The sequence below is a fragment of the Polaribacter sp. genome, from assembly GCF_049276715.1.
Lineage (GTDB): Bacteria > Bacteroidota > Bacteroidia > Flavobacteriales > Flavobacteriaceae > Polaribacter.
The window spans coordinates 1-43,324 of record NZ_JBASWY010000001.1; the positions used below are offsets into that span (position 1 = coordinate 1).

The following is a 43,324-nucleotide window of genomic DNA, read 5'->3' on the forward strand; positions in this document are numbered from 1 at the left end:
CTTTATATACACTCCTTTGTAAAACTTCATAATAAGGAGATTAGTTATAAAATCATTAAATCTTATTAATAGTTATTTCCTTATTTTTTCTCATATTTGTAGCCTAATTTTTTAATTACAGATTTATGTCGATGAATAAAAATACAGTTCTTGGTTGGGCTACTTTATTAATGATAGGAATGGCAGTAATACTTATACTAATGGGCGCATACAGATATAATGATGTTGCTGGTTGGGGATTTGCCACAGTTGGAATTGGTTTTCTTTGTATTGCCTGGGTTTTTAACGCCCTAAAAGGAAGAGTATAAAAAGTCTACAGTTTTCGGTAGCAGTTTACAATAAAATTTAAAAATTAAGAAAGATGAGTGATGATAAGAAAGTAATATTTTCTATGAATAAACTTTCAAAAACCTATCAATCTACTGGAAAGCAGGTTTTAAAAGATATTTATTTAAGTTTTTTTTACGGAGCAAAAATTGGAATTCTTGGTTTAAATGGTTCTGGAAAATCTACTTTATTAAAAATTATTGCAGGTGTAGAAAAGAATTTTCAAGGTGATGTAACTTTTGTACCTGGTTACAAAGTTGGTTATTTAGAACAAGAACCTCAATTAGATCCTGAAAAAACAGTTTTAGAAATTGTAAAAGAAGGAGTTGCAGAAACAGTTGCAATTCTAGATGAATACAACAAAATCAATGACATGTTTGGTTTAGAAGAGGTGTATTCTGATGCTGATAAGATGGATAAGTTAATGGCTAAACAAGCAGAATTACAAGATAAAATTGATGCTGCAAACGCTTGGGAATTAGATACCAAATTAGAAATTGCCATGGATGCTTTAAGAACTCCAGAATCTGATAAAAAAATCGGTGTACTTTCTGGAGGTGAAAAACGTAGAGTTGCACTTTGTAGATTATTATTACAAGAACCAGAAATTTTATTGTTAGATGAGCCAACAAACCATTTAGATGCAGAATCTGTGCATTGGTTAGAGCATCATTTAGCACAATATAAAGGAACTGTAATTGCAGTAACGCACGATAGATATTTCTTAGATAATGTAGCTGGTTGGATTTTGGAATTAGATAGAGGTGAAGGCATTCCTTGGAAAGGAAACTACTCTTCTTGGTTAGACCAAAAATCTCAGAGAATGGCGCAAGAAAGTAAAACAGCTTCTAAACGCCAAAAAACTTTAGAAAGAGAACTAGATTGGGTACGTCAAGGAGCAAAAGGTCGTCAAACAAAGCAAAAAGCTCGTTTGAAGAATTATGATAAATTAATGAGTCAAGACCAAAAACAGGTTGATGAAAAATTAGAAATCTATATTCCAAATGGACCAAGATTGGGTACAAATGTGATTGAAGCAACTGGAGTTTCTAAAGCTTTTGGAGATAAATTATTATACGAAAATTTAGCATTTAATTTGCCACAAGCTGGAATTGTTGGAATTATTGGACCAAATGGAGCAGGAAAAACAACCATTTTTAAAATGATAATGGGTGAAGAAAAACCTGATAAAGGAATTTTTAATGTTGGTGAAACAGCAAAAATTGCATATGTTGATCAAGCGCATTCTAATATCAATCCAGATAAAACAATTTGGGAAAATTTTTCTGATGGTCAAGATTTGGTAATGATGGGGGGAAAGCAAGTAAACTCTAGAGCTTATTTAAGTAGATTTAATTTTTCTGGAAGTGAGCAAAACAAAAAAGTAGATACACTTTCTGGTGGAGAACGTAATAGATTGCATTTAGCAATGACGCTTAAAGAAGAAGGAAACGTTTTACTTTTAGATGAGCCAACAAACGATTTAGATGTAAATACGCTAAGAGCTTTAGAAGAAGGCTTAGAAAATTTTGCTGGTTGTGCAGTAGTAATTAGCCATGATAGATGGTTTTTAGATAGAGTTTGTACACATATTTTAGCTTTCGAAGGTAATAGCGAAGTTTATTTCTTCGAAGGTTCTTTTTCTGATTATGAAGAGAATAAGAAAAAACGTTTGGGTGGAGATTTAATGCCAAAACGTTTAAAATATAAAAAGTTAATTAGATAAAAAAAACCTTCATTTTTTCTAAAAATGAAGGTTTTAAAGTTAAGGAATTCAAATAATCAAGTAACGAATTCTCAAATTTATTAAAGATTTTTAGAATTATAAATAGGAAAAACCCCTATTTATTCAAAGCAAAACACCCATTTAAAAATGGGTGTTTTTTTCAAATACTAACTTCTCCTTTTTTTATCAACTTTTTTCTCTTTCTCTTTCTTATTTCTTTCTTGTTTTAAATCTATTTTATTTCTAGAATTATTTTCATTTCTATTGCTTTCTAGTCTTCTTGTATTTGTACTATCATCATTTCTGATAGTGCTATTTCTGGTATTATTTAAGTTACTGTTATCTCTTCTAACGTTATTTCCAGTAGAGTTGTTTCTAGTGTTATTTGAACTACTATCATCTCTTTTAGTATTAATATCTCTGCTGTTTTCTATTCTGTTATTGTAACTGTTCCTGTACGTGTTTTCGGTTCTTTTACTAGAGTTATCTCTTCTGGTAATGCTACCATCAACAGTTTTTCTTCTTTTAATATATCTATTATTACCAAAATTTGAATTACCATTTGCTTTATAATAATAGAAATTTCTGTCTTCTCTAAATCTTGTGTAATTTCTATCAAAATTATTATTGTAGAAAAAACGATCATTATAATTATAAATAGTTCCAATATTTAAGTTGATTTGAACACCATTATCGTAATAAAAATTATCTTTTACATATCCATAAAAAACAGGATTTCCCCAATGATTGTAACGAACATTTAAGTTTCCAACTCTAGTTAAACGATCTCTGTAATAGCTTAGAAAAACATTGCCAATTCTGGTTACATTTCCTCGAATATCATAGTTTAAAAAAACGTTGCCAATTCTTCTAATTCTTCCACGATAATCTCTATCAATTCTAACTCCGCTATTCAAATAACTTGTATCGAAATCGAAATCGCCATTTGTAAAAATAAAGAATTCAATTCCTCTTTCTTCGAAGTTTACAGCATTGTCATAAGAGTAATAATTTACCTCAAATCTGTTTAATAAATTTTCGCCATTTTTGGCTTCAACAGTAGAAACCATCAAGAACATTCCGAATAAAATAAGTACACCTTTTTTCATGATATATGGTTTTAAGGTTTTGTCTACTCTAATTGCTTTTCGACTTCCGCATTTGTTTATTTATTTTCAAAGAGCGTGCCAAAAAATATTTATAGGTTTTGTGGTATTAAAATTAAAACTTCTTAAAAACTTAAAAATTCTGTTTATTTAAATTTCTAAAAGGTAAATTGTTTTATTTTTATACAATCTATTTACAAATTATTATTTTATGATAAATGCCATTGAGAAAAATTTACAAAGAGGAATTCATCTTTTAAAATCAATTTCAGATGATGATTATGCAAACACAACAATTCCTCCTTATTATTCTAGTATTGGCTGTCATATGCGTCATATTTTAGATGTTTTTTCTTGCGTTTTAAATGGATTTAAAGATGATTATATAAATTTAACAAAACGTGAAAGAAATGAATTAGTAGAAAATAAAACAGCTATAGGAATTGCTTATTTTGAGGATATTATTAATCAATTAAAACAAATTTCATCAAAAGATTTAGACTCTAATATTAAGGTTACTGATGATTTAGGTTTAGGCAAAGTTACTGCAAATTATACATTGGCAGCAATATTAATGCAAGCTCAAAGCCATGCAATTCATCATTTTGCTAGTGTTGGATATGTAATTCATCAATTAGGGATAGAATTGCCAGATGAAGATTTCGGGTTGAATTCTACATCACTTAAAAAAACATTAAGAGTTTCTTAAGAAATGTTCCTTTATATTTGTCAATTTTTTTTTGATAAAATAAGTATAGAATTTTTATCCTTTTTTAGTGCTTTAATAGCTTTTAACGGAGTTGTTTTGAATATTTGTTTTCTTTTTGTTGCAAAATCAATACATTTTCCAATCAATTTTTAGGTGCTTTTTTATAAATGATAAATATTAGAACTGTTAAATTTGTGTTTTTTTATTTCAATCCTTATTTCATCAAAACCATTTAGTGCACTTGTTTGTTTTATTCATTATTAGCTGGTTATTAAATATTACTTACACTTAAAAAATAATACACTCTAAAGATTATATTACAAGTTTAAAAGTTTTAATAATTAGTGTTTTTACTGAAATTGTATCAGTTTGGTTTTATTACAATTTTCGCACATAAACAAGTTATATAGCTGGTGCATTAACCACTTCATTTTTATTATATTTAGCCTTGTTTTTTTAAATAAAAATAGAAGTCTATTATTTTTAATTCTACTTTATTATATCCTGTTAAAAAAATTTAAAGGGTTTTAGAATTAACTAAAAAGTTAGACCAGAAATTTTATTAACTTTTAAAGATAACAATTTAGAGTTTTCATCTTTAAATAGTATTGTTAACAGCTATGAAAAAATTTTGTTTTTGTCGTATCTGAAGTAAATAATAACTCAGATGATGTTGGTAAATATTATAATAAAAAGTTTTATGTAGTATTGCATTTCTCAATTAAAGAAAAATCTACAACAAGATCAAATTTTAATACCCAACCCATTCTCTTTTTCCAATTGCTATAGATGCTTATAAAAGTAATCTTATAGGTTTTTTGGAGTACAGTTTTTAAGAGAAAATGATATTAGTAAAGGATTTAAATTGAATACAATGGTATTGTAAATTTAGAGATCATAAAAGTTTAAGATTTAGATAACGTTTTATTTTTTTTATATAAGACCTTAATTCAAACATTTCAGCAATAAACTCTAAACTACTTTTATAAGGAATATTATACTTTTTATGATTTGTTATTGAAATATCATACAAAGATTTCCAATGAACTCTAATCTCTTTTAAAGCTTTAAAATAGGAGGATTTTTGAGTGTCGTAAATATGTGTTGGTTCAGCAATAATTCCATTAATTTCTAAAATTTTAAAATCTGAACCATTTTCTATATCTGAAAAATCGTTGTATTTTAAATCGATTCTACCATAAAACCAACCAGGAATATTTTTACTTAAAGCATCAAAAGTATTTATCAATGTTTCAGAAATTAAATGATTTCCGTTGATAAACTGAGTTCCTTTGGAATGATTTCCAATAACAGAAAGTTTAATTTCTTCATCTTTTTTCGGAATTTCAAATAATTTTTCTTGATGAATTTCAGATAGTAAATCAATTTGTAACTTGGCTCTCTTATCTGCTAAAATCAATTTTTTCATGGTTGAAGTTCCATCACCAAAAACCGTTAAAAATTTTTTTAAAGTGATAGAAGAAATTACTCCATTTTCTTCATCAGGATTTCTAAAATAAAAAATGCCACATTCGTTGTTATAGTCAACAAACTCTTGAATAATAATATCTATTGTATACTTTTCTAGGTATGTTTTTAATTCTTTTTCAGTATTAATTTTCTTCACCAATAAACCTCTAAAACCCATATCTGGTTTCGCTATTAAAGGAAAATTTATATTTTGTTCTTTTAGTTTATGTATTGTTTGTTGAATATTCGTTTGTTTTTTGTGCAGAATACTTTCTGGTCTGTATTTTTTTGGCACTAATTGAATTGTATCGTATTTGCTCTCTGTTCCATTTCCAGAACTTTTAAAAGCAGGATTTGTAGCACTAAAAAAAGCGGAATGTTTTGCTTTTGCAGCCAAAAAAAATGCATAGGGTAAATTCGGAATATAAAACATGTATGCAGGCCAATATTCCCAGTGCAACAATTTATAAAGGTTGGTTGTTTTCAGTACTATTTATTTTTTAAAAAAGGCATCTCCTATCTCTTTAAAAGTTCTGAAAGCTAAAAATATCGAGAATATTAGTAAACAAAAACCGATAAAAAGAATTATATAAGCTATTAAAAAATTTGGGCTTTCTGTGTATAATTTTAAAGCCTTAAAACCCATAGTAATTACAATTGGACTCAAAATAAATAGAAATACTAAAATGCCTAGTTTTATAAAACTTTTACTAAGTAATTCTCTATCTGCCATGGTTATTAAAATTTAGAATTGAATTTCTTACACTTCCATATTTTTTAAGAAGCTCACTTGCAATTTGTTGCTTAATATTTAACTCTTTCATTAACATTTTTTCACCTCTGTCAACTAATTTATTGTTCGACAGTTGCATGTCTACCATTTTGTTTCCTTTCACTTTTCCTAGCTGAATCATAGTAGTTGTAGAAAGCATATTTAATACTATTTTTTGTGCAGTTCCAGCCTTCATTCTAGAGCTTCCTGTTACAAATTCTGGGCCAACAATGACTTCTATTGGATATTTTGATACTTTTGCTAAAGGACTATTTTGATTGCAAGTAATACAACCTGTAAGAATGTTGTTTTCATTACATTTTTTTAAAGCAGCAATTACATAAGGTGTTGTGCCAGATGCAGCAATACCAACTACTACATCTTTTTCTGAAATTTGATGTTCTTTTAAGTCTAACCAACCTTGATTTTCTGAATCTTCTGCAAATTCTACTGCTTTTCTAATGGCAATATCTCCACCAGCAATGATACCCACAACTAATTCATGTGGAACACCAAAAGTTGGTGGGCATTCAGAAGCATCTAAAATTCCTAATCTGCCAGAAGTTCCTGCACCAATATAAAAAAGTCTTCCTCCTTTTTTTAGTTGATTTACAATTTGATGAGTTAAACTTTCTATTTGTGGCAAAGCTTTTTCTACTGCAAATGGAACAGTTTTATCTTCTTTATTAATATTTTGAAGTAATTCTATTACAGACATCTTTTCTAGATGATTGTAATTAGAATCTTGCTCTGTAGTTTTTGTAAAATCCATCAATCAAAAATACAGATTTTATTTTATACTAAGCTTTTAAACTTTCTTGGTACTATTAATTTCTTTCTACCAAATCCAGTGTGAATGTATCGGTTTCAGAAATATGAAAATAGCCTAATGGAAAATTATCTTCTTTGGTAGTATTGATGATATTACCAAGTAAAGAAGAAGGAACTGTTTCAAATGGTCCACCCGAATTTTGTCCACTTTGGTTCACTAAAATTCTAAAATAAGTATAATATTCTTTAGTTAATCCTGACATTTTTATGGTTACAGTCGTTGGTAATTCAATTTCATCTTCTTGATAAAAAAAAGAAAAATTATAATCTGCACCATTAAAAAAACGATCTTCTACAGTTAAGAATTGGTTATTCGTAAAATTGAATAAATAATAGTTTTCCTGAGCTACATCGTCTGTAAAACTTACTTTTACTTCAGTCTCATTGCCAGAAAAAAGGGTTTCATCTCCTTGAAAAACATTATTAAATGTTGCAGTTTTTATTCTAGTTGCTTTGCCTTTATAAGTTTCGTTATCGTAGACAATAGTTAATTCGTATTCTACGTTTTCAGCAGGAATAAATGCATTTACAGGCTCGTAGTTTCCATCAGCATTTGCATCCGAAAAATTAATAACTGCGTTGTTAGACAAATTTGTTAAAAACACAGTTGCATTTGTGACAGTTGGAATCACTTCATCAAAGTAATCTGCAGATAATCTTAATTTTACAATCGTATTTGCAACTACTGGATTCTCATCAAATAATACTTCAAAAGAGGCATCAATGATTAATTTTGGTTCTGTTGATGGAACATCAATATCAACAACTTTTTCGCAATTAGAAAAAGAAAAGATGAATAAGACAAAAATAATTTTTATATTTTTCATAAGAGTAATTTTATTTAACACCCTTTTAAAGGGTTTAAAATTTAAAATTATAAGTTACAGAAGGCACAATTCCAAAAATTGATGTTTGCAGAGCTTCATTTCTAAAGGTTTCTCTATTCTGTCTAAAGTTTATAGATGCTGCGTTTTGACGACCATATAAGTTATAGATGCCAAAAACCCATTCTGCCTGCCATTTTCTATTTTTATTTTTTTCTGGAGTTAAGGTTGCAGAAATATCCATTCTGTGATAAGCAGGAAGTCTGTCTGCATTTCTTCTATTATCATCAAAAATAGGCACGTTTAAACCTTGAATTTCATATTGGCCCACAGGATAATTGGTGGGTTGTCCTGTTTGAAAAAGAAAGTTTGCATTAAAAGTCCATTTTTTCGATAATTCGTAACTCGCATTTATAGAAATATCATGTGTTTTATCAAAAGGTGAGCTATACCATTCTCCTTGATTTATACCAGGTTCGTTCGCATTTCTACCTAAAGTTTGTTGCTCTGATCTGGATAAAGTATAGGCAAACCATCCTTTAAAATCTCCTTCATTTTTTTTGAATAAAACTTCCAAACCATAAGCCCTTGCTTGTCCGTTTAAAATAATGGTTTCAATTTCGTTGTTGGCAATTAAATTTGCACCATTAATATAATCGATTCTATTTTGAATGTCTTTGTAAAAAACTTCGGTTTCTACAGAATAATCGCCATTTTTTATTGATTTAAAATACCCAACAGCATATTGATCTAGTAGTTGAGGCTTTATAAAACGTCCACTTGGTGCCCAAACATCTAATGGAGTAGGAGAAGCTGTATTAGAAAGCAAATGCAGGTATTGAGCCATTCTGTTATAACTTGCTTTTATAGAAGTGTTATCATCTAAAATATAGGATAAAGAAAGTCTTGGCTCAAAATTATTAAAACTACTAATTACATCACTTCTATTAAAAGATTCAGTTGCAATTGCTTCTGCAGATTCGTATTTTTTAAATTGTTGATTATAAATTACTGGAGTATCGTTTGCATAAACGTTTAATTCATCTTGCCCTAAACGTAAAAAGTTGCTAATACGTGCGCCATATTGCAAAGTTAATTTATCGCTTACTTTATGCTCTGCTTCTAAATAAGCTGCAAATTCGTTGGCATATTTATCGATTAATTTTTCTGCTTGTATGCCAGAATCTGGTCTGTTTGGTATAATTTCTCCAGGATTAAATTTGATATAAATATTGTTTATACCATAACTTAATTTAAAGTTTTCGCTTAGATAGTGTTTAAAATCGTATTTTAAATTAAAATTAGTAATACCTGAATCCCACTCAAAACCAACGAAGTCTAGAATTAATCCGTAGAAATAATCTGAATATATTAAAGAAAGATTCGAAAATATTTTATCAGAAAAAAGATGATTCCAGCGTAAATTAACCACTGTGTTTCCATACTTATTTACAAAATTATCGCTAATTCCAAAAACATCTTTTCCAAAATAGGTTGACAAAAAGAGGTTATTTTTATCATTAAACCTGTAATTTACTTTACTGTTTAAATCGTAAAAATAAGCAGTATTGTCATTATTAAAAAGTGGTAAAAAAAGGTGTGCATAAGAAGCTCTACCTGCAACTACAAACGAACTTTTTTCTTTTTCTATTGGTCCTTCTGCTAATAGTCTACTCGAAACTAAACCAATTCCACCAGTTAAATTAAAGTCTTTGCTGTTTCCTTCTTTTTGATAAATGTCTAAAACTGATGACAATCTTCCTCCAAAACGTGCAGGAATTCCACCTTTATATAATTTTACATCTTTAATAACATCAGGATTAAAAACAGAGAAAAAACCAAATAAATGCGAAGAATTAAATACAATAGCTTCGTCTAATAAAATTAAATTTTGATCTGCGGCACCACCTCTAACATTAAAACCAGAAGCTCCTTCACCAGCACTTGTAACACCAGGTAAAAGTAGTAAAGACTTTATAACATCTGCCTCACCAAGAACAACAGGAATTTGTTTTATGGTGGCAGAAGTTAGTTTATTAACGCTCATTTGAGGAGTTCTAACATTTAACTTTTCCAGGTCACTTTCAATAATAATCTCGTTTAAACTTTCGGTTTCTTCTGCAAGCTTAAAGTCTTTTGTGATTTTTTCTGAGAGATTTACAGTCTCATAAATTGTTGTAAAACCTAAATAACTAATTTGAATTTTATAGGTTCCTTTTGGAACGGTAATCGAATAAAACCCATACTCGTTTGTTGTTGTGCCAGCATTTAATTCTGGGAAGAATACAGAAACACCAATAAGAGTTTCGTTACTTGAATTATCGTAAACAGTACCACTAACTGTAATTTTTTCTTGACTAAAGCTATATAAAGAAAAAAGAAAAAGAATTAGAAAGATTTTTTTCAAAGCAAATATTTTTGTTTAATAACTAAGTTTAAATATTGAACAAAATTACAATTATATTATGATAAGAAAATGTTAAAAAAGACTATTAATCGTAGATAATATTTTTTATTTTGTTTTTTTTTTTTGAGCCATAGAAATACATTGTATAAATTAATTTCAATAAAAAAGAGTGCTTTAAAGCACTCTTAATCGTCTATACTTTGAAAAATATATGTTTCTATGCTAAAATAGAATTTAATGTGGTGTTCGGTCTCATTGCATTTGTAGCCATTTCTTCATTTGGTAAATAATAACCTCCAATATTTACAGACTTTCCTTGAATATCATTTAACTCCTTAATAATTTGTACTTCATTTTTACTCATTGCAGCAGCAATAGAAGTAAACTCGGTTTTTAAATCTAAATCTTTATTTTGATTTGCCAAACCTTCTGCCCAATACAAAGCTAAATAAAAATGACTTCCTCGATTGTCTAATTCGCCTACATTTCTTGATGGCGATTTATCATTATCTAAAAACTTATCTGTAGCTTCATCTAAAGTTTCTGCTAAAATAAGTGCTTTTGGATTGTTGTTCACAGTACCTAAATGTTCTAAAGAAACAGCCAATGCTAAAAATTCTCCTAAAGAATCCCAACGTAAATGGTTTTCTTCTAAAAACTGCTCAACATGCTTTGGAGCAGAACCTCCAGCACCAGTTTCAAACAAACCACCACCATTCATTAAAGGAACTATAGACAACATTTTTGCTGAGGTACCAACTTCTAAAATTGGGAATAAATCTGTTAAATAATCTCTTAAAACATTACCAGAAACAGAGATTGTATCCAAACCTTTTACAATCCTTTCTAATGTAAATTCTGTTGCTTTTATTGGTGATAAAATACTTATTTCTAAACCAGTAGTATCGTAATCTTTTAAATAGGTATTTACTTTTTTAATAATTTCTGCATCATGAGCTCTATTTTTGTCCAACCAAAAAACAGCGGGTGTTTCTGAGGTTCTTGCTCTTGTAACTGCTAATTTTACCCAATCTTGAATAGGTAAATCCTTAGTTTGGCACATTCTCCAGATATCACCTTCTTCAACTGAATGTTCAATTAAAATACTTCCATTTACATCTGTAACTTGTACTTTTCCATTAGCCTCAATTTCAAAAGTTTTATCATGAGAACCATATTCTTCTGCTTTTTGAGCCATTAAACCAACATTTGGTACTGTACCCATGGTTGTTGGATCGAATGCACCATTCTTTTTACAGAAATCGATAGTTGCTGCATAAATTCCTGCATAAGAGCTATCTGGAATGATTGCTTTGGTATCTTGTAATTTTCCTTTTGAGTTCCACATTTTACCAGAAGTTCTAATCATTGCTGGCATAGAAGCATCTATAATAATATCTGATGGAACGTGTAAATTGGTAATCCCTTTATCCGAATTAACCATTGCCAAAGCAGGTCCATTTTCATAAGCCTTATTAATATCAGCTAATATCTCTGCTTTTTTCTCTGCTGAAACTTCATTTAAATTACTTAAAACATTTGCAAAACCAACGTTTGCGTTTACGCCAATTTCTTCAAAAGTTTTTGCATGTTTCTCAAACAAATCTTTGAAAAATATTTTTACAGCATGTCCAAAAATAATAGGATCAGAAACTTTCATCATAGTTCCTTTCATGTGCAAAGAAAGCAAAACTCCTTGCTTTTTTGCGTCAGCAATTTGTTCTTCTAAAAAAGCAATTAAAACTTTTTTACTCATTACAGTCGCATCGATAATTTCTCCATCTAACAATGAAATTGCATCTTTTAAAATGGTTTCAGAACCATTAGCTGAGATGTGTTTGATAGAAACTTTTGTAGCTTTGCTAACAGTTACAGATTTTTCATTGTTTGCAAAATCACCAGAACTCATTGTTGCAACATGCGTTTTAGAATCTGCACTCCAAGCACCCATAGAGTGTGGATTTTTACGTGCGTAATTTTTGATTGCTTTCGGAGCTCTTCTGTCTGAATTTCCTTCACGCAAAACAGGATTTACAGCAGAGCCTTTTATTTTGTTATACGTAGCTAAAATTGCCTTTTCTTCTGGATTTTTTGCAACTTCCGGAAAATTTGGAATTGCATATCCTAAAGATTGTAATTCTTTAATAGCTTCTGTTAATTGAGAAACAGAGGCACTAATATTAGGTAATTTAATAATATTTGCATCTGGTTGATTGGCTAAATTTCCTAAAATGGTTAAAGCATCTTCAACTCTTTGTTCTTCTTTTAAATATTCAGGAAAATTGGCAAGAATTCTTGCAGCTAAAGAAATATCTTTCGTTTCTATTTCTATTCCAGAAGATTTTGTGAAAGCCTCTACAATTGGAAGAAAAGAACGTGTTGCTAAAGCTGGTGCTTCATCTGTTTTAGTATATATAATTTTAGCCATTTAAGAAGTAATTTTAGATGTCTTTTAGTTTAACGATTAACCAATGATTTTTTTTGGTTTTTTACAGGGAGCAAATTTAAGGATAAGTGTTGAATTTACAATTGTTATAAATCTAATAATTTTAAGGTTTTATTGATAATAACTTAAAAAAGAAGATATTTTTACTTTAAGGTGTAAAAATAAAAGCCATATCATACAATTACTTGTTTGATATGGCTTCTTTGAAATAGTCTTTTACACTGCTCTGTATTGCTACAAAACAAATAAGAACAAAGTTCTTATATTACTCTTTTTATGGAGCTAATTATAGTTTACTATTTCCATTTTCGAAACATTTTTTAATTTTCGGTAAGTATTTCACTCATCAAAAAACTATAGATGTTTCTTTGCTACTCTTAAAATATTTTAAGAAGAAATCATAATCACGATAACATATTTCTACTTTAAATTTAAATTTTGTTTAAAAAATTAATTTTAAGATTCACAATATATAAAGAACGTTACTCTATAGATTTACAGTTAATTTATGCGATAAGCTTTTTAAAACCTTTCAAATCAACTTATATTTCTGTTGTAAATATAAAGATGTTTTCTAGTTTTGCAAATTTTTTAAAGAATTAAAAATCAACATATTATTAACCAATCTTATGAACATTTGTTAATTAAAAAAAGCGTTGTGAAATTCACAACGCTTTTTTTAATTTTATGTAGAAAGAGATTATCTTCTTTTTTCAGTAATTCTAGCTTTTTTACCAGTAAGACCTCTAAAGTAGAAAATACGCGCTCTACGCACTTTACCTCTTTTATTAACTTCAATTTTTTGAATAGAAGGCAAGTTTACAGGGAAAATTCTTTCTACACCAACAGTACCAGACATTTTTCTGATTGTAAATGTTTCTGAAGTTCCAGAACCTCTTCTTTGAATAACTACACCTCTAAAAAACTGAGTACGTACTTTTTCACCCTCTTTAATTTCGTAATACACAGTAATTGTATCACCTGCATCAAAGGTGTCAAATTCTTTTTTTGTTACGAACTCGTCTTGAACAAACTTTAATAAAGCTTCCATATTTTAATATTTTATAATTTTACAAAAACAACTTTCACGCATTTCGTCAGAGGTTATTTTAGCGAGTGCAAATTTAGTAATTATTTTTAATTGATAAAACTAAAATTTATTATTTTTTAGCTTGATAATTAGTGGAATAGCAAACTCAAAACTTTTTAAGTTATTTATCATTTTATTTTAATGATTATTGATTCTAGTTTTACTTTAGAATTCTAAGAATTCAGGATATTAAGTATGGAAGAAATTGAAAACCTGTAATTTAAAAAATACATTTATTACTATTTTTTATTGATAAGGTTTTACTCATCTAATAAATCGGGTCTTATTTGTGCTGTTCTTTTGTATGCTTGTTCGCTTCTCCAATCATCTATTTTAGGAAAATTTCCAGAGAGTAAGATATCTGGTACTTTCATACCTTCAAATTCTGCAGGTCTTGTATAAACTGGTGGAGATAATAAATTGTCTTGAAAAGAATCTGTAAGTGCAGATTGCTCATCACCAATAACACCAGGAATTAAGCGTACAATTGCATCTACTAAAACTGCAGCAGCCAACTCACCACCTGTTAAAACATAATCGCCAATAGATATTTCTTTGGTAATGTATTTGTCTCTAATTCGTTGATCTACACCTTTATAATGCCCAGTTAAAATCAAAATATTTTCTTTTAAAGAAAGTGTATTTGCTGTGGATTGATTAAGTGTTTTTGCATCTGGAGTCATGTAAATGATTTCATCATAGGTTCTTTCAGTTTGTAATTGTTTTATGCAATTTGAAATTGGTTCAATCATTAAAACCATTCCTGCTCCACCACCAAATTGCGTATCATCTATTTGTTTGTAATTACCTAAACCGAATTTGCGTAAATCGTGAATTACAATTTCCGCCAAACCTTTTTCTTTTGCTCTTTTTACAATAGAATGGTTAAAAGGACTTTCTAATAAGTCTGGAGCTACTGAAATGATATCTATTCGCATGCTGCAAATGTAGATTTTTGTTTTATATTTATATACACATTTACTTTAGATAATTATTCAACAATCATTGTAAAAGGAATGGAATATCTAAACGTTACGTTATTTCCTGAGTCATTACCAGGCTCAACCAAAGGTAATTTACTCATAACCCTTACAACTTCTTTTTTTATTGCAGGATGAGGAGCTTTAACTATTATATTAACAATTTTACCAGTTTTATCTATTTTAAAACCGATAAAAACTCTTATTCTTCCTTGTGATAAGCCCAAATTATTAGGTAAACGAGAATTAAATTTTTTAGAAAAATGTTTTTGAACATTTTTACTAAAACAATTTTTTAAGTCTTCAATATCTGCAGAGTTTTTACAACCTGGAAATATCGGCGTTTTTACATTTGTGATAACAGTATTTGTATTGATGGCAATTTCATTGTTTTCAAAAAATAGAATTTGAATGTTTTGTTTGTTGAATTTACTTTTATCTAAGAAAGTAAATTTTTCTAAAGGATATTCTTTAAAAGCATTAATAATTTCATTTTGTATAACAGAGGATCTTGCGTTAGTATTGATGTTAATTGGTTTGTTGTCAACCAACTCAAAATTTAAATAAAGTCTGTTGTTAATTCTATTTAAATTTGCTTTCTGAATAGTTTCGATTGGAATTTTACTCTTTAAATAGGTTGCAAAATCATTATCTTTTGTAGGTTTAGCTATCTTTTTTAGTTTCGAGTTTATATCCTCTAACTTAGGTTTTTCATCTTTATCAAACCAAATAGTAAAACTATGCATAGGCTCCAAAGGCTTGTCATTTAAAGTACTTATCTTTTCTATAAGCGGAAAAGTTTTTAAAACTCTCTCAACTTCATCCACAAAAAAATCAGGTACATTTGATTTATTATTGATTAAAGACCCATTTTCAGAAATAGTAAATGCAATAAATAAGTTTGTTTCTTTATCTTCTAATTCCTTCAATAAATCAAAATTAAGTTGATTGTAAAAATGCTTTTCAACTTCAACATTTAAACACGTTTTTATATCTTCGTAAAAATTTAAATCATTGCAGTTATAACAAATGGGTGGTGTTTCTGCAATAATTTTACTGCTGCAATTAAAAATATTTTCCCCATCTTCTTCAGATATAATTTGCAGAGAGTATCTATTTTTTTTTTCTAATTTTTCAATGGATAATTTTTCTAATGGATAATTTTCGAATGCTTTTAGAATGCTTTCCCTTAAATCTGGTGAACCGAAATTATTAATAGAAATTCTGAACGGCTTATTTTCGTTATTAATATTAAAAGATAAAACGATATTTTTTTCTTCGGGTTGAAATCTTGCCTCGTTTAAAAGTTCTTTGGAAACGTTTCTATTGAAATATAATGATAATTCATTCTCTGCATCTGGATTTGAAAAGAGCTGATAGTCAAAATTTTCTTTACTTTGAGAAAAATTATAAAAAGAAGAGATTAGTAATAGGATTAAAATATTGTTTTTCATGTATTATGGTATAAAGTAGATTTTTTTTTAGAACTTTTTTAGCGAATCTGGTTGAATTATATCAAAAAGTAAAAACCTTCTTATTTAAACTTCTTTTTTCGAGTATGAATAATGTAAGTAGCATTAAAGCCAAAATGTAAATTTGGGTCTTTAAAATTAAAGTTGTTGGTAGTTTGTGTTATAAAAGTATCTTCAGCAAAACTTCTTGCATTTGTTAAATGGAACTGTAACATTAAATCGCTCACTTCCCAATTGATACCAAACATAAAAGCATTATGAGTGGTGAAAGATTTTATACGATTTGCAACATAATAATATTCTGAAACCACAGAAGCATGTTTACCAATTTTGTGTCTACCACCAAAACCAATGGCAAACTGATTGTTTGGATCGTTGGTTAAAGCACTCTGTTCTCTATGGATAAAAGTAGGCGAAATTTGTAAAGATAAATTAGAGTTAAACTTTCTAGCCACTAAAACCTGACTTGCAAAAGCATAGGTATTTGATGACGATGAAGGTTGATATAAATTAGCATTCGCATTTAGTGTACTTTTTTGTGTGAGTGTTTGCACAAGCGTAATACTTGCAAAATGTTTTTTAGAATCTCTTTTTTGTTTTAAAAGTTTGTATTTAAAAAATCCGTCTGTAATTTTATCAAAGTCTGAGTAACCGAAACCAAACGTAAAATTATCTGTAAAGGCATATTCTAAACCATATCTTGTGTTTGTTTCATCTGCTAAAAAACTTTGACTTTGTGCGCTTGGAGTGTCCCAAAATCTAAAATAAACACTCAATTGCAAAGCTCCTTTTTTTCTCGTTTCTGTGGAGTGTCCTAAACCTAATCTTGTGGTTTTAAATGTGGCAATTTCAAATGGATTATTGTCTGGAAATTCGGTATTTAATTTGTCTAACAAATCTTGCCCATTTGCAGAAGAGCCAACAACTAAAAATAAAAAAACGAGAAATTTAGTGATGTTTTTAATCTTCATAAGGTTGGTATTGAAATTGGAATTTAATAGAAATCATTTTTGCAATATTACTTGCTAAAATTGGCGGAATTTTAATTTGATAGTCGTTTACAAAAACATCAAACTCTCCCGAAATTAAGTAATTTTCATCAATTTTTTTAATGGTAGATTTAATATCTACCTCTTTCGTAATTCCGTGAATGGTTAATTTTCCTCGAATTATTTTTGTTTGAGGATCACTTGTTTTTGCATCAAAATTTATAATTTTTCCTTCAAAATTTGCTTTTGGATGCAAATCAGACTCAACGTAACTTTCGTTAAAATGTTCGTACATTAAATCTTTTTTAAAGACAAAAGCACGCATTAACATACTAATGGCAATTTCTTGTTTATCAATATCTAAGAGGCTTAAAACTTGGTTATTTTGAGCTTCGATATTTTCTACAGAGGTGTAAGAAAAAAAGGTAATCTGACCCTGTCTTGCAATAAATTGATTTTGTGTAGTATCAATATCTGCAAAAGAAATGAAGAGGAAAAAAAGTGGTAAAAGTTTATTCATTTGGTAAAATATCTACAGTGCAATTTAGCAAAATAACATCTTTTAAGAAGCCTTTACAAATGCCTTTTACACGTATTTTTTGATTAGGTTTTAGTTGTTTTATTTTTTCAATTTCATCTGAATGTAAGTCGCAAATTACTCCAAAAGTTTCTAGATTACTATTTAAAATGATGGTATTTCTATTATTTAAAAAAGTAATTTCTTTAATGGTTCCTGTAACTTCGATAATTTTTCCAGCATATAAATTGTTAGATTTTTTTTCATTATTAGAATAGGCATTTACTAAATCATTAGAACTTAAAACAAGTTCTGCTTTTTCGTTTTCTAAATTTTTTTCTGATGATGATAACAAAGGATTGAAGCTATAATAAGCTCCAATTGCGATAGCAATTAAAAAAAGAATTAAAAAGATTTTATTTTTAGGTCTCATACTGCTCAAAGAAAAATAAATGTACTGCTTTTGCAAAAGAAAAACCAATGAAAAGGAAAAAATAGACTTAAAGAGGAAATTATGACTTCGTAAAAAAAAGAAATATTGGTATCTTTCGCCTTTCTATAATCTTATGAAAAAAGACAAACTTTACTTTTTTACTTTTTTATCTATTACTGCTATTTTTATGTTGGTTGCTTTAATTGCATCACAATATTTTATAAAAGTGAGCGCAGATCAATTAATAGAGGTGCAAGTAGAATCTAGCAAAAGAGAAGCAGATGAAATTGCAAAACTGATCGATTTTCAATTATCATCCTCTATAGAAAAAGGAGATATCATAAGTAATTTACAGCAAATTATCGAAAATTCGAATACAGATAGTTGGTTTGTAAGCGTTTTTAATTGGGGTGGAAGAGAGGTTTGCCACCCAGATAAAACAAAAGTTGGGCAGCAGGTAAATTCGAATCAAACACTATTAACCTCTTTAAAAGAGAAAAATAATTCAGAAGATTTATACTATTTGTTAACAAGTAATACAAACGAATCCATATCCGAAATTGTATACATATCTCCTGTTAAAAATTCCGATTTAATAGTAGCTGCAAACGTGAATATTAGCAGTATTAAAAATCAAATGAAAACATTAAAAACTAATTTTTACCTCATATTTTTTGTGATGGGAATTTTGGTAATTCTATTATCGTTTTTAGCAGTAAGAATTTTGGGTAGCACTTACGAAAAACAACTCGAATTAAAATATGCTTCTTTAACATCAGAAGTTGTGAGTCTTTCTAAATTGAATTCAGATTTGGTTAATTACAAGCAAAAGGTGGCTGAAAAACCTGTAGAAAATATTGTTGAAGAACCTTTAGAAATCGAGAAAAAAAGAATTCTTACCTACATAAGAAACGAATTAGTGCCTATTGCCATAGAAGAAATTGCTTATGTTTATACAGAAAATACCATTACTTATGTGGTTTGTTTTGATGGTAGAAAACCAACTACAAATTTGAGTTTAGACGATATGTATACACAACTAAATTCTGCTTTATTTTTTAGAGCAAACAGACAATTTATTATCAGTATTACTGCTATTGATAAAATAATTAAATATGGCAATAGCCAGTTAAAAATTGTTTTACACTCTAAAACATCCGAAGAAATTTTGATTAGCAAAAATAAAGCAGCCGAATTTAAACAATGGCTAAATATGTAGTTTTATATCCTTAAAATGATGGAAAACTAATATTCTTTTAACTCGTTTTTTTCCCTTTTATACTTTTTATTTCCTCTTTACAAAGGTTCGTTCTTTGCCAATTGTTTTATTTTAGTTATTTTGCTATGTAATATAAACCTAGCTAAAAATGAAAATCAACCTAAAATTTAAGAAAGAGTTTTTAATACTTTTATTAAGTGTGTTTTTAACTTCTTGTTTAACCAACGTAGAGGAAGCTTTAATTGAAGAAAACCCAAATGTAGATCCTTGTGAAACTATAACCTACACTTTAAATGTAAAACCAATTATAGATAATAACTGTATTGTTTGCCATGGAAATGGAGGTAATTTTCCCAATTTAACTACTTACAATGGTACGAGTGCCAATGCAAATAGTGTAAAAGCAGAAGTGGTTAGTAGAAGAATGCCACAAGGAAATTCTTTAACGAATGATGAAATTCAGGCAATTTCTTGTTGGGTAGATGCAGGAGCCTTAAACAACTAAAATACAGATGATGAAACTTAAAAAAATAATCATTGCAATTTTTATTTTAGGAATTGCTGGTGCATTTATTGCTTATAAAATGTACAACAAACCTCATGTAAATATTACAGAAACATCTTCAGATATTACAATTACTGCCAACAAAATATTGGAAGATTTTTCTTCGGATGAAACTACAGCCAACTTAAAATATTTAGAAAAAATTATAGAAGTAGAAGGAATTGTTTCTGAAGTAAAAATTGAGAAAGAAAAAGGAATCATCACCCTAAAAACAAATGATGATTTTGGCAGTGTTATTTGCCATTTATCTGATGAATCAACACAAAAAATAAGTTCGATAGCAGCAGGAAATTCTTTGAAACTAAAAGGAATTTGCACTGGCTATTTAATGGACGTAATTATTGTGAAAGCAGAAATTATCAACTAACTAAAATCAATCCAAATCATGAAACCAATTATAACAATTTTATGTTGTTTTTTATTTGTAACAATTAGCAACAGTCAAGAAAGATATTTAACAAGAAATGGTGCTATTAACTTTTTCTCAAAAGCACCAATGGAAGATATTACAGCAGATAATAACCAAGTTTTAAGTATTATAGATGCTACAAAAAGTCAAATGGCGATTTCAATTTTAATGAAATCCTTCTTATTTGAAAAAGCATTAATGCAAGAGCATTTTAATGAGAATTATGTAGAATCTGACAAGTTTCCAAAAGCCACTTTTAAAGGAACAATTTTAAATTTTGATGATGTAAACGAAACAACGAGTAAAAAACAAGTGAAAGGTATTTTAACAATTCATGGAGTTTCTAAAGAAATAACCATAGAAGCCAATATGAAAAGAACTGTAGATACCATTTTAGTGGATGGAGATTTCTTGGTAAATTTAGAAGATTTTGAAATCGAAATTCCATCTGTCGTTGCAAAAAATATTGCAAAGAATATAAAAGTGACTTTCAATTTTAATCATACACCATTTAAAAAATAACACAATGAAAAAATTACGACTAGCCATTTTATTACTATTTGTGAGTACTTCTGTATTTTGTCAAGACGATTTGTTAGATATTTTAGATGATGAAACACCAGAAAACAAAACCAAAGAAATTGTAACAGCTACCTTTAAAGGAACACGAATTTTAAACGGACATTCTATAGAAAATAGAAAAGACAGGGAATTAGAGTTTATTATATCTCATAGATTTGGGCGAATCAACTCAGGCTTTGATGAACTTTTTGGTTTAGACCAATCGAATATTCGTTTCTCTTTAGAATATGGTTTAACAGACAATTTAACCATTGGAGCAGGAAGAAGTAGTTTCGAAAAAACGTATGATGGTTTCTTAAAATATAGTTGGATAAAACAGCGAACAGGAGAAAAATCTTTTCCATTTGCAGTGTCACTTTTTGGAAGTGTAGCCATTAAAACCATTAAAGATTATGCACCTTCAGACCCAAGAAGTTTTGCAGAAAGCTTAAATTATGTTGGCCAAGTTTTAATAGCTAGAAAAGTAAGTTCGTCTTTTTCTTTTCAACTAACACCTACTTATATCCATAGAAATACCGTAAAAATAGCTTCAGATCCACATGATATTTTTGCATTGGGTTTAGGAACTCGTATAAAGTTAAGCAACAGAGTTTCTTTTAATAGCGAATATTACTATGCGTTTAACGAATCTGCCTCCATTGATGCCAGAAACTCTTTAGCTTTTGGTGTTGACATAGAAACTGGAGGTCATGTATTTCAGATCATTTTATCGAATGCAATTACCATGATTGAAAAAAGTTTTATTGCAGAAACCACAGGCAATTTTTTTGGAGGTGATATCCATTTAGGATTCAATATTTCTCGAACTTTTTAGTAAATCTGTTTTAAGAAAGATAAAGCTACTGAAATGCTGAAAGCAGATGAATGAAATGAACACTCATTATTAAAGTTAACAATCTTGCATCTACTTTTTAATTGCATCATTTTTAGTTTGATGTAAAAATCATGCATCTCAAAATGAATCAAAAACCAAATAGGTATTTGAAATAAATTAAATATCATTGTTTATTTCAATCCAATAACCATTTGGATCTTGAAAGTAAATTTGTTGAATTCCATCTTTTCTTATATAAACTTTGTTTACTGTTCCAGGCCAATCATAAAAATCGATTTTTAAATCTTTTAGGCGTTTTACAACAGCATTCATATCAGACGTTGCCAATGCAAAATGAATAGCTTTATTAATTTTTATTTCATCATTTGGACGAGGAATTAAATGCAATTGTCTTCCATCATTAAATGATAACCATCTTGTTTCTGAGTCTGAAGCAGTATTCTCAATTTCTTTAAGTTGCAAAACCTTTTGATAAAAATTAATAGATTCTTGTACATCTTGTACTGAAATTGCTATATGATTGAAAGTGAAAGTAGGCATTTATTTTAAATAAATTTGGAGTTTAAAAATAGATCAAAGAAGATTTAAAAAATCAATATTGAAAAACCCTTATTTTTCTTTCAACTCAATTTTAGAATTGCTGTTTTCAAAAAGGTGTAAATAATCATCGGCTTTAAAAATTTTACTGTTAAATCTAGACATTCTATTTTTACCTTCTTGTTGTCTGGTAATACTTCTTGCAAAACGTCTAATCTCGTTTTTTGTGGTTAAAATAATTCCTGGAACAGGGGCACTTTTTCCAGTATCGTCTTTAGCAACCATGGTAAAATAAGAAGAGTTACAATGTTTTTTTGTGCCTGTTCTAATGTTTTCAGAATCTACTCGTAAACCTACAACCATAGAAGTTCTACCCGTAAAATTGATAGAAGCTTTTAAAGTTACTAATTCACCAACTTCAATTGGGTTAAGAAAATCTACTTTATTAACAGAAGCAGTTACGCAATAATTGCCAGAATGTTTAGAGGCGCAAGCAAAAGCAATTTGATCCATTAAATTTAAAATATGTCCTCCATGAATTTTACCACTAAAATTAGAGTGTGAAGGCAACATTAACTCTGTAATAGTTAATTGAGATTCACTAATATGTTTGTACAGTATTTTTTTTTCAGTCATAGGTCAAAAATACAATTCATTTTTTAAAATTCTTTTTAAGATTTCTAAAAAGTGATACTTTTCAACTAATAATATTCCTTTTTAAGACTAATTTTTCCTCTTGGTGGTCATATTTTTTAATGATTTTTATAAAATGACTTTATTTGAAAGGAATTTTAAATAATTACATTTAAATTTACAAAAAAGATATTATTATGTTTTTGTAATCTAAAACACATACACTTTTTATGAAAAAAGAATATTTTATTATGATCAGAAAAATACTTTTTATTTTCTTTTTATCAATTTACACTGTAAATGGGTTTTCTCAAGAAAAATCAATATTTGATATTGCAAGAAATGGTAGTTTAATTGAGTTAAAAGCTGCTGAAAAAAAGAACCCAGAAATTATTAATAAAGTAAGCAAAGAAGGGTATACACCTTTAACGCTATCTTGTTATTCTGGTAATAATGAAGTTGCAAAATACTTGATTAATAATGTAAAAAATATTAATGCTAAAAGTGGTTATGGTACACCATTAATGGCAGCAGTAGTTAAAAGTAATACAGAATTAGTAATGTTATTAATTAAAAAGAAAGTAAATATAAATGCAACAGACCCAAATGGAACAACAGCTTTACATTATGCTGTTATGTTCGATTTAGAAGAAATCACAAAACTTTTAGTAGCTGCCAAAGCAAGCATTACTTTAAAAGACAATAGAGGCAATTCTGCATTAGATTATGCAAAAATAAAAGGAAATTCAAATATAATTCAACTATTAAACAACAAGTAACATGAAAAGAACACTACTTATTTTATCTTTAATTGCATTAGGTTTTAATGCTAACGCACAAGTTTTTGGAACAGGTGCCATAAACTTTAATTCTAATTTTTCTGCAAGTGTATCAATTAGCGGAGCTACAAATACTACTACATTAACTTTAGTTGTTCCCTCTAACGTTTGGTTTTCAGTGGGTTTTGGAGGTTCAAATATGAGTGCTGGTGCAGATGTTTTTAGGTCTGATGGAACTACAATTACAGATGCAAAATCTACAGGTCGCTTTTTACCTACAGCAGATAGTCAACAAGATTGGTCTTTGCAATCTAACTCAGTATCTGGAAGTACTAGAACTATGGTGGTTACAAGAGCTAATAATACAGGAGATTCAAATGATTTTGTGTTTAATCCTAATACAGGAAATCTTACAATGATTTGGGCACATGGATCATCTACTAGTTATGCATATCATGGAGGCAATAGAGGAGCAACTGTTGCTGGAGTTTTAAGTACTTTAGAAGCAAATCGTTTAGATTTTGAAATGTATCCAAATCCAGCTTCAGAGAGTTTAACTATTCAATTACCTTCTGGGTCATCAAATGCAACAGTTCAATTTTATGATCAAATTGGTAAATTAGCTTTAACAAGAAGTGTAACAAGTTCAAGTAATACAATAAATGTAAATAATTTATCAACTGGAATTTACATCTTAAAAGTACTTTCTGATGATAAAATAGGAACACAAAAATTTATCAAACAATAATAGATTTTTAGGTTAGTTAAAAAAAACCGATTGTAATTTTTTACAATCGGTTTTTTTTGTGGGTTAAAAAAAGTAAATTTGTGTAATTCGTAAAAATTAAAAATGAACTATATTTTATTTGATGGTGATGTTAGAAACTCATTATTGCCATTTACTTATACAAAACCAGTTGCAGATTTAAGAGTTGGAATTTTAACCATTAGAGAAAAATGGGAAAAACATTTAGGTTTAACAACTACAACAATTACTGAAGAATATTTAGAAGAAAAATATCCAATGATTGAATTGGAAGAAAATGTAATGATAAACGCATCATTTTGTCCAACAAAAAGTTTGGTGGATAAAGTGAAAAATCTATCAGAAAACGAAGCCATTTTTAAAGGTGATGATGTAATTGCATTTTTTACAAAAGACACACAGGAGGAGGTTAATTTTGACAATTACAAGCAAATTGAGTTTGATGAAGAATTGATAAAAATAAATAACACTTGGGATATTTTTGCATTAAATGACAAGGCAATTCAGCAAGATTTTGATTTGATTACAGAAGGCAGAACCTCTGAGCCAATTCCTGAAACTGTGCAATGCATCAATCAAAAAAATATTTTCATAGAAGAAGGTGCAAAAATAACTTTTGCATTTTTAAATGCCACTGATGGGCCAATTTATATTGGTAAAGATGCAGAAATTATGGAAGGTTGTGTTGTAAGAGGTGCCTTGGCAATGTGCGAACATTCTACCTTAAAATTAGGAGCTAAAATTTATGGAGCAACTACTTTAGGTCCTCATTGTAAAGTGGGTGGAGAAGTAAATAACTCAGTTTTAATGGGGTATTCTAATAAAGGACATGATGGTTTTTTAGGAAATTCTGTATTAGGTGAATGGTGCAACTTAGGAGCAGATACAAACAATTCGAACCTAAAAAATAATTATGCAGAAGTAAAATTATGGGATTACAATACAGGTCGTTTTGCAAAAACTGGTTTGCAATTTTGTGGTTTAATGATGGGCGATCATTCTAAATGTGGCATCAATACAATGTTTAACACAGGAACTGTAGTTGGAGTTTCTGCCAATATTTTTGGTAGCGGATTTCCAAGAAATTTTATGCCTTCTTTTAGTTGGGGAGGTTCATCTGGCTTTACAGAATACAAAACGGATAAAGTTTTTGAGGTTGCTAAAGTTGTTATGAAACGTAGAAATATTGTTTTTGATGAGGTGGAACAACGAATCTTAGAACACATTTTTACTGAAACACAGAAGTATAGAAATTATTGATTCTTGGGAGACAAGAAACAAGATAAAAAAAACTCTAAAATGACAATTCATTTTAGAGTTTTCAAGTTTTTTAGAAAATCGTTCACATTTTCAACACTTCCTTTTAGGAAGATTTAGGGGAATAATAATTTTGATGGGCTTTAGCTTCTTAATTTTTATCAATTACATCTCCAGAACCAACAGTTTTACTGTCTATAGTGGAAGGATTTCCTTTATAATAAATACTTCCAGAGCCAACAACTTTCGCTTTAATTTTTGTTTTAACAGTAATATTTATACTTCCAGAACCTGCAATATTTGCATTTATAGAATCTGTAGTTAAATCGAAAGCTTTTATACTTCCAGAACCTGCAATAGAACAAGTAATCTCGTTAGCACTTCCAGAAAGCTTAATGTTTCCAGAACCACCAATATTTGCGCTAACTTCATCAGCAACAACAGTTAAAATGATGTTTCCAGAACCACCCAAAGAAGCAGAAAAATCTTTGCTTTTTATAGTTCCTTCGCTTGTAACATTACCAGAACCACCTAAAGAAACCATATCAATATCTTCATAAGTAACAGTTACAGTCAATCTTTTTGTAGTGTTGATATTTACATTTTTTTCATACTTTATTTGAAGTTTATTATTGTTTACTTCAGTTTCTATGTAAGGTATTACATTTTCTTCGCCTTCAATAGTAATATTACCTTCTTTTCCTTTTACTAGAATTACATCGAAAGAACCGCCAACAGAAATACCATCGTAAACTTGTGTAGTTCTTTTTACAGTTACTACATTTCCATTTCCTTTTATTTTTTTGCTATTCCAATCTTGCGCATTCATAGACAATGTAAATGCAAATACCAAAAGTGATAGTGTAATTTTTTTAAACATGATTTTTTATTTTTAAGTTGATTTTTTAATTATTAGATTTTATTGAAACGCCTCCATATTGCGATTTTATTTTGATGCGAGAATTTGAATTTCCTTTACCATATTTACCTTCGTAATATTTTTTGGAAGACTTCGATATTTTTTTGTTAAACTCCATTTTATCCTCATCACCTTTAAAACTTGCGTATTGCAAATCTAGTTCAAAATCGAAAACAGCATCTGCGTCCACATCTATTCTAATCCCTGCATACTGTCCACTAATGTTTACATTTTCGAAACCTTTTACAAGTCTTTTTACAGAAACTGAACCATAATCTGTATCTATTGTTAAGTTTTTTCTTATAGTTCCAAAACTCATGCCAGTATAATCTGAATTTCCATTTACGGTATTTGCTTCATCAATAGAAATTGCACCATAATCTGCATTAAAATCAATTTCACCAATTTTACCAAATTTTAAAGTGGAATAATCTGTATTCACTTTTACTTGGTCAGATTCTTCAATAGTTATTTTAGAGTAATCTGCATTAATATTACCACTTTTCATATAATTTATTGTTGATGCTGAGCAATAATCTAGATTAATATTGTTATTATTTGCCATTAAATTACCTACAGAAATTTTACCATAATCGCAATTAATGTTGGCTACACCAGCCAAATCACTTAAATAAATATCACCATAATCATTATTTAAATCTACAGCATTTGTTTTTGGCATTTTTACTCTGTAGTTAATTTCGTAGTTCAAGTTGTTGTTTTTTTTCCAAAAAGACCAACTATTTTTTTCTTTTTCGAAATTTGTTTTTGCAGAAACCATGTTTGCAGATGCTTCAAAATAAACATCAATTTCAGAGATTCTGTCTTCTACTTGGTCTAAATCGTCACCTTTTACAATAATAGTAACTTCGATTTCTACCATATTTTTATCCCAAGTTGTAACATTTAAGTGTCCGTATTTGTTATCAATCGACACTTTTGCATCTTTATTAACTTTGTATTCTTTTTTAATGACTCTACTTTTTTCGTGTTTTTTTTCATCATTATTAGCAAATGATATGAATGGAAAAAGTAAAAATAAGAGTGTAATTTTATATATAGATTTCATTATTTAAAAGTTTAGGATTTTTTATTTGTTCGATTTGTTGCAACACATTTTCTAAAATTTGCAAACGCTGCTGATAATTTTTAATCATAGCATTAATAATTTTAGATTGATTTCCAGCAACATTTAATTCTGTAAGAAAGAAATTATAGCTTTCCTCTAGCTCTTCTAATTTGTCTAAAGCTTGTTCAATAACAGTTTCTGTTTCTAAACTTCTATTGCTCTCAATATTTTTTAATTCTTTATTGATGGTAGAAACAAAATAGTTTTGAACTTCTTCCATTTTCGGAGAAACATCTGCCAATTCAATTTGTCTTTTTTGATGATGAGTTCCCAACCAAAAACCCAAGACTAAAACTACAGATGCTGCCACAGGAAGCCATTTCCAAGAAGTTCTGTTTAGTTTTTTTGGATGATTTAGTTTGCGCTCAAAACGCTCTAAATGTCCAGAATGTGGTTCTTGAAAATCGAAATCATTTTCAGAAAAAAAGTTGTCTAATTTATTTTCCATATGCTTGTACTTGTATATTTTCTGCAAGTAAAACTTGCTTTAATTTTTTCTTTGCTCTAGAGATTGTGGTTCTCACATTTTCGTTTGTATAGTTTAAAATCTGTGCAATTTCTTCATAATCAAAACCTTCTATTAAATTTAAGGTAAGCACAACTCTATAATTATCTTTTAAATTATGTAAAGAGTTTAAAACCATCTTCGGATTTAAACCAGCGTAATTAATTGCTTCATCTTGAATTTCACCATTTGGAATTACTTCCATTTTTACTTCTTTGTAGCGTTTGTTTTTCTTTAACTGGGTTAAACTTTTATTGATTACAATTCGTTTTAGCCAAGCTCCAAATGTTACTTCACCTTTATACGAATCCATTTTTGTGAAAGCCGTTAAAAAAGCTTCTTGCATAATGTCTTCTGCTTCAAAACTATCTTTTAAAATTCGGTAAGCTGAGTTGTACATAGCTTTATAATATGCTTTGTACAATTCCAACTGCGCATTTTTATCAGACGATTTGCAGCGTTCTAAAAGGTTGGTTATATGTGGTTGATTGATTTCCAATTAAAAACTTCTATACTAAAGACAAAACTATTTTTGAGTTGTGACAGTTCTTAGAAAAAAATATTACTTTTTTTTTTAGGCTTTTTAATATTTATTTAAATATGAATATTTATGCTATATAGTGCCAATAAATAAATTATAAAGGCTGATAGAGCCACTAAATAAGGTTCGTAATTTTTTTTGTTTTTTTTATCAAAATAAATCAAACTTAAAAGAATAACGATAACCAATAAATAAGGAATTTGTAAAAACCCTATACTTTCTAACTCTAATAATATAAAAATAATTCGTCCCAAAGTTGGTCCAATAAAAATTAAAGCAATAGCAATCATATATCTCATATGAAAACCAATATTTTTCTTGTGTTTTATAGCAAGTATGTAGAATAATAACAAAAGTAAAATATCGAAACCAGCATTTAAAGGAATTAGATTTTTACCATATTCTTTAATCATTTGAGGAATAAAAGAGAGAATTAACCCAAAGAATATAAAGTAAGAAATTCTGCCTAAAAGGCTATGAATTTTATAGTATTTGTATCGAATTAACAGAGGTTGGCTAATTATTAAAACAATCCAAATTGATGCAAAAAAAGCATGAACATGAGTATAAATGTCTATAGTTCCCTTAAATTCTGGAGATAACACAAAATAAGTTTTGTAAAAACCAAGAAAGGTTAATGGGATAAATAGCAAAAAAATAAAACCAATATTCCTGTATGCTTTTTCCATAGAATTTATAAATTAAAAATAATGAATTTAGCTAAATTAGGTTTTTTTAAATATTGAAGCAACTAGAAAAGCATAAATAAAGCTTTTGGCACAACAATTGTCTTATTCATTGAGATTAATTAATTGTTATTTTTTATACTTTTGATTATCAGTATTTTAAAAATATAAGGACGATATTGGTTTTTGAGTTTCTCATAAATTAATGTCAGAATGACAGATATATAGCACATGAGCAAATCAAAAATTATAAAATTAGACAGTTTGTCTTTTGATAATATAATGAACGAAGATTCAGAATTAATCCCTTTAATGACGCCAGAAGATGAAGAAATCATTAACAAAGAAAGCGTTCCAGAAATACTACCAATTTTACCTTTAAGAAATACAGTTTTATTTCCTGGAGTTGTAATTCCAATTACAGCTGGCAGAGATAAATCAATTCAATTAATTAAAGATGCCAATAAAGGCAATAAAATAATTGGGGTAGTTGCGCAACGTAATGAAGAAGAAGAAGAGCCGTCTTTAAAAGATATACATACAACAGGTGTTGTAGCGCAAATTTTACGTGTTTTAAAAATGCCTGATGGAAATACAACAGTAATTATTCAGGGTAAAAAACGTTTTGAAATAGAAGAAATTATTCAAGATGAACCTTATTTAAAAGCAACAGTAAAAGAAGCTAAAGAAGATAGAACTGTTGAAGATAAAAAAGAGTTCGACGCTATTATTGATTCTATTAAAGATCAAGCCTTAGAGGTAATAAAAGAAAACCCAATGTTACCAAGTGAAGCCTCTTTTGCAATAAAAAACATTAAATCTAATTCTTTTTTAGTGAATTTTATTGCATCAAACATGGATTTAAGTGTAATGCAAAAACAGATTATTTTAGAAAAAGATAATTTAAAAGAACGCGCATTATTAACGCTTAAAAATTTAAATAAAGAACTTCAGAAATTACAATTAAGAAATGATATTCAGTCTAAAACTCGTGAGGATTTAGACCAACAACAGCGTGAATACTATTTAAATCAGCAGTTAAAAACCATTCAAGAAGAATTAGGTGGCGTTTCTAACGATCAAGAATTGGAAGAAATGCGCAAGCAAGCCAAAAAGAAAAAATGGAATGCAGAAGTATGCGAAATTTTTGATAAAGAATTGTCTCGTTTACGCAGAATGAATCCGCAAGCTGCAGAATATGGTGTGCAAAGAAGCTATTTAGAATTGATGTTAGAATTGCCTTGGGGAATTTATTCTGAAGACAAATTTGATTTAAAAAAAGCTATAAAAGTTTTAGATAGAGATCACTTTGGTTTAGAAAAAGTAAAAGAAAGAATTATCGAACACTTGGCAGTTTTAAAGTTAAGAGGAGATATGAAATCGCCTATTATCTGTCTATATGGACCTCCAGGTGTTGGTAAAACTTCGTTAGGAAAATCGGTTGCAGAATCTTTAGGACGCAAGTATGTTAGAATGTCTTTAGGAGGTTTAAGAGATGAAGCAGAGATTAGAGGTCATAGAAAAACTTATATAGGTGCAATGCCTGGAAGGTTAATTCAGAACTTAAAAAAAGCTGGAACATCAAATCCTGTTTTTGTTTTGGATGAAATTGATAAGTTAGGACAAAGTCATCAAGGAGATCCATCATCTGCAATGTTAGAGGTTTTAGATCCTGAGCAAAATGAAGCTTTTTATGATAATTATTTAGAAGTTGGTTACGATTTATCTAAAGTACTTTTTATAGCAACTGCCAATAATTTAGGTCAAATTCCTTGGGCTTTGCGTGATAGAATGGAAATTATAAACGTAAGTGGATATACCATTGAAGAAAAAATAGAAATTGCCAAAAGACATTTATTACCAAAACAATTAAAGGAACATGGTTTAACTGGTAAGCATTTAAAACTTGGAAAAAAACAAATAGAACAAATTGTAGAGGGTTATACTAGAGAATCTGGTGTTCGTGGTTTGGAAAAACACATCGCAAAAGTGGTGCGTTTTGCTGCAAAAAGTATTGCATTAGCAGAAGATTACGATATCGCTTTATCATCTGAAAAAGTAGAAGAAATTTTAGGAACACCAAGAAATAGAGATAAATTCGAAAATAACGATGTTGCTGGTGTTGTTACAGGTTTAGCTTGGACAAGAGTTGGTGGAGATATTTTATTCATAGAATCTATTTTATCCAAAGGAAAAGGAGCACTTTCAATTACAGGTAATTTAGGAAACGTAATGAAAGAATCTGCAACTATTGCTTTACAATACATAAAATCGAACGCAGAAGAATTTGGCATAAAACCAGAAATTATGGAGAAGTACAATGTACATATTCATGTACCTGAAGGTGCAACTCCAAAAGATGGTCCAAGTGCTGGTATTACCATGTTAACTTCTTTAGTTTCCTCTTACACACAAAGAAAAGTAAAGAATAAATTAGCCATGACTGGCGAAATTACTTTGCGTGGAAAAGTATTGCCTGTTGGCGGAATTAAAGAAAAAATATTGGCTGCAAAAAGAGCTAATATTAAAGAAATAATTTTGTGTGAAGACAACAGAAAAGATATTTTAGAAATTAAAGAAAGCTATTTAAAGGGCTTAACTTTCCACTATGTTTCAGATATGAAACAAGTAATTGATATTGCACTCACAAAGCAAAAAGTTACAAATGCTAAAAAATTAGTTTAGTTAAAAAAGCCTCTCGTAATTGAGAGGCTTTTTTTAATCACAATAATCACAGTCAGGTAAATTTAATTGATTTTGCAATAGTTTGTAGTAAGCACATTGGTTTTTTAAATTTTCAGTTTCTCCATTACATTTATAAATATATGCAGCTTGACATTGATAATCATATTGTTTATCAATATTTCTTGGGCCAACGTAACCTGAACAAGAGATTGTGTTTACAACTGAATCTTCGTCTTCGTCATCGTCACCAAATAATTCATCACAGCTAAAAAATGTAATGGAGACAAATGCTAAGAACGTTAAAAATAAAATTTTAGGTTTTTTCATAATGGTTAAGTTTAAATTAGAAATCAAATATATTTGAATCTTCAAATGAATACTATACCTAGAATTAAGTAATTATATTTTTAAAATTTTAATCAAATTTTAATTCAATAAAAAGTGTTGACATTTGTTTGAATCACACTAATAAATTGTTGTAAAAATGCCAATATTAGATAAATTAGTTTATTGGAAGAATTATTCTCTAATTAAAACTATTTTTTAATAAAAAAAATTCTGTGAAAATCGAGTAAAAAATAAAAATAGTAATCTAAGAATTTTGTAATCATTCAAAATAAATATACTTTGCATCGATATTAAGAAACTATGGAAAAATTTGATGTTGTAATAATTGGAGCTGGTTCAGCAGGTATAATGTTGGCAAGAGAATTGGGTAAACTAAAACATAAAACTTTAGTTTTAGACAGAAAAACCAATCTTCTCGAATTTTCTTTTAATACCTTAGGTAGCTTTATCAATTTAGATGATTTTGGACTGACAAAAAATGTTGTTGCCCAAGAAATAGATACCTGTGTTTTCTATTCAAAACATATTAAAAGAAAAGTAAAAGCAGAAAAAGAAAATTACGAAAACATTAGTGCCTACATATTAGATAAGAAAAAATTACACGAAGAGATAATAAATTCTATCGACACTGAATTTGTAGACTTTCAGTTAGATACACATATAAAATCTTTCTCTAAAGATGATGAAGGTAATTACACAGCACTAATTGATAAAAACAACAATTCTTACTCAGGAAAAATTTTCGTTGATGCCTCAGGAACAAATGCAGTAATCAGTAAACAAATAGGTTTGCGCCCTAAAAATGTGCAATTAGCAACAGGTGTAGAGTATAATGTTAAGTATTTTGGAAAACCTAATGAAATTCACTTAATGGTAGGTAAAATTTACCAAGGAGGTTATGGTTGGGTTTTTCCACTCCAAAACCAAAGAGCCATAATAGGGTTTGGTAGTTTTGATAATCATGTTATTAAAGAATTAAAAAATCGTTTGAATTTAATTTTAGAAATTCCAAAGATTAAAAAACTTGTAGAAAAAGATAACGAAAAAGTAGAAGGAGGTAGCATACCATTAACTCCTGTATTAGATAAATTTATAGATAAGAATTTAATCTGCGTTGGCGATAGTGTTTCACAAGTAAATCCTATTGTTGGAGAAGGCTACAAGTTTATTTTTGAAGCTGCTGTTTTTGCAGTAAAAGCAATAGATAAAGCATTAAATTCAGATGATTTAGAACAACTTTCAATTTACGAGAAAGCTTGGAAGGCTCGTTTTTTTGAGAATTACAAACGTTCTAAAAAATCGCAAGACAAATTATTTAGATATTCTAAAAAGGATTATTTAATGGATTTTGGTTTACTGTTAATGAGATTGAGAAGTAATGAAAGAATGATTACCTCATTATCGGGTGAATATGGTTTAGAAAATAAAGTATAATTCTTACTCTTCATCTGGCATGCTTTGCCACATCACATTTACAATTTTCCATTGGTTGTTAACTTTAGCCAGATGAAATAAATCAATACCCCATTCTACAGTTAATTTTGCTGAGGCAGTTTTAGAATTTACATCAAAAATTTCAATTTCTTTTGGAGAGTTTTGGTTTCCTTGCTCGAATTCTGAATTCCAACTCGCAGCCAAATTGGATAATTGATTATGAGTCATTTCTAAATTATCAATATATTCTTTTGTATCCGGATTAAAATAATACCCAACTTTTCTTAATTTTAAATCTACGCTTTTATCAATCCTAGTAGAATCAACCAAATACAAAGCTTCTACGTAGTCTAAAATTGCAGCTTGTACTTTTTCAGTATCCTCTAAATTGAATTCTTTTTGATGCGTTTCTTCGCTTTTTTCAGTTGGTTTGCAAGAAGCAAAACTAATTATTAAAGCGAAAAATAAAATAAATATTAAAGAGTCCGAGTTTATCATAATTTGTTGATTTTCTTCTATAAATATAAAAGAAAATATACAAATTAATCTTTAGAGGTAATTCTTTAACTTTAAATTAAGTAAAGTACTTTTTACTCTCATTCCAATAAACATCCATTTCTGCTAAAGACATATCAGCAAGTTGCTTGTCTTCTTTTTTAGCCGCTTTTTCTAAATATTGAAAACGATTAATAAATTTTTTGTTGGTTTTTTCTAAAGCATTTTCTGGGTTTACACCAATAAAACGTGCGTAATTGATCATAGAAAATAAAACATCACCAAATTCCTTTTCGATATTTTCATTGTTTCCAGCCTTAATTTCTTCATTTAGTTCCGCAAGTTCTTCTTGAACTTTTTCCCAAACTTGTTCTGGGTTTTCCCAATCAAAACCAACACCAGCAACTTTATCTTGAATTCTATTCGCTTTTACAACTGCTGGCAAACTTTTAGGTACGCCTTCTAAAACAGATTCTTTGCCTTCTTTTAGTTTTAATTGTTCCCAATTGCGTTTTACATCTTCTTCGTTTTCAACTTTTACATCTCCATAAATATGAGGATGTCTGTCAATTAATTTATCTGAAATTGAATTGGCAACATCAGCAATGTCAAAAGCATTAGTTTCGCTTCCAATTTTTGCATAAAAAACGATGTGCAAAAGAACATCACCCAATTCTTTTTTTACTTCTTGTAAGTCATTTTCTAAAATGGCATCAGCCAATTCATAAGTTTCCTCAATAGTTAAATGGCGCAGACTTTCGAGCGTTTGTTTTTTATCCCAAGGACATTTTTCGCGAAGCTCGTCCATAATATCTAATAGACGATTTATTGCTGAAAGTTGTTCTTTTCTTGAGTTCATTCTTTTTTAATAAGTTGCAAAAAATTAGATTTACATAGTAATTTAGCTTGTATTTTTACTAACCACTAACCACTAACCACTAACCACTAACCACTAACTACTTTTCAGTTTCTTCAGAAGATACTTCTTCTTTCTTAGAGAAATCCATACCAGCATTTACCAAAATGTTAAACCATTGAATTACTTTTTTAATGTTAGAATCATAAACTCTTTCATTATCGTAATTTGGTAAAACTTCTGCAAAAAATGATGCTAATTTTGTGCCACTTTCTTTATGAGATATGGCTTCTTTGCCTTCTGTTTTAGCAGACATAGCTTTAAAAACATTAAGCAATGGCATGTCTTCTTCAAAAGTGTAAATTGCTATATTTTCTAACAAACTTACATTTTGAGCAGCATTTATTGCCAAACGTTTTTTATCTAATAAGTTTTCTGCAATAATTGCATTTTTAGATTGAGAAATTACTTGAAATAAACCAGGTTTACCAGTAACCGAAATAATTTTACTAAATTCCATTTGTATATTTTTTTTGTCTTTTCAGACTTATTTTTTATTTTTTAGGCTTGGAAAACGCATTCTGTAATCTGCATTAATCTTTCCTTTAGAGATATTTTCTAATTTTCTTTTGATGAGTCTTTTTTTGAGTGTTGATATTTTATCAGTGAATAAAATACCTTCTATATGATCGTATTCATGCTGAAAAACTCTGGCAGCCAAACCTTCTAAAACTTCAGTATGCGTTTTAAAATCTTCATCTTTATATTCTATGGTTATTTTTGGTTTACGAGTAACATCTTCACGAACATCAGGAATACTCAAGCAACCTTCGTTAAAAGACCATTCTTCTCCATCTTCCTCTAGAATTTTTGCATTTATAAAAACTTTATTAAAGCTTTTTAAAGTTGCTCTATCTTCATCACTTAAATCTTCATCTTCTGCAAAAGGTGATGCATCAATAATAAATAAACGAATTGCTTTTCCAATTTGAGGTGCAGCCAAACCAACACCAGAGGCATTGTACATAGTCTCTTTCATATTGGTAATCAATTCTTTTAAATCAGGGAAATTAGCATCAATTTCAACACCTACTTTACGCAAAACAGGATCTCCATAAGCCACAATTGGTAATATCATTTTCTCTTTTTTATTGGTTGCAAAAATACAAAGTTTGTAACTTGAACAAAATTATTTGTTATATAAATACGATTGTAGAATAATTGTAGCACTAATTTCATCCACCAAAGCTTTATTTTTTCGTTGATTTTTTCTCAAACCTCCATCTATCATCGTTTGAAAAGCCATTTTAGAAGTAAAACGCTCATCAATTCTTTTAACTGGAATTTGAGGAATTTCTTTGGACAGCTGCTGTAAAAAAGGCAGAATTAACGACTCACTTTCACTATCAGAATTATTCATTTGTTTTGGTTTGCCAACCAATAATAGTTCAACTTCTTCTTTAGCAATGTATTGTTTCAAGAAAAGAATTAATTCATCTGTTTTTACAGTGGTTAAACCAGATGCAATTATTTGTAATTGATCTGTAACTGCAATTCCTGTTCTTATTTTTCCAAAATCTATGGCTAAAACTCTTCCCAAACTGTATACTTTTTTTGCAAAAATAAAGTTTATATATGTATTATAATATTTTAAACATAATTATATCAATAAGTTAGTTTTGGCGTTGTTTTGTATTTTAAACAAACATTAAATATCTGTTTAAAAAGTGTATATTCGCCATGGTTTTTGTTTATAAATTTATATTTGCAAAAATATTTTATTACATGAAAGAAATTAGAGAAATTATAGAATTAGCTTGGGGAAATCGTGAGTTGTTGAAACAAGAAAAAACCATTAATGCTATTAGAGAAGTTGTTGATTTATTAGACAAAGGAACCTTAAGAGTTGCTGAACCAATAGAAAATGGATGGCAGGTAAATGAGTGGGTAAAGAAAGCAGTAGTTTTATATTTCCCAATTCAAAAAATGGAAACTTTAGAATGTGGTATTTTTGAATATCATGATAAAATTCCATTAAAAAGAAATTATGCAGAAAGAGGAATTAGAGTGGTTCCAAATGCAGTTGCAAGACATGGAGCATACATTTCTTCTGGTACTATTTTAATGCCAAGTTATGTAAACATTGGTGCTTATGTAGATGAAGGAACCATGGTAGATACTTGGGCAACAGTAGGTTCTTGTGCACAAATTGGTAAAAATGTACATTTATCTGGTGGAGTAGGAATTGGTGGTGTTTTAGAACCTTTACAAGCTGCTCCTGTAATTATTGAAGATGGCGCTTTTATAGGCTCTAGATGTATAGTAGTAGAAGGAGTTAGAGTAGAAAAAGAAGCTGTTTTAGGGGCAAATGTTGTGTTAACAATGAGCACTAAAATTATAGATGTTACTGGTGATGAACCTATTGAAATGAAAGGTGTAGTTCCTGCAAGATCTGTTGTAATTCCTGGAAGTTACACTAAAAAATTTGCTGCTGGAGAATATAATGTGCCTTGTGCTTTAATTATTGGAAAAAGAAAAGAAAGTACCAACAAAAAAACCTCTTTAAATGATGCATTACGTGAGTATGATGTAGCTGTTTAAGTTGTGAAAATTACTATGACAAAAATCACTGCTATTATTCCTACTCTTAATGAAGAAATTCATATAGAAGCCGCTATAAAATCTGTTTCTTTTGCTGATGAAATTATAGTCATCGATTCTTTTAGTACAGATAAAACAATAGAATTAGCGGAAAAATACAATGTAAAAATCATCAAACGTGAGTTTGATGATTTTTCATCTCAAAAAAACTTTGCTATAGAACAAGCAAAACACGATTGGATTTACATTTTAGATGCTGATGAAAGAGTTACTCCAAAAGTGGAATTAGAAATTTTAGAAGCAGTTAAAAATTCAAAAGATTATGCAGGATTCTATGTAAGAAGAAGTTTTTATTTTGCAGGAAAAAAAATAAAATATTCTGGTTGGCAGAGAGACAAAGTAGTTCGATTGTTTTTGAAAGAGCATTGTAAATACCAAGGTCTTGTGCATGAAACTATAAAAACTTCTGGTCAGCTAGGTTTTTTTAAAAACAAAATAGATCATTTTGGATATAAAAATTACAATCATTTTATATCCAAAATACATCAATATGGTGAATTAAAAGCCAAAGAACTTCATGCTAAAGGTAGAAAAGTAAATGCGTATCATATCATTATAAAACCACCTTTTAGAGTTTTTACCCACTTTATTTTAAGAAAAGGGTTTTTAGATGGTTATCCAGGTTTGGTATTGTCTACAACACAAGGTTATGCAGTTTTAACGAGATATATAAAACTTTGGCTTCTAAATAGAGGCGTAAAATAAAACACTTATTTTAAAGATTTATAAAAAATATAATTTCTGACACATCTATTTAATTTATAGGTAAATAAGGTTAAAACTTGCCAAAAAGGACGCGCAATTTCTCTAAAAATTTTATTAAATTTAGGTAAGTTTTTCTGTTGGATTGTAGTACCACCAATAGCGCTGTCATTCGATTTTACATAAGACTTATTTGTATTAAATAATGGAACTTTGTGTTTGTAAACATCTTGTTTCATCACATCAATTGGTGCATAATATTCGCTTAAATTTTCGGACAATTTTTCAGCAGCATTTTTACCAATTATTTGACCAATCATTAAAACAGGAGGCATTAAAAATTTCGTGCTGAGCTCATTTTTTTTTAAAGGATAAAAACCTTTTTTACCAGAAATATCTAAAAAATCATCTATAGTAATTTTTGATAAAAGTGTTTCTAAATCTTTAAAAAAATCTTCATGAACCAAAGCGTCGTCCTCTAAAACAATTGAAAAATCTTCAGGTTGTTTTGATAAATATTCCCATAACTTAAAATGGGTTAAACAAATACCAATTTCGCCATCATTTGGATATGGGAAATGAGCTAAAATATTGTGTTTTCTTTTTTCTGTTTTCAGCAGATTTTCATCTAACTCTTTACCATAAATAGCAGAAATTCTGGTGATTGGAATTTTCAATTCTTTAAATTGATTTTCCATAAATGCACGTCTTTCTGTACTTTTATCTAAATTGATATAATAAACTTTGTAAGACATCACAATTGAATCCAATTATTACAAGCCACTTCGTTTTCTTTATCTACAAACCACTGTTTAGGTGCAATCACAACTTTGCTTTTGTGTTTATTTAACCAAGCTCCCCACCAAGAAAAGCTACTGTTTGCAGTAATATTAAATCTACATAAACTCATTAAAAGTAAATCTTCATGAGGTATTGTTTTATGATTTATAAAAGTAACATTTTCGATTTTTAGATTCTTTTTTGCCCATAAAATATCATCAGAAAAAATAAAAAAATGAACTTCTTTAAACTGACTATTTAAGAATTCAATTGCTTTTTCATAGTAATCTAAAGTGCAAGTTCCATGAACTTTATTTGCTTTTTTATCAGAAATAAAATCTCCTCTTCTAACATGAATTGAACAGGCATTTTTATATTTTTCTATCTCCTTTTTGTAAGAAATTGTAGATTCTGAAAGCGTATTTTTTATTTGGAATTGATTATAAATTATGTTTTTAATTTCCTTAAAATATTTTTCTGTTTGGAAATAACCTTTTACATACTCCTTTTCGGGTAATTTTAAAAATTTCTCATCAAATAATAAACTTTTTTCTTTTGCAGATCTTCTAAAGCCTAATCTAGTTATAAGGTTAGAAAAAGAACTAGAAGTTTCTATGTCTATATTATATTTATCTAAATGATACCCTCCATGTAATTTGTAGTTTTTAAATTTAGAAATATCAATTCTAACTTTGTAACCTTTTTGCTGTAAAGATTTTGCATAAGCATATTGAAACATTTGATTTCCAAGTCCGCCAACAATTCTAACAATAATCATTTAGAAATTTTTATAATTTTGTGTATTCGAATAGTTGTAAAAATACAATTTAAAATGTTTTTAAAATCAATAAAAAATCTTGTTTTATAAAAAGAGCCTTTTTTTTAAGAGATTAAAAGATAAGTTTTAAATTTGCAAACTCTTACAAGCATAAAAAAAATCATGATTTTCAAGGAAGCATTAACATTAGAAATCTTTACTATAATATCTAAAGCGTCAGCAGAACTAAAAGTAGATAGCTATGTTATTGGTGGCTTTGTGCGTGATTTTTTTTTAAAAAGAGGAAATGTAAAAGATATAGATATAGTTGCAGTTGGCAGTGGAATTGAATTGGCAGAAAAGGTTGCAGATTTGCTACCAAACAAACCAAAAGTGCAAGTTTTTAAAACCTATGGCACTGCTATGTTGCGTTTTAAAGATGTGGAAATCGAGTTCGTTGGTGCAAGAAAAGAATCCTATTCAGAAGAAAGTAGAAATCCAGAAGTTTCTGAAGGTACTTTAAAAGATGATCAAAACAGACGAGATTTCACAATAAATGCATTAGCTTTAAGTTTAAATGATGCAAATTTTGGAGAACTTTTAGATCCTTTTAACGGAATTGAAGATTTAAAAAATAAAGTTATCAAAACGCCTTTAAATCCTGATATTACCTATTCTGATGATCCTTTAAGAATGATGCGTGCTATACGTTTTGCGACACAATTACACTTCGAAATCGAGACCACATCTCTTTCTTCTATCAATAAAAATGCGGATCGCTTAGAAATAATTACCAGAGAGAGAATTGTTGATGAATTGAACAAAATAATGTCATCAGCAAAACCATCTAAAGGATTTTTATTATTAGAAGAAACAAATTTATTACCTCAAATTTTACCTGAACTCATTGCATTAAAAGGAGTAGAAGAAGTTGAAGGTCAGAAACATAAAGATAATTTTTATCATACTTTAGAAGTGGTAGATAATATTGCAGAAAACACAGAAGATGTCTGGTTAAGATGGGCTGCTTTATTGCACGACATAGGAAAAGCACCTACAAAAAGATTCAGTAAAAAAGTTGGTTGGACGTTTCATGGTCATGAATTTGTAGGCTCGAAAATGGTTTATAAAATATTTAAAAGATTAAAATTGCCTTTGAACAATAAAATGAAATTTGTTCAGAAAATGGTGCTATTAAGTTCAAGACCAATTGTTTTGGCCTCAGATGTAACAGATTCTGCTGTAAGACGTTTGGTTTTTGATGCAGGTGATGATATTAATGATTTAATGACGCTTTGTGAGGCAGATATTACTACTAAAAACCCTAAAAAATTCAAACGTTATCATCAAAATTTCGAGGTTGTAAGAACCAAAATTAAAGAAGTAGAAGAACGTGATAAAGTTAGAAATTTTCAGCCTCCAGTAACTGGAGAAGAAATAATGGGAGCTTTTAATTTGAAACCATGCAGAGAAATTGGTCAAATAAAAGAAGCTATAAAAGAGGCTATTTTAGATGGTAAAATACCAAATAATCACGAAGCTTCCTATAATTTTATGATTGAAAAAGGGTTATCTTTAGGATTAAAACAAGCCTAAAATGAACAAAAATCTAGCAACTTGGCATCAAATTATTTTAAATCAAGATACTGCAAAATTAGCGGATGTTTTAGCTGAGGATGTTGTGTTTTATTCGCCAGTAGTTCATACTCCACAAATAGGGAAACAAATTACGTTTTTATATTTATCTGCAGCATTTTTAGTGCTATTTAATGATACGTTTAAGTATGTGAGAGAAGTTGTGAATGAAACAGAAACTTTATTAGAATTTGAAGTTGAAATTGATGGAACCTCCATCAATGGAATTGATATGATTTCTTGGAATAATGATGGAAAAATCACTAGTTTTAAAGTGATGATAAGGCCTTTAAAAGCGGTTACTTTAATTCATCATAAAATGGGAGAAATCTTAAAGAAATATCAACAGAAATAAATTGTTTACGATAAACTTTGCATGGTAACAAGTTTAAAATACTCGCCTTTTTTGGCAAGTAATTCCTCATGTTTTCCTTGTTCAACAATTTTTCCTTTTTTCATTACCACTATTGTATTGGCTTTTTGAATGGTAGAAAGCCTGTGAGCAATGACAAGTGAAGTTCTGTTTTGCATCATTTTTTCTAAAGCAATTTGCACTAATTGTTCAGATTCTGTGTCTAAGGCAGACGTAGCTTCATCTAAAATCATTATTGGAGGATTTTTCAAAACGGCTCTTGCAATCGATAAACGTTGTTTTTGACCTCCAGAAAGTGTTCCTCCACCATCGCCAATATTTGTATTGAATTTTTCTGGCAAATTCTGAATAAACTCATTTGCATTTGCAATTTCAGATGCTTCTAAAACAGCTTCATCTGTGGCATTTTGTGAGCCTAATTTTATGTTATTTGCAATAGAATCATTAAATAAAATAGAATCTTGAGAAACAATCCCCATTAAATTGCGTAAAGATTTTTTTGTAACGTCTTTTATGTTTTGTCCATCAATAATAATATCACCTTTATTTACATCGTAAAAACGAGTAATTAAATTTGCTAAAGTAGATTTCCCACTTCCAGATTGCCCAACCAAAGCAACAGTTTCACCTTTATTAATTGTGAGAGAAAAATCTTTTAAAACATATTCTTTTTTGTATTTAAAAGAGATGTTTTTAAACTCAATTTTATCTTTAAAATCTTCTTTAACAATAGCATTTGGTTTGTCTTTAATACTGTTTTCGGTATTTAAAACAGTAATAATTCTTTCTGCAGAAGCTTCTCCTTTTTGAATATTATAAAAAGTAGTGGTGATTAGTTTTATAGGATTTAGAACTGTGTAAAATAAAAGAATATAGCCTAAAAACTTACTAGAATCTAAAGCACTGGTTTTATTGATAACTTCCACACCTCCATACCAAAGAATGGCAATAATGGTTGCAGAGCCTAGAAATTCGCTCATTGGAGAGGCTAAGGTTTGCCTGTGAAAAACACTCGTCATTAATTGACGAAAACTTAAGGTTGATTTATTAAATTTCTTCTCTATCACATTTTCAGCATTAAAACCTTTAATAATTCTTAAACCTGTTAATGTTTCTTCTATAAAAGACAAAAAATTA

At 28.9% G+C, this 43,324-nt stretch carries 46 protein-coding genes; 17 read left to right on the forward strand and 29 right to left on the reverse strand.

All coding sequences use genetic code 11. The annotated features are described in order from the left end of the window. The first annotated feature begins 125 nt into the window (after positions 1-125). Both WAO74_RS00005 and ettA read left to right on the forward strand, forming a co-directional pair. The gene (locus WAO74_RS00005) at positions 126-308 is read left to right on the forward strand and encodes a CAL67264 family membrane protein (protein WP_422158626.1); all 183 of its coding nucleotides are present in this window, start codon (positions 126-128) and stop codon (positions 306-308) included. Positions 309-361: 53 nt separating this feature from the next. Next, entirely contained in the window at positions 362-2,053 is a 1,692-nt protein-coding gene (ettA, locus tag WAO74_RS00010) for an energy-dependent translational throttle protein EttA (RefSeq protein WP_422158627.1), read from the forward strand. A 167-nt stretch (positions 2,054-2,220) separates the two neighbouring features. Here the strand turns inward: ettA and WAO74_RS00015 are convergent, their stop codons facing one another. Next, positions 2,221-3,162, reverse strand: coding sequence for a hypothetical protein (locus WAO74_RS00015; RefSeq protein WP_422158628.1), 942 nt, complete (start codon positions 3,160-3,162; stop codon positions 2,221-2,223). Positions 3,163-3,370: 208 nt separating this feature from the next. On the opposite strand from WAO74_RS00015, the gene WAO74_RS00020 reads away from it, so the two are divergent. Beyond that, positions 3,371-3,868, forward strand: coding sequence for a DinB family protein (locus WAO74_RS00020; protein ID WP_422158629.1), 498 nt, complete (start codon positions 3,371-3,373; stop codon positions 3,866-3,868). An 895-nt stretch (positions 3,869-4,763) separates the two neighbouring features. Here WAO74_RS00020 and WAO74_RS00025 read toward each other — a convergent pair. The 12 genes from WAO74_RS00025 to WAO74_RS00080 form a co-directional block, all read right to left on the reverse strand. Next, positions 4,764-5,801, reverse strand: coding sequence for a D-alanine--D-alanine ligase (locus WAO74_RS00025; RefSeq protein WP_422158630.1), 1,038 nt, complete (start codon positions 5,799-5,801; stop codon positions 4,764-4,766). Positions 5,802-5,831: 30 nt separating this feature from the next. Next, a complete protein-coding gene (locus tag WAO74_RS00030) occupies positions 5,832-6,071 on the reverse strand; it encodes a DUF6095 family protein (protein WP_422158632.1) in 240 nt (79 codons plus the stop codon). Next, entirely contained in the window at positions 6,061-6,882 is an 822-nt protein-coding gene (gene murQ / locus WAO74_RS00035) for an N-acetylmuramic acid 6-phosphate etherase (RefSeq protein ID WP_422158634.1), read from the reverse strand. Before murQ ends, WAO74_RS00030 begins: the two co-directional genes overlap by 11 nt. A gap of 55 nt (positions 6,883-6,937) precedes the next feature. After that, positions 6,938-7,768 carry a DUF4249 family protein gene (locus WAO74_RS00040; RefSeq protein ID WP_422158636.1) on the reverse strand — a complete coding sequence of 277 codons (831 nt, stop codon included), beginning with the start codon at positions 7,766-7,768 and terminating at the stop codon, positions 6,938-6,940. Between the two features lie 34 nt (positions 7,769-7,802). Continuing rightward, the gene (locus WAO74_RS00045) at positions 7,803-10,172 is read right to left on the reverse strand and encodes a TonB-dependent receptor (protein ID WP_422158638.1); all 2,370 of its coding nucleotides are present in this window, start codon (positions 10,170-10,172) and stop codon (positions 7,803-7,805) included. A gap of 217 nt (positions 10,173-10,389) precedes the next feature. Continuing rightward, entirely contained in the window at positions 10,390-12,600 is a 2,211-nt protein-coding gene (locus tag WAO74_RS00050; protein WP_422158640.1) for an NADP-dependent isocitrate dehydrogenase, read from the reverse strand. A 718-nt stretch (positions 12,601-13,318) separates the two neighbouring features. Further along, positions 13,319-13,669: a 50S ribosomal protein L19 gene (gene rplS / locus WAO74_RS00055; protein WP_422158642.1), complete on the reverse strand. Its 351-nt coding sequence runs from the start codon at positions 13,667-13,669 to the stop codon at positions 13,319-13,321. A 299-nt stretch (positions 13,670-13,968) separates the two neighbouring features. Then, positions 13,969-14,646, reverse strand: a complete 678-nt coding sequence (trmD, locus tag WAO74_RS00060) for a tRNA (guanosine(37)-N1)-methyltransferase TrmD (RefSeq protein ID WP_422158644.1) — start codon at positions 14,644-14,646, stop codon at positions 13,969-13,971. Positions 14,647-14,699: 53 nt separating this feature from the next. Next, complete coding sequence (locus WAO74_RS00065) at positions 14,700-16,142, reverse strand: hypothetical protein (protein ID WP_422158646.1); 1,443 nt, start codon at positions 16,140-16,142, stop codon at positions 14,700-14,702. Between the two features lie 80 nt (positions 16,143-16,222). Continuing rightward, the gene (locus WAO74_RS00070; protein WP_422158647.1) at positions 16,223-17,131 is read right to left on the reverse strand and encodes a DUF5777 family beta-barrel protein; all 909 of its coding nucleotides are present in this window, start codon (positions 17,129-17,131) and stop codon (positions 16,223-16,225) included. Then, positions 17,121-17,669 carry a YceI family protein gene (locus WAO74_RS00075; protein ID WP_422158649.1) on the reverse strand — a complete coding sequence of 183 codons (549 nt, stop codon included), beginning with the start codon at positions 17,667-17,669 and terminating at the stop codon, positions 17,121-17,123. The genes WAO74_RS00070 and WAO74_RS00075 overlap by 11 nt, the downstream gene beginning before the upstream one ends. Next, entirely contained in the window at positions 17,662-18,099 is a 438-nt protein-coding gene (locus tag WAO74_RS00080) for an OB-fold protein (RefSeq protein WP_422158651.1), read from the reverse strand. The genes WAO74_RS00075 and WAO74_RS00080 overlap by 8 nt, the downstream gene beginning before the upstream one ends. 133 nt (positions 18,100-18,232) lie before the next feature. On the opposite strand from WAO74_RS00080, the gene WAO74_RS00085 reads away from it, so the two are divergent. From WAO74_RS00085 to WAO74_RS00105, 5 genes are all read left to right on the forward strand, one after another. After that, a complete protein-coding gene (locus WAO74_RS00085) occupies positions 18,233-19,318 on the forward strand; it encodes a LytR/AlgR family response regulator transcription factor (RefSeq protein ID WP_422158652.1) in 1,086 nt (361 codons plus the stop codon). Between the two features lie 148 nt (positions 19,319-19,466). Continuing rightward, entirely contained in the window at positions 19,467-19,823 is a 357-nt protein-coding gene (locus WAO74_RS00090; protein WP_422158654.1) for a c-type cytochrome, read from the forward strand. A gap of 7 nt (positions 19,824-19,830) precedes the next feature. After that, positions 19,831-20,250: an OB-fold protein gene (locus WAO74_RS00095; protein ID WP_422158655.1), complete on the forward strand. Its 420-nt coding sequence runs from the start codon at positions 19,831-19,833 to the stop codon at positions 20,248-20,250. 18 nt (positions 20,251-20,268) lie between these two features. Next, on the forward strand, positions 20,269-20,814 hold the full coding sequence (locus tag WAO74_RS00100; RefSeq protein ID WP_422158656.1) for a YceI family protein: 546 nt from the start codon (positions 20,269-20,271) through the stop codon (positions 20,812-20,814). A 4-nt stretch (positions 20,815-20,818) separates the two neighbouring features. After that, positions 20,819-21,688 carry a DUF5777 family beta-barrel protein gene (locus tag WAO74_RS00105; RefSeq protein ID WP_422158658.1) on the forward strand — a complete coding sequence of 290 codons (870 nt, stop codon included), beginning with the start codon at positions 20,819-20,821 and terminating at the stop codon, positions 21,686-21,688. 177 nt (positions 21,689-21,865) lie between these two features. On the opposite strand, the gene WAO74_RS00110 is transcribed toward WAO74_RS00105, so the two are convergent. Continuing rightward, complete coding sequence (locus WAO74_RS00110; RefSeq protein ID WP_422158659.1) at positions 21,866-22,249, reverse strand: VOC family protein; 384 nt, start codon at positions 22,247-22,249, stop codon at positions 21,866-21,868. Positions 22,250-22,318: 69 nt separating this feature from the next. After that, the gene (locus tag WAO74_RS00115) at positions 22,319-22,882 is read right to left on the reverse strand and encodes an acyl-CoA thioesterase (protein ID WP_422158661.1); all 564 of its coding nucleotides are present in this window, start codon (positions 22,880-22,882) and stop codon (positions 22,319-22,321) included. 227 nt (positions 22,883-23,109) lie between these two features. On the opposite strand from WAO74_RS00115, the gene WAO74_RS00120 reads away from it, so the two are divergent. The 3 genes from WAO74_RS00120 to WAO74_RS00130 all read left to right on the forward strand — a co-directional run bounded on the left by WAO74_RS00120 (position 23,110) and on the right by WAO74_RS00130 (position 25,684). Further along, positions 23,110-23,658: an ankyrin repeat domain-containing protein gene (locus tag WAO74_RS00120; protein WP_422158662.1), complete on the forward strand. Its 549-nt coding sequence runs from the start codon at positions 23,110-23,112 to the stop codon at positions 23,656-23,658. 1 nt (position 23,659) lies between these two features. Continuing rightward, positions 23,660-24,406 carry a T9SS type A sorting domain-containing protein gene (locus tag WAO74_RS00125; RefSeq protein WP_422158664.1) on the forward strand — a complete coding sequence of 249 codons (747 nt, stop codon included), beginning with the start codon at positions 23,660-23,662 and terminating at the stop codon, positions 24,404-24,406. A 102-nt stretch (positions 24,407-24,508) separates the two neighbouring features. Next, the gene (locus WAO74_RS00130; RefSeq protein WP_422158666.1) at positions 24,509-25,684 is read left to right on the forward strand and encodes a GlmU family protein; all 1,176 of its coding nucleotides are present in this window, start codon (positions 24,509-24,511) and stop codon (positions 25,682-25,684) included. 148 nt (positions 25,685-25,832) lie between these two features. Here WAO74_RS00130 and WAO74_RS00135 read toward each other — a convergent pair whose 3' ends face one another. The 5 genes from WAO74_RS00135 to WAO74_RS00155 form a co-directional block, all read right to left on the reverse strand. After that, positions 25,833-26,561: a head GIN domain-containing protein gene (locus WAO74_RS00135; protein WP_422158668.1), complete on the reverse strand. Its 729-nt coding sequence runs from the start codon at positions 26,559-26,561 to the stop codon at positions 25,833-25,835. Between the two features lie 25 nt (positions 26,562-26,586). Then, complete coding sequence (locus WAO74_RS00140; RefSeq protein ID WP_422158670.1) at positions 26,587-27,669, reverse strand: hypothetical protein; 1,083 nt, start codon at positions 27,667-27,669, stop codon at positions 26,587-26,589. Next, entirely contained in the window at positions 27,653-28,177 is a 525-nt protein-coding gene (locus tag WAO74_RS00145; protein WP_422158671.1) for a hypothetical protein, read from the reverse strand. Before WAO74_RS00145 ends, WAO74_RS00140 begins: the two co-directional genes overlap by 17 nt. Next, positions 28,167-28,733: an RNA polymerase sigma factor gene (locus WAO74_RS00150; RefSeq protein ID WP_422158673.1), complete on the reverse strand. Its 567-nt coding sequence runs from the start codon at positions 28,731-28,733 to the stop codon at positions 28,167-28,169. The genes WAO74_RS00145 and WAO74_RS00150 overlap by 11 nt, the downstream gene beginning before the upstream one ends. Before the next feature lie 95 nt (positions 28,734-28,828). After that, positions 28,829-29,464 carry a hypothetical protein gene (locus WAO74_RS00155; RefSeq protein ID WP_422158675.1) on the reverse strand — a complete coding sequence of 212 codons (636 nt, stop codon included), beginning with the start codon at positions 29,462-29,464 and terminating at the stop codon, positions 28,829-28,831. 228 nt (positions 29,465-29,692) lie between these two features. On the opposite strand from WAO74_RS00155, the gene lon reads away from it, so the two are divergent. After that, positions 29,693-32,146, forward strand: coding sequence for an endopeptidase La (gene lon / locus WAO74_RS00160; RefSeq protein ID WP_422158676.1), 2,454 nt, complete (start codon positions 29,693-29,695; stop codon positions 32,144-32,146). 33 nt (positions 32,147-32,179) lie between these two features. On the opposite strand, the gene WAO74_RS00165 is transcribed toward lon, so the two are convergent. Then, entirely contained in the window at positions 32,180-32,473 is a 294-nt protein-coding gene (locus tag WAO74_RS00165) for a hypothetical protein (protein WP_422158677.1), read from the reverse strand. Between the two features lie 321 nt (positions 32,474-32,794). Here WAO74_RS00165 and WAO74_RS00170 point away from each other — a divergent pair, with 321 nt between their 5' ends. Then, positions 32,795-33,928, forward strand: a complete 1,134-nt coding sequence (locus WAO74_RS00170; RefSeq protein WP_422158678.1) for a lycopene cyclase family protein — start codon at positions 32,795-32,797, stop codon at positions 33,926-33,928. Positions 33,929-33,931: 3 nt separating this feature from the next. On the opposite strand, the gene WAO74_RS00175 is transcribed toward WAO74_RS00170, so the two are convergent. The 5 genes from WAO74_RS00175 to ruvX all read right to left on the reverse strand — a co-directional run bounded on the left by WAO74_RS00175 (position 33,932) and on the right by ruvX (position 36,879). Beyond that, positions 33,932-34,426 (reverse strand): nuclear transport factor 2 family protein, encoded by a 495-nt coding sequence (locus tag WAO74_RS00175; protein WP_422158679.1) that lies wholly within the window; start codon positions 34,424-34,426, stop codon positions 33,932-33,934. Positions 34,427-34,502: 76 nt separating this feature from the next. Then, the gene (mazG, locus tag WAO74_RS00180) at positions 34,503-35,282 is read right to left on the reverse strand and encodes a nucleoside triphosphate pyrophosphohydrolase (protein WP_422158680.1); all 780 of its coding nucleotides are present in this window, start codon (positions 35,280-35,282) and stop codon (positions 34,503-34,505) included. 97 nt (positions 35,283-35,379) lie between these two features. After that, positions 35,380-35,799, reverse strand: coding sequence for a DUF5606 domain-containing protein (locus tag WAO74_RS00185; RefSeq protein WP_422158681.1), 420 nt, complete (start codon positions 35,797-35,799; stop codon positions 35,380-35,382). Between the two features lie 27 nt (positions 35,800-35,826). After that, the gene (gene def, locus WAO74_RS00190) at positions 35,827-36,417 is read right to left on the reverse strand and encodes a peptide deformylase (protein WP_422158683.1); all 591 of its coding nucleotides are present in this window, start codon (positions 36,415-36,417) and stop codon (positions 35,827-35,829) included. 51 nt (positions 36,418-36,468) lie between these two features. Then, a complete protein-coding gene (ruvX, locus tag WAO74_RS00195; protein ID WP_422158684.1) occupies positions 36,469-36,879 on the reverse strand; it encodes a Holliday junction resolvase RuvX in 411 nt (136 codons plus the stop codon). A gap of 185 nt (positions 36,880-37,064) precedes the next feature. Here ruvX and WAO74_RS00200 point away from each other — a divergent pair, with 185 nt between their 5' ends. Then, on the forward strand, positions 37,065-37,880 hold the full coding sequence (locus WAO74_RS00200; RefSeq protein ID WP_422158686.1) for a 2,3,4,5-tetrahydropyridine-2,6-dicarboxylate N-succinyltransferase: 816 nt from the start codon (positions 37,065-37,067) through the stop codon (positions 37,878-37,880). Positions 37,881-37,895: 15 nt separating this feature from the next. Beyond that, positions 37,896-38,645 (forward strand): glycosyltransferase family 2 protein, encoded by a 750-nt coding sequence (locus tag WAO74_RS00205; RefSeq protein ID WP_422158688.1) that lies wholly within the window; start codon positions 37,896-37,898, stop codon positions 38,643-38,645. A gap of 5 nt (positions 38,646-38,650) precedes the next feature. On the opposite strand, the gene WAO74_RS00210 is transcribed toward WAO74_RS00205, so the two are convergent. Both WAO74_RS00210 and WAO74_RS00215 read right to left on the reverse strand, forming a co-directional pair. Then, positions 38,651-39,397, reverse strand: coding sequence for a glycosyltransferase family 25 protein (locus WAO74_RS00210; protein WP_422158690.1), 747 nt, complete (start codon positions 39,395-39,397; stop codon positions 38,651-38,653). Next, complete coding sequence (locus tag WAO74_RS00215) at positions 39,397-40,200, reverse strand: alpha-1,2-fucosyltransferase (RefSeq protein WP_422158692.1); 804 nt, start codon at positions 40,198-40,200, stop codon at positions 39,397-39,399. The genes WAO74_RS00210 and WAO74_RS00215 overlap by 1 nt, the downstream gene beginning before the upstream one ends. A gap of 162 nt (positions 40,201-40,362) precedes the next feature. Here WAO74_RS00215 and WAO74_RS00220 point away from each other — a divergent pair, with 162 nt between their 5' ends. Then, a complete protein-coding gene (locus WAO74_RS00220) occupies positions 40,363-41,775 on the forward strand; it encodes a CCA tRNA nucleotidyltransferase (RefSeq protein WP_422158693.1) in 1,413 nt (470 codons plus the stop codon). A gap of 1 nt (position 41,776) precedes the next feature. Then, a complete protein-coding gene (locus tag WAO74_RS00225; protein WP_422158694.1) occupies positions 41,777-42,169 on the forward strand; it encodes a nuclear transport factor 2 family protein in 393 nt (130 codons plus the stop codon). Positions 42,170-42,174: 5 nt separating this feature from the next. On the opposite strand, the gene WAO74_RS00230 is transcribed toward WAO74_RS00225, so the two are convergent. Then, positions 42,175-43,324, reverse strand: a 1,150-nt coding sequence (locus WAO74_RS00230) for an ABC transporter ATP-binding protein (protein WP_422158695.1), incomplete at its 5' end; no start/stop codon positions are given.

Bases quoted from the DNA above. Each gene is read 5' to 3' on its own strand.
- WAO74_RS00090 (WP_422158654.1), top strand. From the start codon at position 19,467: ATGAAAATCAACCTAAAATTTAAGAAAGAGTTTTTAATACTTTTATTA.
- WAO74_RS00170 (WP_422158678.1), top strand. From the start codon at position 32,795: ATGGAAAAATTTGATGTTGTAATAATTGGAGCTGGTTCAGCAGGTATA.
- WAO74_RS00095 (WP_422158655.1), top strand. From the start codon at position 19,831: ATGATGAAACTTAAAAAAATAATCATTGCAATTTTTATTTTAGGAATT.
- WAO74_RS00220 (WP_422158693.1), top strand. From the start codon at position 40,363: ATGATTTTCAAGGAAGCATTAACATTAGAAATCTTTACTATAATATCT.
- WAO74_RS00130 (WP_422158666.1), top strand. From the start codon at position 24,509: ATGAACTATATTTTATTTGATGGTGATGTTAGAAACTCATTATTGCCA.
- trmD (WP_422158644.1), bottom strand. From the start codon at position 14,646: ATGCGAATAGATATCATTTCAGTAGCTCCAGACTTATTAGAAAGTCCT.
- lon (WP_422158676.1), top strand. From the start codon at position 29,693: ATGAGCAAATCAAAAATTATAAAATTAGACAGTTTGTCTTTTGATAAT.
- WAO74_RS00080 (WP_422158651.1), bottom strand. From the start codon at position 18,099: ATGAGACCTAAAAATAAAATCTTTTTAATTCTTTTTTTAATTGCTATC.
- WAO74_RS00015 (WP_422158628.1), bottom strand. From the start codon at position 3,162: ATGAAAAAAGGTGTACTTATTTTATTCGGAATGTTCTTGATGGTTTCT.
- ettA (WP_422158627.1), top strand. From the start codon at position 362: ATGAGTGATGATAAGAAAGTAATATTTTCTATGAATAAACTTTCAAAA.
- WAO74_RS00215 (WP_422158692.1), bottom strand. From the start codon at position 40,200: ATGATTATTGTTAGAATTGTTGGCGGACTTGGAAATCAAATGTTTCAA.
- def (WP_422158683.1), bottom strand. From the start codon at position 36,417: ATGATATTACCAATTGTGGCTTATGGAGATCCTGTTTTGCGTAAAGTA.
- WAO74_RS00100 (WP_422158656.1), top strand. From the start codon at position 20,269: ATGAAACCAATTATAACAATTTTATGTTGTTTTTTATTTGTAACAATT.
- WAO74_RS00070 (WP_422158647.1), bottom strand. From the start codon at position 17,131: ATGAAGATTAAAAACATCACTAAATTTCTCGTTTTTTTATTTTTAGTT.
- WAO74_RS00205 (WP_422158688.1), top strand. From the start codon at position 37,896: ATGACAAAAATCACTGCTATTATTCCTACTCTTAATGAAGAAATTCAT.
- WAO74_RS00115 (WP_422158661.1), bottom strand. From the start codon at position 22,882: ATGACTGAAAAAAAAATACTGTACAAACATATTAGTGAATCTCAATTA.
- WAO74_RS00165 (WP_422158677.1), bottom strand. From the start codon at position 32,473: ATGAAAAAACCTAAAATTTTATTTTTAACGTTCTTAGCATTTGTCTCC.
- WAO74_RS00085 (WP_422158652.1), top strand. From the start codon at position 18,233: ATGAAAAAAGACAAACTTTACTTTTTTACTTTTTTATCTATTACTGCT.
- WAO74_RS00120 (WP_422158662.1), top strand. From the start codon at position 23,110: ATGAAAAAAGAATATTTTATTATGATCAGAAAAATACTTTTTATTTTC.
- WAO74_RS00175 (WP_422158679.1), bottom strand. From the start codon at position 34,426: ATGATAAACTCGGACTCTTTAATATTTATTTTATTTTTCGCTTTAATA.
- WAO74_RS00200 (WP_422158686.1), top strand. From the start codon at position 37,065: ATGAAAGAAATTAGAGAAATTATAGAATTAGCTTGGGGAAATCGTGAG.
- WAO74_RS00125 (WP_422158664.1), top strand. From the start codon at position 23,660: ATGAAAAGAACACTACTTATTTTATCTTTAATTGCATTAGGTTTTAAT.
- WAO74_RS00225 (WP_422158694.1), top strand. From the start codon at position 41,777: ATGAACAAAAATCTAGCAACTTGGCATCAAATTATTTTAAATCAAGAT.
- WAO74_RS00020 (WP_422158629.1), top strand. From the start codon at position 3,371: ATGATAAATGCCATTGAGAAAAATTTACAAAGAGGAATTCATCTTTTA.
- WAO74_RS00105 (WP_422158658.1), top strand. From the start codon at position 20,819: ATGAAAAAATTACGACTAGCCATTTTATTACTATTTGTGAGTACTTCT.
- rplS (WP_422158642.1), bottom strand. From the start codon at position 13,669: ATGGAAGCTTTATTAAAGTTTGTTCAAGACGAGTTCGTAACAAAAAAA.
- WAO74_RS00210 (WP_422158690.1), bottom strand. From the start codon at position 39,397: ATGTCTTACAAAGTTTATTATATCAATTTAGATAAAAGTACAGAAAGA.
- WAO74_RS00005 (WP_422158626.1), top strand. From the start codon at position 126: ATGTCGATGAATAAAAATACAGTTCTTGGTTGGGCTACTTTATTAATG.
- WAO74_RS00155 (WP_422158675.1), bottom strand. From the start codon at position 29,464: ATGGAAAAAGCATACAGGAATATTGGTTTTATTTTTTTGCTATTTATC.
- murQ (WP_422158634.1), bottom strand. From the start codon at position 6,882: ATGGATTTTACAAAAACTACAGAGCAAGATTCTAATTACAATCATCTA.
- mazG (WP_422158680.1), bottom strand. From the start codon at position 35,282: ATGAACTCAAGAAAAGAACAACTTTCAGCAATAAATCGTCTATTAGAT.
- WAO74_RS00185 (WP_422158681.1), bottom strand. From the start codon at position 35,799: ATGGAATTTAGTAAAATTATTTCGGTTACTGGTAAACCTGGTTTATTT.
- WAO74_RS00040 (WP_422158636.1), bottom strand. From the start codon at position 7,768: ATGAAAAATATAAAAATTATTTTTGTCTTATTCATCTTTTCTTTTTCT.
- WAO74_RS00065 (WP_422158646.1), bottom strand. From the start codon at position 16,142: ATGAAAAACAATATTTTAATCCTATTACTAATCTCTTCTTTTTATAAT.
- WAO74_RS00030 (WP_422158632.1), bottom strand. From the start codon at position 6,071: ATGGCAGATAGAGAATTACTTAGTAAAAGTTTTATAAAACTAGGCATT.
- WAO74_RS00075 (WP_422158649.1), bottom strand. From the start codon at position 17,669: ATGAATAAACTTTTACCACTTTTTTTCCTCTTCATTTCTTTTGCAGAT.
- WAO74_RS00140 (WP_422158670.1), bottom strand. From the start codon at position 27,669: ATGAAATCTATATATAAAATTACACTCTTATTTTTACTTTTTCCATTC.
- WAO74_RS00110 (WP_422158659.1), bottom strand. From the start codon at position 22,249: ATGCCTACTTTCACTTTCAATCATATAGCAATTTCAGTACAAGATGTA.
- WAO74_RS00135 (WP_422158668.1), bottom strand. From the start codon at position 26,561: ATGTTTAAAAAAATTACACTATCACTTTTGGTATTTGCATTTACATTG.
- WAO74_RS00050 (WP_422158640.1), bottom strand. From the start codon at position 12,600: ATGGCTAAAATTATATATACTAAAACAGATGAAGCACCAGCTTTAGCA.
- WAO74_RS00145 (WP_422158671.1), bottom strand. From the start codon at position 28,177: ATGGAAAATAAATTAGACAACTTTTTTTCTGAAAATGATTTCGATTTT.